The sequence below is a fragment of the Roseibium marinum genome (genome assembly GCF_002906165.1).
GTDB lineage: Bacteria > Pseudomonadota > Alphaproteobacteria > Rhizobiales > Stappiaceae > Roseibium > Roseibium marinum.
Window position 1 is genome coordinate 115344 of record NZ_PPCN01000010.1, and the last position, 57671, is coordinate 173014.

Annotated in this window: 46 protein-coding genes (2 of these 46 cut by a window edge); 29 read left to right on the forward strand and 17 right to left on the reverse strand. The window is 60.1% G+C overall.

The features are described 5' to 3' along the window. From CLV41_RS20260 to CLV41_RS20300, 8 genes are all read right to left on the reverse strand, one after another. Positions 1-253 carry the 5' portion of a hypothetical protein gene (locus CLV41_RS20260; protein ID WP_103224248.1) on the reverse strand. It extends 1928 nt beyond the left edge of the window, so 253 of the gene's 2181 nt are visible here — the first part of the coding sequence; it begins with the start codon at positions 251-253; its stop codon lies off the left edge, out of view. A 155-nt stretch (positions 254-408) separates the two neighbouring features. Further along, the gene (locus CLV41_RS20270; RefSeq protein WP_103224250.1) at positions 409-1227 is read right to left on the reverse strand and encodes a T4 family baseplate hub assembly chaperone; all 819 of its coding nucleotides are present in this window, start codon (positions 1225-1227) and stop codon (positions 409-411) included. A gap of 2 nt (positions 1228-1229) precedes the next feature. Beyond that, complete coding sequence (locus CLV41_RS20275; protein WP_103224251.1) at positions 1230-1688, reverse strand: phage tail protein; 459 nt, start codon at positions 1686-1688, stop codon at positions 1230-1232. Positions 1689-1712: 24 nt separating this feature from the next. Continuing rightward, positions 1713-4082 (reverse strand): hypothetical protein, encoded by a 2370-nt coding sequence (locus tag CLV41_RS20280; RefSeq protein ID WP_103224252.1) that lies wholly within the window; start codon positions 4080-4082, stop codon positions 1713-1715. 10 nt (positions 4083-4092) lie between these two features. Next, on the reverse strand, positions 4093-5925 hold the full coding sequence (locus tag CLV41_RS20285) for a phage tail sheath C-terminal domain-containing protein (RefSeq protein WP_103224253.1): 1833 nt from the start codon (positions 5923-5925) through the stop codon (positions 4093-4095). Positions 5926-5955: 30 nt separating this feature from the next. Then, positions 5956-7188, reverse strand: coding sequence for a hypothetical protein (locus CLV41_RS20290; protein WP_103224254.1), 1233 nt, complete (start codon positions 7186-7188; stop codon positions 5956-5958). Further along, positions 7185-7547 (reverse strand): hypothetical protein, encoded by a 363-nt coding sequence (locus CLV41_RS20295; RefSeq protein WP_103224255.1) that lies wholly within the window; start codon positions 7545-7547, stop codon positions 7185-7187. The genes CLV41_RS20290 and CLV41_RS20295 overlap by 4 nt, the downstream gene beginning before the upstream one ends. 530 nt (positions 7548-8077) lie before the next feature. Continuing rightward, positions 8078-8737, reverse strand: coding sequence for a response regulator transcription factor (locus CLV41_RS20300; RefSeq protein ID WP_146048613.1), 660 nt, complete (start codon positions 8735-8737; stop codon positions 8078-8080). A 420-nt stretch (positions 8738-9157) separates the two neighbouring features. Between CLV41_RS20300 and CLV41_RS28405 the strand changes: the two genes are divergently transcribed. Further along, complete coding sequence (locus tag CLV41_RS28405) at positions 9158-9364, forward strand: DDE-type integrase/transposase/recombinase (RefSeq protein ID WP_408014138.1); 207 nt, start codon at positions 9158-9160, stop codon at positions 9362-9364. A gap of 53 nt (positions 9365-9417) precedes the next feature. Here CLV41_RS28405 and CLV41_RS20305 read toward each other — a convergent pair whose 3' ends face one another. Next, positions 9418-10308 (reverse strand): LysR substrate-binding domain-containing protein, encoded by an 891-nt coding sequence (locus tag CLV41_RS20305; RefSeq protein ID WP_103224257.1) that lies wholly within the window; start codon positions 10306-10308, stop codon positions 9418-9420. Positions 10309-10413: 105 nt separating this feature from the next. On the opposite strand from CLV41_RS20305, the gene CLV41_RS20310 reads away from it, so the two are divergent. From CLV41_RS20310 to CLV41_RS20345, 7 genes are all read left to right on the forward strand, one after another. Then, a complete protein-coding gene (locus tag CLV41_RS20310) occupies positions 10414-11637 on the forward strand; it encodes a trans-sulfuration enzyme family protein (RefSeq protein ID WP_103224258.1) in 1224 nt (407 codons plus the stop codon). A gap of 58 nt (positions 11638-11695) precedes the next feature. After that, complete coding sequence (locus CLV41_RS20315) at positions 11696-12595, forward strand: ABC transporter substrate-binding protein (RefSeq protein WP_103224259.1); 900 nt, start codon at positions 11696-11698, stop codon at positions 12593-12595. 20 nt (positions 12596-12615) lie between these two features. Then, on the forward strand, positions 12616-13542 hold the full coding sequence (locus CLV41_RS20320; protein WP_235867201.1) for an amino acid ABC transporter permease: 927 nt from the start codon (positions 12616-12618) through the stop codon (positions 13540-13542). Then, on the forward strand, positions 13542-14321 hold the full coding sequence (locus tag CLV41_RS20325; protein WP_103224260.1) for an amino acid ABC transporter ATP-binding protein: 780 nt from the start codon (positions 13542-13544) through the stop codon (positions 14319-14321). The genes CLV41_RS20320 and CLV41_RS20325 overlap by 1 nt, the downstream gene beginning before the upstream one ends. 353 nt (positions 14322-14674) lie before the next feature. After that, a complete protein-coding gene (locus CLV41_RS20335) occupies positions 14675-16075 on the forward strand; it encodes a M20/M25/M40 family metallo-hydrolase (RefSeq protein WP_103224381.1) in 1401 nt (466 codons plus the stop codon). A gap of 22 nt (positions 16076-16097) precedes the next feature. Further along, positions 16098-17240, forward strand: coding sequence for an N-methyl-L-tryptophan oxidase (gene solA, locus CLV41_RS20340; protein ID WP_235867202.1), 1143 nt, complete (start codon positions 16098-16100; stop codon positions 17238-17240). After that, positions 17237-18619, forward strand: coding sequence for an amidase (locus CLV41_RS20345; RefSeq protein WP_103224263.1), 1383 nt, complete (start codon positions 17237-17239; stop codon positions 18617-18619). The genes solA and CLV41_RS20345 overlap by 4 nt, the downstream gene beginning before the upstream one ends. Positions 18620-18747: 128 nt before the next feature. Here CLV41_RS20345 and CLV41_RS20350 read toward each other — a convergent pair whose 3' ends face one another. The 4 genes from CLV41_RS20350 to CLV41_RS20365 are packed head-to-tail and all read right to left on the reverse strand — an operon-like array spanning position 18748 to position 23473. Then, positions 18748-19833 (reverse strand): DUF917 domain-containing protein, encoded by a 1086-nt coding sequence (locus tag CLV41_RS20350; protein ID WP_103224264.1) that lies wholly within the window; start codon positions 19831-19833, stop codon positions 18748-18750. Continuing rightward, positions 19830-21374: a hydantoinase/oxoprolinase N-terminal domain-containing protein gene (locus tag CLV41_RS20355; RefSeq protein WP_103224265.1), complete on the reverse strand. Its 1545-nt coding sequence runs from the start codon at positions 21372-21374 to the stop codon at positions 19830-19832. The genes CLV41_RS20350 and CLV41_RS20355 overlap by 4 nt, the downstream gene beginning before the upstream one ends. A 36-nt stretch (positions 21375-21410) precedes the next feature. Continuing rightward, positions 21411-22112, reverse strand: a complete 702-nt coding sequence (locus CLV41_RS20360) for a GntR family transcriptional regulator (RefSeq protein WP_103224266.1) — start codon at positions 22110-22112, stop codon at positions 21411-21413. After that, a complete protein-coding gene (locus tag CLV41_RS20365; protein ID WP_103224383.1) occupies positions 22109-23473 on the reverse strand; it encodes a formimidoylglutamate deiminase in 1365 nt (454 codons plus the stop codon). Before CLV41_RS20365 ends, CLV41_RS20360 begins: the two co-directional genes overlap by 4 nt. Positions 23474-23542: 69 nt before the next feature. Here CLV41_RS20365 and hutI point away from each other — a divergent pair, with 69 nt between their 5' ends. From hutI to hutU, 4 genes are read left to right on the forward strand one after another with little or no spacing between them, the layout of a single operon-like run. Next, positions 23543-24751: an imidazolonepropionase gene (gene hutI, locus CLV41_RS20370; protein WP_208987631.1), complete on the forward strand. Its 1209-nt coding sequence runs from the start codon at positions 23543-23545 to the stop codon at positions 24749-24751. Positions 24752-24753: 2 nt separating this feature from the next. After that, positions 24754-26289 (forward strand): histidine ammonia-lyase, encoded by a 1536-nt coding sequence (gene hutH / locus CLV41_RS20375; protein WP_208987632.1) that lies wholly within the window; start codon positions 24754-24756, stop codon positions 26287-26289. After that, the gene (gene hutG / locus CLV41_RS20380; RefSeq protein ID WP_103224268.1) at positions 26289-27101 is read left to right on the forward strand and encodes an N-formylglutamate deformylase; all 813 of its coding nucleotides are present in this window, start codon (positions 26289-26291) and stop codon (positions 27099-27101) included. The genes hutH and hutG overlap by 1 nt, the downstream gene beginning before the upstream one ends. Before the next feature lie 3 nt (positions 27102-27104). Continuing rightward, a complete protein-coding gene (gene hutU, locus CLV41_RS20385) occupies positions 27105-28778 on the forward strand; it encodes a urocanate hydratase (protein ID WP_103224269.1) in 1674 nt (557 codons plus the stop codon). 174 nt (positions 28779-28952) lie between these two features. On the opposite strand, the gene CLV41_RS20390 is transcribed toward hutU, so the two are convergent. Further along, a complete protein-coding gene (locus CLV41_RS20390) occupies positions 28953-29639 on the reverse strand; it encodes a GntR family transcriptional regulator (RefSeq protein WP_103224270.1) in 687 nt (228 codons plus the stop codon). A gap of 659 nt (positions 29640-30298) precedes the next feature. Between CLV41_RS20390 and CLV41_RS20395 the strand changes: the two genes are divergently transcribed. The 11 genes from CLV41_RS20395 (at position 30299) to CLV41_RS20440 (ending at position 41897) form a co-directional block, all read left to right on the forward strand. Next, a complete protein-coding gene (locus CLV41_RS20395; protein ID WP_103224271.1) occupies positions 30299-31276 on the forward strand; it encodes an ABC transporter permease in 978 nt (325 codons plus the stop codon). A gap of 66 nt (positions 31277-31342) precedes the next feature. Then, positions 31343-32398, forward strand: a complete 1056-nt coding sequence (locus tag CLV41_RS20400) for a sugar ABC transporter substrate-binding protein (protein ID WP_103224272.1) — start codon at positions 31343-31345, stop codon at positions 32396-32398. 85 nt (positions 32399-32483) lie between these two features. Beyond that, positions 32484-34667 (forward strand): ABC transporter permease, encoded by a 2184-nt coding sequence (locus CLV41_RS20405; protein ID WP_103224273.1) that lies wholly within the window; start codon positions 32484-32486, stop codon positions 34665-34667. Continuing rightward, complete coding sequence (locus CLV41_RS20410; protein ID WP_103224274.1) at positions 34664-35767, forward strand: SMP-30/gluconolactonase/LRE family protein; 1104 nt, start codon at positions 34664-34666, stop codon at positions 35765-35767. Before CLV41_RS20405 ends, CLV41_RS20410 begins: the two co-directional genes overlap by 4 nt. Then, a complete protein-coding gene (locus tag CLV41_RS20415) occupies positions 35764-37263 on the forward strand; it encodes a sugar ABC transporter ATP-binding protein (RefSeq protein ID WP_103224275.1) in 1500 nt (499 codons plus the stop codon). Before CLV41_RS20410 ends, CLV41_RS20415 begins: the two co-directional genes overlap by 4 nt. 99 nt (positions 37264-37362) lie before the next feature. Then, positions 37363-38112 (forward strand): SDR family NAD(P)-dependent oxidoreductase, encoded by a 750-nt coding sequence (locus tag CLV41_RS20420; RefSeq protein ID WP_103224276.1) that lies wholly within the window; start codon positions 37363-37365, stop codon positions 38110-38112. Positions 38113-38157: 45 nt separating this feature from the next. Beyond that, positions 38158-39051, forward strand: a complete 894-nt coding sequence (locus tag CLV41_RS20425) for an NAD(P)-dependent oxidoreductase (RefSeq protein WP_103224277.1) — start codon at positions 38158-38160, stop codon at positions 39049-39051. 5 nt (positions 39052-39056) lie between these two features. After that, a complete protein-coding gene (locus CLV41_RS20430; RefSeq protein ID WP_103224278.1) occupies positions 39057-40463 on the forward strand; it encodes an MmgE/PrpD family protein in 1407 nt (468 codons plus the stop codon). After that, complete coding sequence (locus tag CLV41_RS28305; protein WP_268952698.1) at positions 40460-40591, forward strand: hypothetical protein; 132 nt, start codon at positions 40460-40462, stop codon at positions 40589-40591. The genes CLV41_RS20430 and CLV41_RS28305 overlap by 4 nt, the downstream gene beginning before the upstream one ends. Positions 40592-40687: 96 nt before the next feature. After that, on the forward strand, positions 40688-41065 hold the full coding sequence (locus CLV41_RS20435) for a carboxymuconolactone decarboxylase family protein (RefSeq protein ID WP_103224279.1): 378 nt from the start codon (positions 40688-40690) through the stop codon (positions 41063-41065). 37 nt (positions 41066-41102) lie between these two features. After that, positions 41103-41897, forward strand: coding sequence for an N-acyl homoserine lactonase family protein (locus tag CLV41_RS20440; RefSeq protein ID WP_103224280.1), 795 nt, complete (start codon positions 41103-41105; stop codon positions 41895-41897). 313 nt (positions 41898-42210) lie between these two features. Here the strand turns inward: CLV41_RS20440 and dctP are convergent, their stop codons facing one another. Then, positions 42211-43275, reverse strand: a complete 1065-nt coding sequence (dctP, locus tag CLV41_RS20445) for a TRAP transporter substrate-binding protein DctP (protein WP_170107265.1) — start codon at positions 43273-43275, stop codon at positions 42211-42213. 243 nt (positions 43276-43518) lie between these two features. Here dctP and CLV41_RS20450 point away from each other — a divergent pair, with 243 nt between their 5' ends. The 6 genes from CLV41_RS20450 (at position 43519) to CLV41_RS20475 (ending at position 50951) form a co-directional block, all read left to right on the forward strand. After that, entirely contained in the window at positions 43519-45465 is a 1947-nt protein-coding gene (locus CLV41_RS20450; protein WP_146048614.1) for a TRAP transporter large permease, read from the forward strand. 298 nt (positions 45466-45763) lie between these two features. Continuing rightward, positions 45764-46600, forward strand: coding sequence for an AraC family transcriptional regulator (locus CLV41_RS20455; RefSeq protein WP_146048615.1), 837 nt, complete (start codon positions 45764-45766; stop codon positions 46598-46600). Positions 46601-46672: 72 nt separating this feature from the next. Beyond that, positions 46673-47671 carry a TAXI family TRAP transporter solute-binding subunit gene (locus CLV41_RS20460; protein ID WP_103224284.1) on the forward strand — a complete coding sequence of 333 codons (999 nt, stop codon included), beginning with the start codon at positions 46673-46675 and terminating at the stop codon, positions 47669-47671. 66 nt (positions 47672-47737) lie between these two features. Beyond that, positions 47738-49573 (forward strand): TRAP transporter permease, encoded by a 1836-nt coding sequence (locus CLV41_RS20465; RefSeq protein WP_170107266.1) that lies wholly within the window; start codon positions 47738-47740, stop codon positions 49571-49573. A gap of 30 nt (positions 49574-49603) precedes the next feature. Continuing rightward, the gene (locus CLV41_RS20470; RefSeq protein ID WP_103224286.1) at positions 49604-50482 is read left to right on the forward strand and encodes a PhzF family phenazine biosynthesis protein; all 879 of its coding nucleotides are present in this window, start codon (positions 49604-49606) and stop codon (positions 50480-50482) included. Position 50483: 1 nt separating this feature from the next. Continuing rightward, positions 50484-50951 (forward strand): RidA family protein, encoded by a 468-nt coding sequence (locus tag CLV41_RS20475; RefSeq protein ID WP_170107267.1) that lies wholly within the window; start codon positions 50484-50486, stop codon positions 50949-50951. A 260-nt stretch (positions 50952-51211) separates the two neighbouring features. On the opposite strand, the gene CLV41_RS20480 is transcribed toward CLV41_RS20475, so the two are convergent. Further along, positions 51212-52084 carry a transglutaminase family protein gene (locus CLV41_RS20480; RefSeq protein WP_103224288.1) on the reverse strand — a complete coding sequence of 291 codons (873 nt, stop codon included), beginning with the start codon at positions 52082-52084 and terminating at the stop codon, positions 51212-51214. 216 nt (positions 52085-52300) lie between these two features. Next, positions 52301-57671 carry the 3' portion of a GH36-type glycosyl hydrolase domain-containing protein gene (locus tag CLV41_RS20485; protein ID WP_103224289.1) on the reverse strand. The gene runs 3227 nt beyond the window's last position, so only the last 5371 of its 8598 coding nucleotides appear in the window; its start codon lies off the right edge, out of view; it ends in the stop codon at positions 52301-52303.

A 57671-nucleotide genomic window follows, 5' to 3' on the forward strand; every position in this document is an offset into this window, starting at 1 on the left:
AGGTGCCGCCGGCCATCAGTTCGAGGAAGCCGAGATTCACGACCCGCACCGGTGTGACGAAGATCGGCGGAGCCTGGAGCGCGGCGGCCATTTCACGGATGGCTTCATAAGTGTCGAGGCCGATCCGGGTCAGCGGGTCGCGCCGGCGCTCCAGCGCGCGTCCGAGCCGGTCAAGCTGGTCGGCCATCTGGGCGCCGGCTCCGAATTCGACGCCAAGCGCGCCGGCGAAGCCTTCATCTAGCGAGATCGGCATCGCGTCTCACCTCCGCCCGCTCTTGGCGGCAGCCGCCTCGCGCTGGAGTTGGTCGGAGAGCAGCTCCAGATATGCGTGCCGGTCGTCCATTGCCAGATCCATGATCTCTTTGTTTCCCCAGTGCAGGTGATAGGCCAGGTTAAAGACCTCGCTTCTCAGGCGGCGGAGGTCCTTTGCCGCTGCGAGAAAAAATTGGTCATGTCGAGATTGACCTCGAAGTCGTGTCCGCATGCCAGGCAGTCCACCTGATGGCGCAGATCCACGCCCGGCGCGTCGGAGCGCATTGCCCGCTCGATCAGCGACCGGTCACTCATGGTGAGGTCGGAGAAGATGCGCGCGCCCAGGCCCTTCAACTTGTTCTCGGGCAGGGACCCGAGGCTGTTCAGGCAACGCGAGAGCAGGAGATTGACCCCGCGGGAGGGGTTCTGCTTCATCGCGGCGGAAACCTTCTCCTCATCTTCGCCGGTCGGCAGGCGGAAAAGGGCGCGCAGATGCAGTTCGCCGTCGCGGTCCTCGTAGCCGTCTTCAAGGTCCACCTCCACGACCGGTTCGCCGTCTTCGCTGGTGCGGCATTCGAAAAGGCCGAGATCCTCCACCGCCTCGAAGCGCTCGCTGCAGGCAGGGCAGACATAGCGGGCTTCCAGCTCGGCGCCGAACGTGATCTTGCGAAGCTCGAGAAGCAGGTAGTTGCGGTCCGCGGAGGTCAGGGCAGCGGTAACCTTCGGTCCCACCTTCTCCACGCCGTCGATCTCGCGTATCGCGCTGGCAAGCAGTTCGGTAACCAGCTTGCCGGTGTTCTGGCGCAGACGCGGATCGGCCAGGATGGCCTCCTCGTTGCCGGTCAGCTTGCGGATGCGGGCCTTGACGTGGCGCGTGCCGTCTTCGTCGGTAAAGCCGACCGGCAGCGTTACTTCATGACCCATGCGCGCGACGGGACGGGCCGTTTCGGTTTCGATCGGTGCAATCTGTTGCATGGTCAAACGACCTCCCACCAGTCAACCGCGAAGGTGAATTCTTCGGTTTCGAGATCGGACGAGGCGGCATCCTGTTCGACCTTGCTCCATTTGGTCGGAAAGCAGTCGTGATAGATCCTGCGCTCGACCTCGCTGCCCGAGGCGTTGAGCTTGATCACCGCAATGGTGGTGCGCTCATCTGAAGCGGAGGAGGGACCTGTGGGGTTGAAGGTCTGCTTGAAGAGATCGCGGAACAGGACGTCTTCCGAGGACCCGTCGATGTATCGGGTCAGGACCAGCTCACCGGCTTTTGCCGGACCCGATACGACTTTCTTGATGAAAGGGTCGCCGCCGTTGACCATCTCGGCTGTCTGCACCTCCATTTCGGGCAGACCGGCCTTGTTGATCCTGGCCTGCTGGCCGTTCACCTCAACCAGGAACTTGGCAATCGGTGCGGGTTGTTCGTAGGGAACCGATGGCATGACTGTGTTCTCCTTGGACGGGCGTTACGATCTCTCTGCCGCGACGGTTTCGGCCGGGGACTGGGAAATCTCGACAACTACGAATTCGGCGGAAGAGGGCGTGCGGAAGCGGACCTCGACTTCCAGCAAGCCGAACTGGGTCTGGGTCTCGGGGTTGTTGGTTTCGTCGCAGAGCACGACGAAGCCGTCTTCGCGGTCTTCGGTACCGAAGGCACCGCCACGCCACAGACCTGTCATGAAGGCTCCGACCGAGTCGCGAACCTGGGCGAAAAGGCGCGGGGTGATCGGCTCCTGCAGGAAGAGACGCAAGCCGCGGCCCAGGCTGACTTTGATGAGGTTGGTCAGCCGGCGCTGGGAAACCAGCCGCAGGGCAGGGTTGGTCGACAGGTTGCGTGCGGCATCGGCTATGATGCCCTGGCCGGGCAAGGCGCGGATTACCGAGACACCGCCACGAACCGCGGCATCGGTGTGTTCGATATCCGTCACCTGCGAACCGGGAACGAGGCCGGTGACCAGAATGGCCGCGCGGGCGCCGGCCGGTGACGTCCACACACCGCTGTTGCGGCCCACACGTGCGAGCATGCCGCAATAGGCGCCCGCCAGCGGGATCGTGCGCAGCGGCTGCGCGCCGGTGGTATCGAGAGGATTGGCGACCTGTCCGTGCGGCCAGATGGCAACGCCGTAGGAGACGCTCGCACGAAGCGGAGCCGCGAAATCGATCATTGCCGTGAGATCGGCGTCCGCCGGGCCGGTAACGATGGCGATGGCCGTTCCCCTGGCCGCGCAATAAGCGATCGCGTCGGCGGCGGGTGCCGGATTGGTCGTGTCCGCCAACGCCAGCAGTTCGAAGTCGGTGGTGTCGAGCGCATGCAGTCCGGTGCGGCTGGCCGCGTTCCCCGCATAATCCACATCGAGGGGTGCCGGGTCGCTGCCGGTGGTGGTCATCGCGCTGCGGGTGACCGCCGCGGGCAGATTGCGTCCGAGCCCCGAGCCCGAGGCGAGGTCCAGCAACCGGATACGGTCCGATCCCGCGAGCGCGTCGTTGACGACGTCCACCGCGTAGACTGTCGAAGCGGGCTCCATGCCAACGGAGGTGAAGCGTTCCAGTTCGACCCCGTTCTCGACAACGGCAATGTCGACCTCCGCCGTCGCGGCCCTGACGGAGCCATGGGGCAGCGGGTTGCCGTTGGGAAGGGCGGGATTTATCCGGATCCAGGAATCCGCGTCGGACCGTTCGGCGATGGCCGTTTCGGCTGTCAGGCCCGTCTCCGGCACCTGGCCGGCAAGGTCAAGCGCGGGTAGCGGGTCGATGCCGCCGGCGGCGAGTGAGATTGTGGAGGAAGCTCCCAGGCTGTTGGACCACAGCATCAGTGCACCATCGGGTGCCAGGCCCGCGGTGAAGCCCCGGGACTGGCGGTTGATCTCGGCCACGACCTCGTCGGGCGTGGCATTGGTGAGGTCGGCGATGCGCCCGCCTTCGGCAAAGGTGACTGTCTCGGCAATGCCTCCATCCACCGTGACGCTGAAGGACGCCCCGTCGGCGATGGTTTCGGTTGCGGCGAGCGGTGTCGCGCCGGTAACACGGCCATGTGTGGAGATGCGTACGGCCTGGCCCGTGCCGAAGCCTGCGGAACCGCGGAGCGCTATGACGGTGGCGTCCTCCAGTCCTGCGTCGCTGTCGGCGGTAGTGCCGGTAAAGCCGAGCGTCGTGGCCGCATCTCCGGAAAGGGCGATACGCCGCGACGGGCCGGCGTTCCGGCCCGCAATCATCACCCGTCCGCCCGGCGCGGCGAATGACAGCGCTTCACGCGCGTCCTGGCGGATAGCGGCGGCAACCTCCTCGGCGGTCGCCTGGGCGATGTTCTCGAACGCGCCGGCCTGGAAGGTCACCGTCTGGGCCGCGCCGCCATCGATGCTGACGTCAAGGGTGTCGCCGTCGGTGAGCGGGAAAGGGGCGGCGTTGGCGCTGAGCACCTGAGGCGGTACCTCGGTACTGCCGAGGGGGTTGTCCACGACGGTGACCTGCAGCGTGTTGCCCGAGGCGCCGGGGCTGCGCAAACCGTGCCAGCCGGCCTCGACCCGCAGCGTCGGTGCGCCGGTCCGGTCGGTCAGCACCTGGCGTGCAACGCTGGCAGCGGGCCGTGTGACCCGCACGCAGGTGGCTTCGGAACCGCCATTGTCAAAGAAACTGGCAACGACGGCGGCACCCAGTGTCGTGGTGTCGAGTCCGCCGAAGACCCTGGAGAATTCCGCGACTCCGTGCACCGTCACCGGTGTGTGGGCGGGACCGCGGCGGGAGCGGATCAGGAAAGCTGTTTTGCCGGTCTCGCCCGGGGCGATGATGGGCCGCGCGCGACCTTCCACCTCACGGACGTTTACGCCGATGACATTCATCTGAACCTCCTCAGTTCTCGGTCAGCGACACACCGAGAGGCGTCACGCCCACCCGGAGGTTGATCTGCTCTGCGGGCCGGGCCGGATTGATCTCGACATCGATGTTCAGCTCTCCGCGAGCGATGCTGGCAGCGGTGTTGTTGTCGGAATCGGATTTCACCCGGTATGCGCGCTCGGCATCGTCAGTGGCGAAGGCTCCGCGTTGACGCAGTCCGTCGAGAAAACCGGAAACCGACGAGATGGCGCGGCGGCGCAGCCGTTCGTCATGCATCTCGTGTACGAACCCGCGCAGTCCGGTGCGCAGCGAGGCGACGACGAAGTTGAACAACAGCCGCACATTGACGAAATACCATCGCGCATCGGTGCTGGCGGTGCGGGAGGACGCAATGTGCAGGCCGAGCACATCGTCGCGTCTGGCCATGTTGGCGAGAGCCGTACGCACGACCCGGGTGTTCTGTGCATCCGTCAGATGGGCCGACAATTCGGTGATACCGCGCAACTGCGCTCCGGCGCCCGCCGGGGCCTTGAAGATGCTGCGGCGCAGCGCGACGTCGGCGAACACACCGGCGACCGGCAGGCAGAGCGGGATCATCCGGCGGCTGGCGGGGCCGGTGGCACGAGGATCCTCGACGGCGCCGAAGGGGCCGTAGAAGCCGGCGAAGCTCTTGGGCTGGTGGAACGCCGTGACATAGGATTCGACGGCGGCGACAAAGTCGGCCTCGGACTGGGTGTAGTCGGCCGGAGACTGCGGGCGGGGCGAGGCACCGCCGCGGTCGGGAAGGGACCCCAGGAACATGCAGTCGTTGCGGTTCTCGCAGTAGCCGATGGCGGCGGTGACGGCGGACTGCCGGCCGGGCGCGGAAAGGCTGTGCACATCGGGCAGCGTCAGAAGCTGGACGGCCTCACGGTCGAAGGCGTGGAGCCCGCTGCGGGAGGCGGCGTCGCCGATATAGTCGCTCGCGGACGGGGCCGGTTCGGACCCGCCGGAGAACCCGGTTTCCGCGATGGCCGGCAAGGCTTCCTGCGTGGCTGCCGTCGTCGTGGCAGGACGGCGGTCGTCGGCAATCGCGTACCGCGAACCCGAAAGCGGGTCGTTGATCCGGGGCGGCGCATAGCCGGCAAGCGTCCGGGTCATGGAAAGGCCGCGCCAATCCTCCACCATCGCCGGCTGGGCGGCCTCGGAGGAGCGGTGGAAGAGACGCAGCCGGAATTCCGTGCTGATCACCGTGGTTCCCGCCGTGGTCAGCGGCTCGCTCAGCCCGTCTGTGAAAGTGACCGTTCCCGTGGCCGGGTCGATGGAGACGATCTGCCTGTATTGCGTGACGGGTCCGCCGCCCGGGTCGTCGATGAAACGCAAGGTCTGGCCGACGCCCAGACCCGCGACGCTGGCAAGGGTGACCGACGTGTCCGTGGCGGCGGCATCGGCTGCAAGCGCACCGGTGAAGGCGGGGTCGTCCGACACGATCACCGAGAGGCGGCGGCCCCACAGGCCGGGGTCTTCGACACCCCGGTCACCGGCCCGCAGACGCAGGGCGGGTGCGGCCTGTGCGTCATCCAGCATCACCGAGGCGGGCGTCGCTGCCGCGGCGACCACGCGGGCGGCAACGATCTCCCGTCCGCCGTTCCCGAAGCAGTGGACCATGGCGAGCGCGGAGACCGCGTCGGTGCGCACCGGGCCGAAGGCCGCCTCGATTTTCTCAGGTCCGGCAATCCGTACCGGGTGGTGAGGCCGGCCCCTGTCGAAAACGCCAAGAACGGCGATGACAGAGGTGGGCGCGGGCTGAACCGCAGCGCCGAGCGCGGGTGCCTGTTCGAAGACGTTGACGCCGACAATTGTGTTCATGATCCGTCTCCTTGGCGCATGGGCCTCTCCTTACGCGATCCGCACCGCTTCGGCGGGCGCGCCCTCCGGCACGACGGCCGTATCGATGGTGTCAACGACGCGCGCATGGCGGCGCGAGCCGGCTTCTTGTTCGGCGCTTATGCGCAAGTGCAAGGTTTCCGGGTGCAGGGCCGTGCGCTGGCGCGGCAGGTCCGGGCGCAGAAACATTTCGAGCTGGTTCATCACACCGCCGACGCGCAAGGGGCGGTCGAAGTTCAGTGCCTGGGAGAGCTGGTCGAGCAGGCGCAGACGCTGGGTGCGCAGCGGGGCTTCGCTTGTGAGCTGGTAGTCGAGCAGCCAGCCGCGCGGGTGCGGGCGCTCCGACACCGTCAATGCGCCGCCGGGACCTTGGCGAAAGCTGTCGGTCAACGTCACGTAATGGGTGCGTCTGCGGTCTTCGCGTGCATCGAGCAATGTCAGCCGGACGGCGGCAGGTTGCGGCGCGGCGCTGTTGTAAGGGTCGGTGTCGATGCGGATCAACCCGGTAACGCTCGCCGTGCCGACGGCCAGCGGCACCGCGAGCGCCGCACCGCCTCCGAGAGTCAGTGTCGCCGTTCCACCGGCGGCACTGACCGAGTCAAGCGTGGCCTGCTGAACCGACCCACCGCCATCGTCGATCTCGACAAGGCTGCCGGCGACCAGCCCGGGAATGTCGGCGATCTGTACCTGCGTCGCGCCTGCCGCCGCCGGGGAGGTGACAGGCAGCGCGGCGAGGTCGCCCAAGGCTGTGTTGGCGGCAATGCGGGCCGAAAGCGCGGTCTCCACGTCAAGTGTCATTTCGGGGCGCATGGCCAGAAGTTCACCCAGATCCGCCGTCACCGGAGCGGAGCCGAGGGGGCGGAAGAATAACCGGTCGACGGCGGCGCGGTTTTCCTGCATGCACCCGATGCGCACCTGTTCCCACCTGCCGGGGCGCGCCACCGGCACACGCCACAGCCGCTCCGTGCCCGGAGCGTCTGTGGCGTCCGTGTAGCCGAAAAGCACAGGAAAGCCGGCGGTGGAAGTGCGCGGCACGCGGATCCAGAAACGCAACTCGGTCTCGAACGAAAGGTCCACCGGTGCGGGCGGTATGACAAAGACCTCGTCGCCCGCTGCCGGGACGGGAAAGCCGAAGCGTTGTGCGTCGGGGGCATCTTCGTGCGGGCCCGACAATCCGGTGCTTGCCGTCGCGCTTCCCGCGACGGACCAGGCAGCAGCAAAGTCGTGGAGCCGGACGATACTCATGACGCGAGCACTTTCCTGCCGATCCGGCGCACGGTTTCGGGCAGGGATCCGGACGCGTCGAGTTTGACCGGCCGCGCGGTTGCGGAGACGGTCCAGGCAACCGCGGCACGGCCGTCATCGAGCAGTTCAATGCAGTTCTGCCCGAGCCGGGGTTTCAGATCGCCAATGTCGCGCGCACCGTCGGGGGATGAAGCAAAGATGATCACCGAGCAGTCATGCGCGCCGAGCGGTGCGTGGCCGTCCGATGCCGGGTCGCGTGGCAGAGTTTCGACGTCAAGATCCGGCTCATTGGCGAGCCTGCCGACGACGAGATCATGCAGCATCTGGTTTGATTTGGAGATGAAAACTCCGACCCGCATTGCAGCCTCCTGCTTTCGGTGAAGGGTGGCGCGGGGAGGGGCTTGTGTAAATGAACCGGGGTATCCGAACCATGGGTCCCGGCTCGGGACAGTCCGGGTGGTTCAGGCCCGGGGGTCGCAGTATCCGGACCGTAGGGTTCAAACGTTAAGCGTTCAGGCTGGTTGTAGGGGGATGGTTTACGCTTGCCGGCACGTGGCCGTTATGTCGGGACACGGGTCAGCAACTACCAGGGGAAGGATGAAGCACGATAAAGCGCTGTGGAAGGAACCCGGAATGCACAAACGAAAAGGTCCAAAGGATCTGCACCGGAAGGTTCATTCGGTGGGTGGATCTTTGTGCGCGTTGGAAATAAGGTCAAGACGGCATCGCCGGACGACCATTGCCCCTGGAGAAGGGGCGTGTCCGCAGACGGGCTGTTTCTTGAAGGACAAGCCGACACTGTCGGGAAGAAATGACGTCCGCCCGGGAGGGGCCGGCATCCGATACACGTTGGAAGCGGGCCGCTGTCGGCTACGCTCCGGGAGCGGCCTTACAATCTTCGTTGTTCGCTGCCGATGGCCTCGATCAGCCCCAGGGAACGAAGTTCCGCCACCGCCTTGCCACGGGACGGGACATTGAGCTTGCGCAGGATGTTGTGGACGTGGTTCTTGGCCGTGGCAAGTTCGATTGAAAGTTCGCGGGCGATTTCCTTGTTTGAATGCCCGGCATCGAGCAGACGGAGGATCTCGCCTTCGCGCGAGGTGAACTGGTCGGCGGAAACCTGTGCCGGTTTCCGGCTTTTGCCCGCCACGAGGCGCAAAAGGGCGGAGGCGACCCAGGGCGAACATTCGCACTCTCCGCGGCTGACCGAATGGAGCGCGTTGCCTATTTCAGACAGGTCGGCTTCACGCAGCACCAGACCGATCGCCCCGGCCTCGGCAAATGCCGCCACCTGCGCGGCATCTCTGCGCAGGCCGAAGACGAGGCAATGGATCGCCGTTTCGGAACAGGTTTCCCGGACCAGAGGAATGGTTTCCTCGGTGGAGGCATCGGCGAGCATGACGCTGAAAGTATCTTCGCAGATCATCGCTTGAGCCTCGGCGGCGGAGGTCGCGATCGTAATGCGGGTGGAGCCGAATGAACCCGAAAGCTGTTCTGCGAGCAGCTTTGCAACAAGCACATTATCCGAGCAGATCAGAGCCGGCGTCATCTGTGTGACCTCCTCCTCGCTGATTTTGCTTCGGCTGCCAGTCCGGGCAGATATGTAAAATAAATGGGCAACCGGAAACACTGCCGGAAACCCGGCAAAAAAATGATCGCCCTCCAGCACGTCTTACGCGAGCTTTCTAGAATTATGTTCAGGATAGGTTGAGGACGTGGGGCTGTCAAAGAGATGTTTGTAAAGCCGCCCGTATGCCGATGAAGCAAATCGATCGGGTGTTCACACTACCCGTTCTCCGGAAGCCGTCAGATCGCTGCCTGTCTGCGCCGGGAATGCATTATCGTCGGCCGTCCTCGAGTCAGGCGTTGAATGGCGAAGAAGGGGTTCGAAGCGGTTGATTTACAAGTGCCCCGGAACCAGTCAACCGCATCCCCATCACCCCTGCATCCCTATCTGCCAGGATAGAGTTTGGTTGACCGGCCCGATCAGGTTTGGTGTTCAGACATCACCTTCGTGCCGGTCAGGAGTGGCTTTCTGTATTTGGTGGCGATCTTGGACTGGGCCACGCGGAAGAATGTGAGGTGGAGGCTGTCAAATACGACGCATGCCGGCTTTGAAGCACAACCGGCAGCATCCGCATCGTCAAGTAAATCAATGATTTATGTCGCCAGGTGAACACCGGGAAATCAAAACCGGTCCAATATGCCGTTGGCAAACCCGGCATTTTTCTATTCCAGCGACAGGCTCTCACGTTCCTGAAGCAGCGCTTTTGCCATTTGCTCGACCAGTTTTGATTTTTTCTTGGGTGGAAACAAAAGCAGCGTTCTGAAGTGAATGGCCGGTTTGAGTGGTTTGAGAACAAGGCCGCGCTCCAGATATCCGGTTGCCGTTACCGGATCCACGATCCCGCATCCAAGTCTCGCAAGCACCAGGGCGCAGACCACGGAGGAATAGGCTGTTTCGACGACAATTCGCGGAGCGGCGCCATGCATAGCAAAGGCTGTTTCGGCTTCTCTTCTGGTCGTGTCTTCCGGCGCGAGGGCCACGAACGGAAGTTCATGAAGATCGGCGGGTTCGACTTCGGCCTTGTGTTCCAGCGGATGTCCCGGATAGACGGCGAGGGCGGCCCGGATCGTTGCGTACGGGACTGCCTCGACACCGGTCGTATCGATCTCGTCGGCCGCGATCGCGATATCAAGCTGATTGGCTGCGACCATATCGCGGATTGCCGATGACGCCCTGACATAGAGGGAAACGGCGACTTCGGGATTGGTCTGGTGAAAACGTCCGATTGCGTTTGGCACGATATTCGTGCTGAAGGCCGACAGGCATGCAATGCGGATATCGCCGGACCCATAATCCCGGATACGAGCAGCGGCGCTTCTCAGTTTGGCGAGCCCGGCGAAGGAAATCTGCACTTCCCGGAAAAATAAATGCCCTTCCGCCGACGGGATCATCCTGCCCTTTTCCCGGTCGAAAAGCTTGAACCCGATGGATCGCTCCAGCGTCATGATCGCTTTGCTGACGGCCGGTTGCGAGATGCCAAGAACCTCCGCCGCTCGGGACGTGGTCCCGTAGGTCATGACCGCCTGATAGGCCTCGATCTGCCGCACATCCATGGAATTCAATCTATAACTATATGGAATAGAATTCGTCTAATTTAATATTAGACTGAATAGACTTGATTGTGTCAACAATTGGAAAAGTTGGCAAAGGTGCAGTGAATGCAGGACAAAACGCGTTGCGTAACAAGAGTTCCGGTAAGCGTTGAGGGCTTCGACAGCCTGACGGTGCCGCTCTATCGCGCCTCAACTATCCGTTATCCGGACGCGCGGTCCTTCATGTCTCGTTTCGAACGTGGTGCCGACGATTATATCTACGGGCTCTACGGCACGCCGACACACCGCTATCTCGAGAAGAAGATCACCGAGCTCGAAGGGGGCGCGCGAACATTGCTGGCGCCTTCCGGGCAGGCCGCCATAACCTGTTCGATCCTCGGTGTCGTGGAAACCGGCGATAGGGTTCTCATTCCTGACGCCGTCTACGGGCCCGTGCGCGACTTCGCCGAACATGAGCTTGTCGCACTTGGTATCGAGACGGTTTTCTATGACCCTTGCGACCTTCAGGCCCTTGAGAAGGAACTTGAAACAAAAACCCGGCTGGTCTGGGTCGAGTCTCCGGGGTCGGTGACAATGGAAATGCAGGACGTGCCGGCTATTGTTCGCATGGCGCACGCAAAGGGGTCGCTGGTTGGCTGCGATAACACCTGGGCGTCTCCCCTGAATTTCAAGCCGCTTGAACACGGAGCGGATATCGTTGTCGAAGCCCTGAGCAAACATTTCGGCGGACATTCCGATCTGTTGATGGGATCGATCACGGTCCGCGACGAGCAATTGGGTTTGGATCTGAAAGCGGTGCTTGGGCGACTGGGGATCGGCACTTCGCCCGACGACTGCGTTCTGGTGGCGCGTGGCATCGATACGCTCGCGGTACGTCTCGCGCATTCGGCCGCCGGCGCTTTGAAAATCGCCAAATGGCTGCAGGAGCAGCCTTTGATCGAAGCTGTTTTGCATCCGGAGTTGCCGGGTTTCTCAGGCCATGAGCTTTGGCGGCGCGACTTCTCCGGAGCGGCGGGTGTGTTCAGTTTCACACTTCACCCCGAAGCAATGGTCCATATTCCGCCGGCGCTTGACGCGCTCGAACTCATTTCCATCGGCGCATCCTGGGGTGGCACCAAGAGCCTCATTGCACCGGTTGACGTCAAATCCCTGCGCACCGCCAAACCCTGGACCGGAGCCGAATTCATCCTGCGCCTCAGCGTTGGCATGGAGGCGGCGGATGATCTTGTCGCCGATCTGGACAGGTTCCTTGGGGTGGTGCGTAAAAACGTTTCATCGAATGGAGAGGCCGAAGCAATGGATCATGAAGTGCCAGAAGCGGCGAAGTGATGCCGGATTGGACGCGCATGCCTGCAAAACAACCAAACTGGACAAATGGAGAGTTTGAATGCCCGATAAACGCACCTGCCTGAAATCTGTCTCGGGCGCGGCCTTGGCCGCGCTGCTGGGTCTCACCGCACCGGCCTTTGCCGCTAATTTCGATACATCCGGAATTGCGGAAAATCCCGAACTCGCCGCCCGTGTCCCCGCGCATATCCGCGAAGCGGGCGTTTTGATTGGCGGCTCGGATAATGCCTACGCTCCCTGGGAATATCTGGCGGGTGACGATGGGCAGACGCCCGAAGGCATCGATATAGATATCGCCAATGCGATCACGGCCAAATGGGGCCTCAAATATGAGTCCCAGACGGCGCCGTTCGATGGGATCCTGCCCGCGCTCGGCAGCAAATACGATGTCGGCATTTCGGCCTTCTCGATCTCCAATGAGCGTATGCAGGTTGTGAATTTTGTCAGCTATTTCCGGTCGGGAAGTCTCTGGGCCGTGAAGACCGGCAATCCAAGTGGTTTCGATCCGAAGAACTATTGCGGAACGACGCTCGCCCTGCAGAGCGGCACCTGGCATGAAACCGAAGTAAAAAAGGTCAGTGACGCATGCGTTGCGGACGGCAAGAAAGCGATCAACATCCTGCCGTTCGGCAAACAGACCGAAGCGCTGACCCGGGTAGCCGCCGGCGGCGCCGATGCGACAATTTCCGGCGACTCCCAGATCGCACTGGCGGCGAAACTCTCCGAAGGCCTGCTTGAAACACTGCCGTCTTATGGAGCCATTGGCGAATCCGGCCTGAACGGCATCGCCGTGCCCAAGGATAATATGGAATTCAGCCAGTTGATCGCAGATACCCTCAATGAACTGATCGAAGAAGGAACCTATGCCAAAGTGCTGGCAGATTGGGGACTTGAGGTGACCGTCGACAAGGCTGAGGTCAATCCTCACGTCAAGGACTGAATCCCTCGGGGGAGAAAAACGTGACTGAAGTAACCAGTTCAAGCCTGACCGGGGAGCGCGCAACCGGCGCTCCCCGGTCCAATACGGACCGCTTCATTGCGAAAGATGTCGTTCCGCGCCGCCATCCGGGGCGATGGGTGGCGGTCGTTTTCCTCGCCATTGTGAGCGTTCAGATCGCAGCCGAACTGGCTGTGAACGAGAATTTCCACTGGGGCGTCTTTGTCAAATACCTGTTCGACATGCAGGTCATTCGCGGGGTTGGCTGGACACTGTTGTTGACTGTTGCGGCCATGACCGTTGCCGTCGTTGTCGCCGTCTCGCTTGTGATCATGCGTGAAAGTGACAATCCCATCCTGCGAGGGCTCTCCTGGGGCTGGATCTGGTTTTTTCGAGGCACGCCAATCTATACGCAGCTCCTGTTCTGGGGCCTGTTCTCGGTGCTCTTTCCGCGGTTGTCTCTCAGCATCCCCTTCGGACCCGAGATTGTGGGGGTCGATACGAAGTGGATCGTCACTCCGGCGATGGCAGCGGTGCTCGGTCTCGGTTTCAACGAGAGCGCCTACCTGACGGAGATTTTCAGGGCCGGTTTCAAGGCCATAGACCGCGGGCAGACAGAAGCGGCGCAGGCCATCGGCATGTCGCGCGCCAAGATATGGATACGGATCCTGATGCCGCAAGCGATGCGCACGATAATCCCGCCCACGGGCAACGAGACGATCGGCATGCTGAAAATGACGTCGCTGGTGCTTGCCGTGCCGTTCACTCTCGATCTGATGTTTGCGACCAACGCCATCGCCAACCGCACCTATCTGCCGGTGCCTCTGCTGATGGTGGCCGCCTTCTGGTATCTCTCGATTACCTCCGTCCTGATGGTTGGGCAGTATTATCTGGAACGCCATTTCGGCAAAGGCCACGATAGTCAGCCGGTCAACGGAGGAACCGCCTGATGCACGGTGGAAAAGCCTCAACTCCCGCGGTTCAGCTGCGTGGCATCCACAAATTCTACGGCGAAGTGCATGCCTTGTGCGGCGTCGATCTGAATATCGGCCGGGGAGAGGTCTGCGTCGCCATCGGACCTTCGGGATCGGGCAAGTCGACCCTTCTGCGCTGCATCAACCAGCTTGAAGTCATTTCTGCGGGGCGTGTTTTTCTCAATGGCGAACTGCAGGGCTATAGCGAGCGCGATGCCAAGTTACATCCCCTGCATCCCAAACAGATCGCGCGCCAGCGCCGGCTGACGGGCATGGTATTCCAGCGCTTCAATCTGTTCCCGCACATGACGGCCTTGCAAAACGTCATCGAGGGGCCGGTGCAGGTCAAGCGCGAGCGCAAAGCCACGGCCAGGGAGCGCGGGACAGCAATTCTCGAACGGGTGGGGTTGCACGGACTTGGCGACCGCTACCCCAACCAATTGTCCGGCGGTCAGCAACAGCGCGTCGCCATTGCCCGCGCCCTGGCGATGGAGCCGGAGGTGATGCTGTTCGACGAGCCGACTTCGGCACTCGATCCCGAACTTGTGGGCGAGGTTCTGGATGTCATCAAGGATCTGGCGAAGAGCGGCATGACCATGATGCTGGTAACCCACGAGATAGGATTTGCGCGCGAAGTCGCCGATCATCTCATCTTCATGGACAAAGGTGCAGTGGTCGAAAGCGGCCTGCCTCAGGGTGTGCTTTCCAATCCGGAAGAGGCCCGCACCAGGGCGTTCCTCTCCAAAGTACTCTAGGGTCTGTGGACAATAAGGATTTGGTCGAGGTTTGGATGCAAAACGCCCAGTTCAAGAAGCAAGGTCGCAGGAAGGGTGTTCGCTTTCAAGACATTGCGACGCCGAAATGGGCGTTTTGCGCCAAATCTCTTCGAGACGCGGCGGATTTCGGTCCCGACTGCGTCGGAAAGTCCTTGTGGTGGGGGGCACCACTGCGGACTTTCCTCCTGTTCGGACACCGAAATCCGGCTCGCGCCGCGACCCAAACCTAATTGTCCACAGACCCTAGGTCACGGCCCCATTTATGAGTCCGTACCCTGGGCAAACCTGTGACGACTGTCCTTGCCTATCCTATCGATATCGCCGGAGACCTCATGAGCAAGCTCGACGCAATTCTGGAGCAAGTGGATACCAACATGTCGGCCTCCGTCGACAAGTTGGTTCATTTCCTGACTTTCCCGTCCGTATCCAGCCAGCCGGAGGGAAAAGAGGGAATCCTCGCCTGCTCTGATTGGCTCAAATCCGAGTTGGGCAAACTGGGCTTCGACGTTCAGGTGGTGGAAACGGCCGGTCATCCCCTGGTCATGGCACGAACGGGTTCCGACAGCGGCGGCGTCAAGGCCTTGTTCTACGGTCACTACGACGTTCAGCCGGCGGAGCCGCTGGATGCCTGGATCACACCACCATTCCAGCCTGCGATCAGAGACGAAGACGGCTTGAAGAGGATTTATGCGCGGGGGGCGTCCGACAGCAAAAGTCAGGTCTGGTCTGTATTGGAAGCCTTCCGCGCGTGGAAGGAAACCGCGGGCGACCTGCCGATCGATGCGATCATCCTGCTTGAAGGGGAAGAGGAAACCGGTTCGCCCAGCCTGCCGGAGTTTGTCGAGATCCACCGCGATGCCCTTTCGTGCGACGTGGCGTTCATCAGCGACAGTGACATGTGGTCCCCGGCAAGACCGGCCATCACCACCCATCTCAAGGGTCTGCTGCATGAGAAGGTCACGATCCACGCGCCGAACGGCGATCTCCATTCGGGTCACTTCGGCAATGTCGCGGTCAATCCCGTCCGTGTGCTGGCCAGGATTCTGGCTTCGATCCACGATGACCGGGGAAGGGTGACCATCAATGGCTTTTATGATGGCGTCGAGCCTGTTTCACCGGCACTCCGCGACCAGTGGCAAGCGCTTGACATCACGGAAGCGCTTTCGGGCGTTTCAGTTGCGGGCGGACCCGACGAAGGGGGCGGCTATGGACCGATTGAATTGATGTGGGGCAGACCCGGCATCGATTTCAATGGTCTCGTGGGTGGGAATACCGGACCGGGCGAGCGGTCGGTTCTGCCGGGGTCGGCCTCGGCGCGGTTGTCGTTCCGCCTGGTCGGCCGGCAGCGGCCTGAAGACGTCCGGGCCAAATTCCGAAGTTTTGTGGAGGCCGGGCTTCCCGTCGGCTGCCGCGTTGAATTCGAGGGATGTGGCGGAAGCTCGGCAGTGTCGGTGAATGATGCCGGTCCTTATGTGGCCGCGACCGCCCGCGCGCTCGACTGCGAGTGGGCACAGCCAACTTTGATAAAGGGTACGGGCGGCACCATTCCTCTGATCGAACTCCTGACGAACAGCCTCAACGTGGATTGCATTGTCACCGGCTTTATTCTCGCAGATGACGCCATCCACGCTCCCAACGAGCGCTACGACGTCGAGCGGCTTCGCAAGGGGATACGCAGTTGGGTGCGCATTTTGTCGGAACTTGCGAACTTCAAACGTGGTTCGAATGAATAACGGCGTATCGGGAGAACTTGCAATGTACGACGTCGTGGTCGTCGGTCTTGGCGCGATGGGCAGCGCGGCCGTTGCGGAAATCGCTGCTCGCGGCAGGAAAGTTTTGGGCATCGAGGCCCGCCACCCTGCCCATAAACTCGGTTCGTCCCATGGCGATAGCCGCATTATCCGGCTGGGGTATCATGAAGACCCTGCCTACGTGCCGCTGCTGCGGCGGGCCTACGGCAACTGGCGTCGGCTTGAGCGCCGGCTTGGCGCTGACATCCTGACGAAAACAGGTGTGCTGCAGATTGGGCATCCGGACGGCAGGCTTGTTGGCGGCATGCTGAAGTCCTGCGCGGAATATGGTCTGGCTCATGAGATTCTCGAGCGCGCGGCCATGGAGGATCGCTTTCCGGGCTTTGTGCTGGAGAGCGGTGAAGTCGCGGTGCTCGATCCTAACGGTGGTTATATCCGCCCTGAAACCGCCATCTGGGGTAACCTGCGGCTTGCGATGGAAGATGGCGCCGAGCTTCATATTGGCGAAAAAGTCACGGCAATTGAACCAGGCGCAAATAGTGTGACGATCCGTTCGCCGTCTGCCTCCTATCGCGCAAGAAAAGTCGTTGTTGCCACCGGCTCGTGGATAGCGGAACTGGTGCCGCGGGTCGCGGGCCGGGCGGTTCCCATCCGGCAGGTTGTGGCGTGGTACCGGCCATCGGATGACTTTGCGGCGCAGCCCCAGCGCATGCCTTGTTTACTGCGGGACGAGGGTGATCGCGGGTCCTATTTCGGCTTTCCACAGATCGGCGTGGACGGCGTCAAGATCGGCAAGCACACCCATTTCCATGAACCCATAGATCCCGACAGGGAGACGCCCCCGGTAAATGACGTCGATACGGCGATGCTCGACTCCTTCGCCGCTCGACGCATGCCAAGTGTCGCGACCGTGCGTGTAAGGGCGGTGACCTGCCGCTACACCATGTTGCCGGGTGAGGATTTCCTTATCGACAGCCTGCCGGGGGAGCCATCGGTGGTGGTCTGCTCCGCCTGTTCCGGGCATGGGTTCAAGTTCACGAGCGTTATTGGCGAAATTCTCGCCGATCTTTCCCTGGACGGCGGTACGGATTTGCCGATTGCCCGGTTTTCCTTCAATGCGCATCTGGAGCTTGAGGAAACGGCATGAGCGCTGAACTGACCTTGTTGTCGCTTGCCGATCTCTCCCGGCATATTCGCGAGGGGCATGTCTCGTCGGTTGAAGTGACCCGGTCCTACTTTGATCGGATCGAGATGCTGGATGGGCGCCTCCACAGCTTTAACACTCTCCGCACCGAGGCTGCCCTTGCCGAGGCCCAGGCGGCCGACCGCGAAACCGCCCTCGGCAACTGGCGCGGTCCGCTGCATGGTGTCCCCATAGGCATCAAGGACATGATCGATGTCGCGGGCGTTCCGACCACCGCTCAGGCTGTCCATCGGCGGGACGCGATTGCCGATGAGGATGCGGACGTGGTCGCCGCGCTCAAGGGGGCAGGGGCCGTTATCCTCGGTAAGCAGGCGATGAGCGAATATGCGGTGGGCGGTACGCAGCTCAACCACGCCTGGCCACCGGCATGTAACCCGTGGAACCTCGATCTCGACACCTTGTCGTCATCGAGCGGACCTGCCGTTGCCGTCGCCGCCGGTCTTTGCGCCGGGTCCGTCGGTACGGAAACCGCGGGCTCGATCCGCGCACCGGCGGCGTGGTGCGGAGTAGCCGGGTTGAAGCCGACCAATGGACTTGTCAGCACCAAAGGTGTTTTGCCGCTGTCTCCGTCCATGGATTGCGTCGGGCCGATTGCATGGACTGTCGAGGATTGCGCCTTGCTGCTTTCCGGTATGGTGTCGGCGGATGCGGAACCGAACGGGCTTCGTCTGCCTATTGTGGGGGATGGCATCAAGGGCATGCGCGTCGGTGTGGTACGGCACTTTTATGAGAACGATCCCGATGTCGATGACGCCGTTCTTGCAGCGACTGCGAACGCCATCGATGTTCTCCAAGACCTGGGTGCGACCTGCACGGATGTCCGGCTGGGTGACTTCAACGAACTTTGCGATATAGCCCGCGCCATTTCCTGGCCGGAAGAGTATGCCGCTCACAGAGCGGAACTGGAGGCCTACCCCGACCGGCTCACCGAAGTTTCGCGCTCGCGCCTGCAGGACGGCAAGGCATATAGCACCGAACAATATCGGGCCGCTCGGCAAAAGCGGGTGGAAGTCATCGCTGACTTCAACCAGCTCATGCGCGATGTGGATGTGCTTGTCTTGCCGACCCTCAAAAAAGCGGCGCAAATCCTCGGTTTCGAATTCACCGAACTCGGTGCTGTCGACATCGATATGACCCGGCCGTTCAACCTGACGGACGGTCCGGCCCTTGCCATGTGCCACGGTTACGATGGCGAAGGATTGCCCTTGTCGCTGCAGATCATCGGACGTCACTTTGAAGACGATGTGGTTTTGCGCGTTGGGCATAGCCTGGAAAAGACCCTCGGGCTGCGTGACCGGCGTCCGCGGATTGCACTGACATGATGCGTTGGCCATCATCTATAGCGTCTCGCGTTTGAGCGGATTCATGGATTTAAGAAGACGCCCGAGGCAGCGTTTGCGTTGCAAATGCGTTCGGGTGATTTCCTGAATTCAATTTAACGCGACACGGCCTAGGAATATGTCAGGTCGTCATAGCCGAAGGCTTTCGGCCCGATAACCTCAAGCGCTTGCGGGGTGCGCAGCAGCGGGTGCGCGGGCAGGGCCAATACGGCGATCCGCTGCCCGTAGCGCAGCATATCTGTAGACAAGGGCGTGCCGTCATCGTCATCGAGCACGACGATCAGATCGGGCACGACGATTTCCGTTGTGCCGTCGCGCCTGAAAATCAGGAATTCGTTCTGAAGCTCGATCGCGCCGCTCTGACCCGTCCAATCTCCGAAACCATCGATGGTGATATCCCCGCGCACGAAGCCTCCGGCAATTTCGCGCTTCACATCGGTGATCTTGCCCTTGAACGCCACATGACCACCTTCCGCCGCACAGATTGCCGCGATGGGATCGAGCCGTTCTGCGCGTGCTTCCAAAACCGTCCGGCCAAGCGCGATGGCTTTGGAGTAGCTGCCGGGAATGGCCGCCTTCTTGGTGAAAGCGCCGGTCATCGGCGCCAGTGCCAGCGTTGAAGACCCGCCCTGCGAGACGACGACCGCCCGTGCCATACGTTCATGGAATATTTCCGTAACCGCATGGTCGAAGATAACGATATTGCCGTGCGGGTCCGCCATCGCTGATGGCGTCGACTGGTGACCGTAGATCGAATAGGCCGTCATCTGCATTTCCGGAAAGGCGCGTCCCATGCCGTCGCAGTCAACAACCGGGATGCCTGCCTGTGCCGCGATGATCAGGGGTTCCATGGAATTCGCGCCACCGATTTCCTGACAGGCAAGAGCATCGGCTTTAAAACCCAGCCGGTCCTCGAGCGCCCGCAGGGCGCGAACGCCTTCGGCGCCCTCCTTGATGCGCTCAACGCCGACAACAGGTGCGCCTATGCCGCCCAAGGGGACGACCTTCGCATCGTCCGGCAGGGATTCAAGCGGCAGGATTTCCATCTTGTGGCCGGCCCGCAGAACCTCGAGCGCGCGCAATTTGACGAGATAGGGATTGCCGCCCCCACCGGTGCCGAGGATTCCAGCGCCGATTTCCAGCGCAAGAATGTCCTGTTCGGTGATGCTCCAGCGGTCCTTGCCAGTCATGCTCATTGCAACGCCTCCATATCCCCCACGACCCTGACACGGATGCGCGTGGCATTGCCCGGCAGATAGGCGAGGGGCACGTCTTCGCGTTCGATCACTTCAATCGTGTCCACCATCGCGCCGGCGGCTCTCGCGTTTCTGCGCGCCTCATCCTCGGCGGCAGCCAGCGCATCCTTGCGCGTTGTGCCCTCAAGGCTGACGATCCGGTCCACCTCGCCGGAGATCTGGGCAATCGCGGCCCCGACCGCGTTGGCGACGCCAAAATTAGCCGGCCGGATCACCTCCAGATCGCCCAGACGATCCGGCATCAGGATAGAGCCGCCGCCGACCGTGATCACCGGGATCGGATCGGCGGAGAGCCGGCAGCGTTCAACGGCGCGTTCGAGCGTCTGCGTTATCGTGGTCATGGCGCGCTCCGCCAGTGAGGCGGGTATGGATGCGACCTTTGCCGGATCGCCGATGGCGGCCTTGCCCAGCCGAACGGCAATATCGGTCGCGGTGAGGGCCGATCCGCCAAAAACCCGGGCTTCTTTCGCAATCCGGTACCCCACCGATTGCGGGCCGGCACTCTTGCCATCGTCCGCGACCAGCGAACCGCCGCCGAGCCCGACAGCAAAGACGTCCGGCATGCGGAAATTGGTACGTACACCGCCGATATCGACGACGCTGGATGCCTGGCGGGGAAATCCATTGGCCAGCGCGCCGATATCCGAAGTCGTGCCGCCGATATCGACGACGATGGCGTCCGTGATACCGGTGAGAAAGGCAGCGCCGCGCAGAGAATTGGTCGGACCGGAAGCAAAGGTCAGAACCGGGAACCTGCGTACCCGGTCCGCATCCATCAGCGTGCCGTCATTCTGGGTAATCGAGAAACCGCAGGCGAGCCCGCAGGCTTTCACCGCATCTCCAAAAGCGACGATCGTTATGTCCGCAAGATCGAGAAGCGCGGCATTCATGATCGCCGCGCTTTCGCGCTCAAGAAGCCCGATGCGGCCGATCTTGCTTGACAGTACGATCTTGAGATCGGGTATCCGGGTCAGAAGGTGATCGCGCGTCCGCCGTTCCATCGCATCGTTGACCGGACCGAAAATAGAGGTGATGGCTGCCGCGCCGATCCCTTTTTTCGCGATGTCATCGGCCACCCGGTCCAACCCCTCAAGGTCGAGGTCTGACAGGATACGGCCATGGTATTCGTAGCCGCCGCGCAGCATGTAACCATGCCCGCCCACCGCTGCGCGCAGATCGTCGGGCCAGTCCACCATAGGCGGCAGGCAGGCTGCGGCCGGCAGGCCAAGGCGGATCGCCGCGACTTTGGAAAGATGGTTGCGCTCGATGACGGCGTTGGTGAAATGCGTGGTGCCGATCATGACATGAGCGACCCGTTCGCGGGCAATGCCGGCCTTGCCAAGGGCCTGTTCCATTGCTTCGCGCACACCTGAGGTCACATCCCCGGTCGTGGACGTTTTGACGGCGGAAAGAACATCGCGTCCATCCATCACCACCGCGTCCGTATTCGTGCCGCCAACATCGATGCCGATTCTGAGCATGAATTCAGTGTTCCGTCTTAAAAGCGGTATGGTGGATCATATCTTGGTGTTCATCCGGTAGCCCGGCGCATAGCTGAGGCGAACGCAGGTAATCGGTTCGCCCTTGTTCCAGGTGATGCGGTCTACGACGAAAATCGCCACGCCTTCCACCGCTTCAAGAATCTCCGCAATGTCCTTATTGGCATTCATCGCCGTAAAGGCGATATCGCCGGTGGTGTAGGGCGCATTCTGGATCAGCCATTCATTGGCGCTGATAGCGGCGAAATCGACAGTCTCGACACCGGGCAGGGCATCGATGTTCATCCACCTGTCTTCATGCAGGAAAGGATGATTGTCGGCATAATGAAGACTGCGCACATGCAGCATTGTGGTTTTGCTATCGAGACCCAGTCGGCTGGTGATACTGGCGGGGGGGACACAGGATGTCTTCTCCAGCAGGTTCTGACGCCATTCCGCATTGCGCTGCTCGACTTCCAGACGGATGATTGGAATATCGAGAACAATTCGGCTGATGGGATGGAGAGCAACGCGGGTTCCCGCCTTGCGCCTGCGGTCGAGCAGACCGGCATCGGCAAGTTCGCGCATCGCGCGGTTGACGGTTGTACGGGCGCAGCCGAATTCCTGTGCCAGCTCGATCTCGTTGGGAACGAGGCTGCCGGGCGTCCATTCCCTTTCGTTGATGCGACGGAGCAGTTCTGTCTGCACGCCGCGCCATGATTTTGTGTCTGGTTCTCTCATATGCGTTCTTTCAAGGACCGCATGGTTGTGCGGTAGCGGGCCACGATGGCTTCGCGGCGGACATGACAGCCACCTTGAACCAGATGACGTCCCGCCGACCACACGTCGCTGACCATCCGGTCGTCACCCGAGAAAATGTAACCATCCAAGAGGTCGTCGCCGAGTTTGCCTTCAAGATCAATCGTATGTGTGTCGAGAGCGAGAAGGTCGGCAAACGCGCCGACTGCGATAGTACCTGCCGCGCGCCGAGTGGCTTGCGCTCCGCCGCGTGCGGTGCTTTCGAAAAGAACCCGGCCGGTTGATCTGTCCTGGGTTGCAAGGATTGCCCGGTGCCGGTCGCGCAGACGCTGGGAGTATTCGAATGTGCGCAATTCCTCCGAAAGAGCGATGCGGATATTGGAATCGGAACCAATGCCGAATTGTCCGCCATGGTGAAGAAAGTTCACGCCGTTGAAAATGCCGTCGCCGAGACTGGATTCCGTCATCGGGCACAACCCCGCCACAGCACCGGTTTTTGCAAGTGCAGCGGTCTCGTCTTTGGTCATCTGGGTGCAATGAATGAGGCACCAGCGTTCATCAACCGCATGATGATCGAGCAACCATTCAACCGGGCGCTGTCCATAAGCGGCCAGTACTTCGTCGACCTCGCCGGTCTGTTCTGCCAGGTGCATGTGCAACGGCAATTCCGGTGCCAGTGCAACCGCAGCTTCAAGCGCGTCACGGCTCACCGCGCGCAGCGAGTGAGGGGCTATACCAAGTCCGGCATCGGGAGCAAGCGCGCGGATGATGTCACCGGCACGCTCTGCAAGGCGGCTGAACCGGTCGATATCGTTGCCAAAGCGGATTTGTCCCGGTGCCAGAAGAGACCCGTCGCAGCCACCCTGCTGGTAAAGCACCGGCAACAGCGTCAAGCCAATACCGCTCTGTGTTGCCGCTGCGGCGATACGGGCGGATAGTTCCCCCAAATCGTCGTAGGGCGTGCCGTCCGGCTGGTGGTGCACATAGTGAAATTCGCCCACCGCGGCATAGCCGGATTCAAGCATTTCCATCTGGACGAAGGCGGCAATTGCCTCGATGTCGTCCGGCGTCAGTTCTTCAAGAAACCGGAACATCAGCTTGCGCCATGTCCAGAAGGTGTCGTGCTCCGCCGGGCCGCGGCGTTCCGTCATGCCGGCCATGGCGCGCTGAAAGGCGTGTGAATGCAAATTTGCGGGTGCTGGCAAGAGTGCGCCCATGCGTGTTTCCAGCGGCTCATTGTTTTCCGAGATTTTGGAAATGCGTCCATCTGCGCCGATTTCAATTGAAACCGCCTTTTGCCATTCATCCCCTATGAGCGCCTGTTCGGCCCATATTTTCTGCATCGCAATACCCATTGACAGATTAATATGTGCATACATAATATTGATAATAGCAATTTAGGCAAGATAGCAATGATGTCGAATATGCTTTTGATCAACGGGCGTTTGGCGACGATGGAAACCGGGTCGGATCCATATGGATTGATCGAGGACGGCGCTGTGGCGTTGCGGGATGGCCGGATCGTCTGGTGTGGTGCGAGGCAGGATTTGCCATCTGGGTTTGACGGGTTTGAGCGTCATGACCTTGAGGGACGACTTGCCACGCCGGCGCTTGTCGATTGTCACACACATATTGTGTTTGGCGGCAACCGGGCGCGTGAATTCGAGCAGCGCCTGAATGGGGCGAGCTATGAAGAAATCGCACGGGCAGGGGGCGGCATTGTCTCAACGGTTGCAGCCACGCGGGCCGCTGACGAAGCCACGCTCCTTGCTGATGCGTTGACGCGTGTCGATGCACTGATTGCCGAGGGCGTTGCGACCATCGAGATCAAATCGGGCTACGGGCTCGATATCGAAAACGAGCTGAAAATGCTGCGGGTTGCGCGTCATATCGGTAAAGAGCGGCCCATCCGCGTCAAAACCAGTTACCTGGCCGCGCACGCGGTTCCGCCGGAATATGAGGGTCGCGACGACACCTATCTCGAAGAAGTCGTTTTGCCCGGCCTTGAAGCGGCGCACAGCGAGCGGCTTGTGGATGCCGTTGACGGGTTTTGCGAAGGTATCGCCTTCTCGCCGGAGCAGATCGAAAAAGTCTTCAGGAAAGCCACTGGTCTTGGTTTGCCGGTGAAACTGCATGCCGAGCAATTGTCCAATCTCGGCGGTGCCGCACTTGCTGCCCGGTATGACGGTTTGTCTGCTGACCACCTTGAATATCTCGATGTGGAGGGCGTCGCGGCGATGGAACGGGCCGGTATGGTCGCGGTGCTTTTGCCGGGGGCTTTTTATACGCTGCGCGAAAGTCAGATGCCGCCCGTGGAGCTTTTGCGCGCGCATGGTGTGCCGCTGGCGGTCGCGACTGATTGTAATCCCGGCTCCTCACCGCTGGCTTCCGTGCTTCTCGCCATGAACATGGCCGCAACGCTGTTCCGCATGACGCCGGAAGAAACCTTGGCCGGAACGACACGCAATGCGGCCCGTGCGCTTGGCCTCGACGATGCCGGCGTTATTCGCGCCGGCATGCGGGCTGACCTTGCCGTTTGGGATGTCGCGCATCCCGCTGAACTTACCTACCGCATCGGCTTCAACGCCCTGCACAAACGCATTTTTGCCGGAGCCTTTTGACGATGATCCTGACCCCCGGTGCCGCAACGCTGGCCCAACTCGAGGAGATTTACCGCTTCTCTGGCCCGATTGCCCTCGATCGTGCATTTCAGCCCGCCGTTGAGGCTGCCGAGGCGCGCGTTGCCGCGGCAGCGCAGGGCGATGCTGCGGTTTATGGCGTCAATACCGGGTTCGGCAAGCTCGCCAGTGTGCGGATTGATCCCAAGGACACCGAACAATTGCAGCGCAACCTGGTTTTGTCGCATTGCTGTGGAGTGGGTGAACGCACCCCTGTGCCTGTGGTGCGGCTGATGATGGCGCTTAAAATGCTGTCACTTGGGCGCGGTGCGTCCGGCGTCAGCTGGAAAACCATCACGCAGCTTGAAGGCATGTTGGCAAACGGAATATGGCCCATTGTGCCGGGGCAGGGGTCGGTCGGTGCTTCGGGCGATCTCGCGCCGCTTGCGCATATGGCCGCCGCCATGATTGGCGAAGGTGATGTTGAATACCAGGGACACACCCTCCCTGCATCGCAAGCTTTGAAAGCCGCCGGTCTTGCGCCGATTGTTCTGGGCCCCAAGGAAGGGTTGGCGCTGATAAACGGCACCCAGTTCTCGACCGCTTTCGCGCTCGCAGGGCTTTTTGAAGCCTGGAGGAACGCTGCAGCGGCACTGGTCACAAGCGCTTTGTCGACTGACGCGATCATGGGGTCGACGGCACCTCTCGAAGAAGAGATTCACGCCTTGCGCGGTCATCGTGGACAGATCGATGTGGCTGCCGCATTGCGGCAATTGATGGCTGGATCAGAAATTCGGGAAAGCCATCGTGAAAACGACAAGCGTGTTCAGGATCCGTATTGCATCCGCTGCCAACCGCAGGTCACTGGTGCTTGCGTCGATCTTTTGCGGCAAGCAGCCCGCACGCTGGAAATTGAAGCCAATGCGGTTACCGACAATCCGTTGGTTTTGACCGGGGCCGGTTTGATTTCTTCGGGGGGTAATTTCCACGCAGAGCCGGTGGCGTTCGCCGCCGATCAGATTGCTATCGCCATTGCCGAAATCGGCTCGATCGCGCAGCGACGGGTTGCCCTCATGGTTGATCCGACCTTGTCTTTTGATCTGCCGCCCTTTCTGACCCCCGACCCCGGTCTCAACTCAGGCTATATGATCGCCGAGGTGACCTCGGCGGCATTGATGAGCGAGAACAAGCATCTCGCCAATCCCTGCTCGACCGATTCAACGCCTACCAGTGCAAATCAGGAAGACCATGTCTCCATGGCCGCTCATGGTGCACGGCGTTTGATGCGAATGAACGAAAACCTTTCGCAAATCCTGGGCATTGAGCTTTTGTGTGCTGCGCAGGGTGTTGAGTTCCGCGCCGACTTTCAAACCAGTCCACCGCTTGAAGCGGCAATCAAGCGTCTACGCCGCGAATGCGCGGCGTTGGATCAGGATCGTTATCTGGCCGACGACCTCGCAGCTTCTGCGGTTCTTATCCGCTCTGGCGATATCACGGATGCCGCCGGCTTGAGCGGTCATCTTCAACTCGGAACGATGTAATGGAACCCGTTTCAGTCTCGCGGGGCGATAGCTGCCTCATTCTGTCCTTGCCGCACACCGGCACATGGTTGCCGCCTGAGGTCTATTCTTCGTTGAATGAAAGAGGCCGGACCCTCGCCGATACCGACTGGCGGATTGATCGCCTCTATGCGGATCTGGTGCCGGGTGTGACCGTCGTTCGCGCCAATTTTCATCGCTACCTGATCGATGCAAATCGGGATCCATCGGGCCGAAGCCTTTATCCGGGCCAGAACACCACCACGCTGTGCCCGGTAACGGACTTCGATGGCTTTCCCATCTATCTTGAGGACAAAGAGCCGGATCCTTTGGACATCCAGGGCCGCTTGTCCAATTTTCACGAACCCTATCATGCCGCGATCGAGGCCGAACTCGCGCGCGTCAAAGGGAACCATGGCGTGGCAGTGCTGTACGACTGCCATTCGATCCGCTCGGAAATTCCATTTCTTTTTCAGGGTGTCCTGCCCGACTTCAACATCGGCACGAATGGCGGTGTGACTTGCGCGCCGGAAATGGAAGTCTCCACCGCTGAAATCTGTTCATTGGCCAAAGACTACACCATGGTTCTCAATGGGCGCTTCAAAGGCGGCTGGACAACCCGCCACTACGGTCGCCCGCAGGAGGGTGTGCATGCCATCCAGATGGAATTGACCCAGTCCGCCTATCTCGATGCCGAGAACGCGCCCTTCGCCTATAGCCAGGCCAAAGCCGAAATGCTGCGTCCGCATCTTGAATCCGTCCTGCAAGCCCTGATCGCACGCGCCAAGGGCGCAGCCCCCCGCAAGGAAGCCTGAACCATGAGCCAGACACGCCGCAACATACGCGATATTTATCCGCCTACGGGAACAGAGATTTCCGCCAAGTCCTGGCTAACCGAAGCGCCCATGCGCATGCTGATGAACAATCTGCATCCTGATGTCGCGGAAAACCCGCATGAGCTCGTGGTGTATGGCGGTATCGGCCGCGCGGCGCGATCATGGGAGGATTTCGACCGGATTGTTGCCAGTCTGAAGTCGCTCGAAAACGATGAGACGCTTTTGGTGCAGTCTGGAAAACCGGTGGGTATTTTCAGGACGCATGCCGATGCGCCGCGCGTTTTGATCGCGAATTCCAATCTCGTGCCGCACTGGGCGACCTGGGATCATTTCCACGAACTCGACCGCAAGGGGTTGATGATGTACGGCCAGATGACCGCTGGCTCGTGGATTTATATCGGCACCCAAGGCATTGTGCAGGGCACCTACGAGACCTTCGCTGAAGCCGGGCGTCAGCACTATAATGGTGACCTCACCGGCAAATGGGTTCTAACCGCAGGCCTTGGCGGAATGGGTGGCGCACAGCCATTGGCGGCCGCCATGGCCGGTGCGTGTTGTCTGGCGGTCGAATGCGACCTGACACGCATCGATTTTCGCCTGCGTACACGTTACCTCGACGAGCGGGCCGAGACACTTGATGAAGCGCTGGCCATGATCGGCAAATGGACCAAAGCCGGCGAGGCCAAATCCGTTGGCCTGCTTGGCAATGCTGCCGAGATTTTCCCGGAATTGATCAAACGTGGGGTCAATCCCGATATCGTCACGGATCAGACTTCCGCGCATGATCCGATCAATGGTTACCTGCCCAAAGGCTGGACGATGGAGGAATGGCGCAGCAAGCGTGAAAGCGATCCGAAGGCTGTCGAGAAAGCGGCCCGCGCGTCCATGAAAGAGCATGTCGCCGCCATGGTCGACTTTTGGAACAAGGGCGTGCCGACGCTCGATTACGGAAACAATATCCGACAGGTCGCCAAGGAAGAAGGGCTTAAAAACGCCTTTGCTTTTCCAGGGTTCGTGCCAGCTTACATCCGGCCGCTGTTTTGCAGGGGCGTTGGCCCATTTCGCTGGGTCGCGCTGTCCGGCGACCCGGAAGACATCTATAAAACCGATGCCAGGATGAAAGAGCTGTTTCCCGAGAATACGCATCTGCATAACTGGCTCGACATGGCCCGCGAACGTATCGCCTTCCAGGGCCTGCCCGCGCGCATCTGCTGGATCGGTCTTGGCGACAGGCACCGCGCGGGACTGGCGTTCAATGAGATGGTGCGTAGCGGTGAACTGAAAGCACCGGTTGTCATTGGCCGCGACCACCTGGATTCCGGCTCCGTTGCATCGCCCAACCGCGAAACCGAGGCGATGAAAGACGGTTCCGATGCGGTCTCGGATTGGCCGCTGCTCAATGCACTCCTCAATACCGCGTCGGGCGCGACATGGGTGTCGCTGCATCATGGCGGCGGTGTGGGGATGGGTTTCTCACAGCATGCGGGCATGGTGATCTGTGCCGATGGAACCGACGATGCGGCGCGCCGCATCGAGCGTGTGTTGTGGAACGATCCCGCGACGGGTGTTATGCGGCATGCCGATGCGGGCTACGACACCGCAGTTGACTGTGCAAAAGAACACGGGCTGCAATTGCCGGGAATTCTTCACGAGTAGCACGGTCCGTACCCTGAGAACCGAGCATGCCACAACATTAGTCAACTGGTTCGGTTACCTGATTGCCCGAAGGCAACGGGCTGGAATTCTGTTGCGGTTGCAGGATATCGATGGATCGCGGTTGCATGTATGGGGCAACAAAGCTCGGCAATTGCCTGGGTCAGGTAAGGGTTCTCATTTTGCCTGATAGCTCTGCATTACGGTTTTTGCAGCCTGGCGCACGTGATGAATGGCAAGTTTGCGCGCCTTTGCACTGTCCCGGGCTTCGAGTGCGGTGAGGATATCTTCGAGCTCCTCCAGACTCTTTTTCAATCTGTCGGGCATTTGCAGCGACCGGCCACGCAAGATCATGGCTCTTGAATTGAGCATGTACAACGCGCTTCCCAGCGCTTCATTGCCGGAACCCTTGATCAAACAGTCGTAAAAGCAGTTCTTGGCGGCGAGCCGTTTCATCACATTTTCCGAATTATATGCTTCGCGCACATCGGCGAATGCATCCTTGAGCGCACGCCGATGCTTGTCGGTGGCGTTTGTCGCGAACAGTTCTGACGCCAACCCTTCGAGGACTTCGCGCACTTGATAAATCCCCGCCGCCTGTTCGGCGGTTATCGTCGCGACAACTGGCCCTTTGTGGGCGATCACTTGAATCAATCCTTCTGATTCAAGTTGACGAAGGGCCTCACGCACCAATGTGCGACTGACGCCGGTCATCTCGCACAGGTCCCGTTCGGGCATTCTGTCGCCGGCATTGAAGCGCCCCATCGCGATCGCCTGCCTGATACTCTCGATCACACTGTGGCGCAGTGTTGCTGCTGGCCGATCTACCTTGAAGTCAAAGTTGCTTTCGCCAATGTCGGTCATGTTTCCCTCAGTTCGTTCCCGGTGGCAGTCGGTATCCGCGTTGTGAGAAACGAGTACATTCACATAACAGCGTTTGCCCTAAAACGTTACAACTATGCTGCATTTCGATATTTCGCATCTCAATTGTAACTAACTTGTTTCATGCTCAAAAGCCGGAATTCTCGCCCGCCTGGGTACGTCATGGAGTCTCGTCGCCAAGTTGCACTTGATCATACGATAATATTTACAGTTTGTAGGATTAAGAAACCAAAAATTTCTTCGCTCTTGAAAGACTCGATATGTGAGGCGTGCCAAACGCGGTTTTGAGACATCGCATTCGCCCTCATTTCACAGGCGAATTCACACCGATATGCGATGCGGCGCGTTTTGAAGAGCTATGGAAGCCAACAAAAACCCCGCTTCATCATCAACCGGCAACAAGGCGAAGACGGCGCGGATCGTGTGGTCCATTTCGCGAGCCGGCATGTCTCCGGGATTTTTGGGTTTACAAATTGTATTATTGAATGTGTAATAGACAATATGCACCGAGCGTCCGCAGGGAATGCAGTGCCGTGGGAGGATGGATTTGGTCGATTTGGTGGAACCCGCGGGAGACCGTGGCGGTATGATCTCGAGATTGCTCCGCGTCATATGCGATACGTCACATCGGGTGTCGTCGCATGCGTAGCTTTCTGCACAACCTGAATCAGGAGAGAATTGTCTTTCTTCTCTTTTTGGCGATCTTTGTCGCTTTTTCAGTGATTTTGCCCGGATTTCTCAACGCGAATAACCTCGTTCTGCTTTTACAGGGCATTTCCGTTCTGGGTATTCTCGGCGTTGGTTTGTGTGTGGTTGTCATAGGCCGTGGAATCGACCTCTCGATGGTTGCCACAATGGCCTTGTCTGTCGCCTGGGCATTGCAGCTCAACATTGACGGTATGAACCTCTATCTGGCTCTTGCAATAGGACTTGGCGGAGCCGTTCTTGTCGGTTTGGCCAATGGGGCGCTGATTGCCTATGCCGAGATTCCGCCGTTATTCGCGACGCTCGCGTCGGGCGCATGTGTCTATGGATTTGGCCGGCTGGCGCTGATCCATTCCGATCTGGTCTACGTTACGCCCGCGGTCGGCGATCTGACGCTATTGGGGCAGGGGCGGTTCTTGTCGATACCGATGCCGGTGATCGTGTTTGCGGTCATTGCGGTCATCGTGGGACTGGTTCTGCGCTACACGAAATTCGGTCGGTTCACTTACGCGGTCGGCGACAATTACGCCACTGCGCGCGTTTCCGGTGTTCCCGTACGGCATGTCATTCTGGGCCAGTATGTCCTGACCAGCACCGTGGCTTTCGTTGCCGGGATTACCCAGGCAATGGCCGTCAGCAGCATGAATACGCGTATATCCGACACTCTGCTGATTTATGAAGTCATCCTCGTCGTCGTTCTCGGCGGTGTCGGCCTGAGCGGCGGCCGCGGAGGCGTCAGAAACGTTATTGTCGGCACCCTGCTGATCGGAACGTTCCTCAACGGCATGACCATCCTCGATGTCCAGTACACAACTCAAAATGCCATCAAGGCACTCATTCTTCTCATAGCCATCATAGCCGACACGCTTGTCAATCCGCGCGACGAACAGACCGCGCAGCACGGCGATATCTAGGGGCTCGATCAGGGCTGGGGCAGGAAATCGAATAATCCCGATAAAAAAGTGAAGCAGGAGGAAACTATGAAACGATATTGGAAAAACAAAGTCCGGGAACTCTGCGGTCGGTCCGCAAAACTGGGTCTTGCGGCAGCTGTTACGGTCTCGGCGGCGGTTTTGTCCACTGGTACCGCAAACGCCCAGGACGGGCTCAATGATCCGACCCTTCAACCCTACTTCGACACGTTCAAGGGCAAGAAAGTCGGCTATGTGCCGTTTTCGATGAGCTTTGATCTGGCGCAGGGCTGGCTTGCAGGCATGCAGAACCAGGCTGACGAACTGGGCTACGAAATCATCACGCGTGATCCGAACTGGAACACCGATGTCGGCTCCCAGGCCATGAACCAGCTTATCAATGAAAAGCCCGACATCATTGTCTATATGAACCCCGATCTTCAGTCCTATGCGCGTATTCTCAAGAAGGCGCAGGCCGCGGGTATTCACCTGGTTGCCGTCAATCTGAAGTCCGTTTTCCCGACCCACTATATCGGTGAAGACTGGCAGCAGAACGGTGTCGAGGAAGCCAAGTACATCGTTGAAAAATGCGGTGCCGGATCCGGCCGCTCGGGCAAGGTTTCGATCATGCAGGGCATCCTGACCTCCGCGGCGAGCGCCTACCAGCTCTATGGCGTGATGAGCGTGCTCAACGAACACCCCGAGATCGAAGTGGTTTCAAACCAGTCCGCGAACTGGGACGCCAGCAAGGCGCATGAAATCACCCAGACCGTTCTGCAGCAGAACCCCGATCTTTGCGGCGTTATCGGCTTCTGGGACGGCATGGATATCGGTGCCGGCGCGGCGGTCAAGGAAGCCAATCTCGCTGAGCCGGTCTATGTTGTCACCTCCGGTGGCGGCGCCAAGGAAGCGGCTTGCGACAAGCTCATGGACGGCACCTACAGCGCTTACATCAACTACGACGTCCGCCGCATGGCAGCCGACATCAATTCGGTCATCAAGATCCTTCTGCAGTCGGAACTTCCGGCCGACATGAAGACCTTCCTTCTGCCGACACCGGCGGAGATTCTGACCAAGGACAACATTACGGCATCGTCCTGCTGGACAATGGCCGACTTCGAATAGGTCCTGTCTGTTTGGCGGGCGGGTGAGCGTTTCATCCGCCCTCGCCAACAAAATGTTTTCTTGAGTGCACTGGGCCATCTCCATCATGAATGAATCTGCCGCAAACGCTGCAACCGAAGCAGGAAATGTCGCGAGTGCCGACCCGAAGGGAAGTACGGGCGAAGCACTTGTCCGCTTCCGGTACAAGTGGATACCCACGCATATATTTGGCGAATTGCTGTCCAAGCCCTGGATCGACAATATCGTGCCGGCGACGATCCTTTTGCTGGTCGTCGCCTATTTCGGCAGCACGGTTCCCAATTTCTTCCTGCACGGCAACGTCATGGACGGCACGCGGCAGATTGGCGAACTCGGCTTTGTTGTCATTGGCATGATGTTTGTGGTCGTCGGCGGCGGCATCGATCTCAGCGTCGGTTCGAACTTCGCCCTTGGCAACATACTCGCCCTGGCATTGACGAATGTATTTGGACTGCCGGTACCGGTTGTTTTTGTCGCCGTGGTCGCGACCTGCTCCTTCATCGGCCTGATCAATGGCATCTTGGTAGGCTACTTCAAGCTGCGCGCCTTTCTGACCACCCTGGTCATGCTGATCGGTTTGCGCGCGCTGGTGGATACGATCCTTCTGAAATATGCGCTGACCATTTCGGCGGGATATTACGACGACGACTTCTGGTACTTTATCGGCGATGGCAGTGTTCTGGGTATGCCGACCAGCCTGGCGCTCTTTCTTGTCATGGCGGTGGCCATGCATATGGTTTTGAGCCGCACCAGGCTCGGGTGGCACATCATGGCGGTCGGCGGCTCGCGCCGCTCTGCCCACAATGCCGGCATTTCACTGAACCGTACTGTGTGCATCAGTTATGTCATCTGCGGGAGCTTCGTCGGTGTTTCCGCGTTTTTCTATGCCGCCCGCCTTGGAAATGGCGGATCCTATCCTGGCGTTGGCCTGGAAGTTCTGGCGCTGACGGCGGTGATTGTCGGGGGCATCAGCCTCGGCGGCGGCCGGGGGTCGGTGGTCAAGGCCGTCATCGGCACGATGATTGTCCAAATCATCAGTCTGGGTGTCGTGCAGGCCGGCCTGCTGAGTGGAGCGGGGCAGTTGGTGCTCGGTCTGATCCTGCTGGCCGCGATTGGTTTCAACGTGCGCTGGGTCAAGAACCAGGACAAGGTCCTGTCACGCGTTTACATGTCGCCGACATATTTTGACTTGCCGGCGGCGCCGTCAACAGCGCAGGAGGCCGATAGTCCCTACGCTTCGAATGACCGGCTCGGCGATGTCGAGGTAATCGGTCTCGATCAGGTCGATGGCGCTGAAGACATCGTCTTCGACAGCTCCGACAACCTCTTTTGCGGTGACCGGCGCGGTAACATCATGCGCTTCGATGCGCCGGACTATGACACGGGCCGGGTGTTCGCGCATATTGGCGGTCATCCGCTGGGCATGGCGGTCGACGACAAGGACCGGATCGTCGTTTGCGTTGGCGGTATGGGGCTTTATCGGGTGGACCAGTCCGCCAATGTGGAAAAACTGACGGATGAAACCAACCGCTCGCTTTTTGCGATAATCGATGACTCAAGATTGCGCCTGACGGATGATTGCGACATCGCGCCGGACGGACGCATCTTCTTCAGCGAGGCAACCATTCGCTTCGATATGAGCTCGTGGCCCTCCGATGCGCTGGAGAGCCGGGCAAGCGGGCGCATCGTTTGTTACGATCCGAAGCGTGACATCACGCGAACCGTGGCGCGGGGGCTGACATTCCCGAACGGCATTACCCTAAGCTTCGACGGCCAATCCATTCTGTTTGCCGAAAGCTGGGCCTGCCGCATCAGCCGCTATTGGATCGAAGGGCCCAAGGCGGGGAAAATCGAGCGGGTCGTCGAGAACCTGCCCGGCTACCCGGACAATATCAACCGCGCCAGCGACGGCACATACTGGCTGGCGCTGATGGGTATGCGGTCGCCCGCTCTTGACCTGGCTTTGCGCGTGCCCGGCTTCCGCAAGAGGATGTCCCAGGAAATCTCCAATGACGAGTGGCTCTATCCCAACCTCAATACCGGTTGCATTGTTCGCTTCACCGAAGACGGGCAGATCATCGAAAGCCTTTGGGACAAGTCCGGTGAGAACCATCCGATGATCACTTCGATGCGCGAACACAAAGGGCGCCTGTATATCGGCGGCATCTTCAACAACCGCATTGGCAGCCTCAAACTCAAGTCCGGGGATCCGAACTGGACAGGCCCGGCGAGCTATTGGGGGAAAGCATGAGCACCTTGCTGAGCCGCCTGTTTTCGCGAAGGCAAGCCGCAACGGTTCCGCCCATGGACGGAGTGTTAAGGCCCAACGAAGCGCTTGACGAACTGTCGGCCATTGGCTCGATCGCGGCACCGGACAACCTGGTTGCCGCGAAAGGGAAAGTGTTTTTTTCCAGTGGAAGCGATTTGTATTTTCTTGATAGGCCCGGGAACAAAATCAGCGCTGAACCCTTTGACCGTTTCAGTGCGGAAATTACCGCGCTGGACGCATCTCCCGAGGGTGCGTTGGCGGTCGGAGTTGATGGAACCGGCATCCGGATCGTCGGCGGAGCACATGACGGCGTGGTGCTGGATGTCTTCGATACGCAGCCGGTAAATTGCGTCACCGCACTGGCATTCAGTGGCGAGGATGAATTGTTCGTATGTCTGGGGTCCGGCCACAACAGCGCGCCGGACTGGCAGCGTGACCTCATGGAGAAGCGGTCGAGCGGTTCTCTCTGGCAAGTCGGCCTAAAGGACAAAAAGGCGCGTAAGCTCGCGGGTAATCTTGCTTTTCCCAATGGTATCCTGGTGCGGGGGGACAAGCTCGTTGTTGCCGAAAGCTGGAACCACCGGCTGTTGTCCTTGCGCATCGACGGCGAGAAGCATGCGCAAGCTTTCACTCTTGCCGATCTGCCGGGTTACCCGGGGCGCCTTGCCCCGGCGGCCAATGGTGGCGCCTGGCTGAGCGTATTCGCGCCGCGCGGGCAGTTGACGGAATTCGTGTTGCGAGAGGATACCTATCGCAATCGAATGCTCCGTGAGCTTTCCAGTGAACACTGGATTGCCCCGACACTTCGTGCCGGGAAGGCATTTACCGAGCCTATGCAGGGCGGTGCGGTCAAGGTTCATGGCGTCCACAAGGCCTGGGCCCCAACGCGATCCTATGGGCTGCTGATTTTGCTGGATTCGAACCTGACGCCAACACACTCTTTTCATAGTCGTGCGGACGGGAAACGGCACGGCATTGTCAGCGCCTGCGAACTTGATGGCGACGTGTTTATCGCAAGCCGCGGCAATGACGTCCTTTGTACCATGCCCGTCCCGCATTCAGGCATGGAGGGAACGTCGTGACCAGGCCTCTTCTGGAAGTCAAGGATCTCACCAAGGAATACAGAGGTATTCCCGCGATTCAGAATGTCTCGCTTACTTTCGAAGCCGGTCGGGTGCATTCGATTTTGGGGGAAAACGGTGCCGGCAAGTCCACGCTGACCAAGATGATTGCGGGCGCGGTTCACCCCACGCGCGGCGAAATTCTGCTGGACGGAGAACCTATCGGTTTTTCGTCACCGGGCGATGCCTTGCGCAGCGGAATAGCAATGGTGTTCCAGGAAACGAGCCTGGTGCCATCGCTGACGGTCGCGCAAAATCTTTTCCTCGGAGACGAGAAGATTTTCAACAGGTTGCGCGGCCTCTACATCTCGGCCCAACAGTTGCTGCAGTCTCTCAATTTTCCCGTTGATCCGGGAGCGCTGGTGTCGACGCTGGGTTCCGCGCAGCGGCAGATGGTCGAGATTGCCAGAGCTGTGCGCAAGAACGCGCGTATGATCATCTTCGACGAACCGACCGCAACGCTGACTCCTGAAGAAAAGCAGCATTTTTTCGATCTGCTCGATCGGCTGAAAGAGCGCGGTGTGGCGATCATATTCATCTCGCATGCACTGGAGGAGGCATTGGCTGTCTCAGATACGATCACCGTGCTGCGTGACGGTGAGCATGTCGAGACCGACATCGCCACGAATTTCGACCGGGCGAAAATCATCCGCGATATGGTCGGCCGCGATCTTTCCAGTCAGCTTTACGATCAGGAGGGCAAGCGGCGGGCGCGGCCCTACGGCGAGAAGATCCTCAGCGTTCAAAACCTCTCAATGGGCCGCATGGTCCACAATACCTCGTTTTCGGTCTACGCCGGACAGATCACCGGCGTGTTTGGTCTTATCGGGTCGGGCCGAACCGAGTCTTTCAAGGTCGTTTCCGGTGTCGTGAAGCGGAATTTCTTCCATGGCGGCATCATAAATCTTCTGGGCAAGGCTATTCGGTACCGAACGCCAAGTCCTGCGGTGAAAGACGGGATTGCCTATGTTACCGAGGACCGGAAAGTCGAGGGCATTTTCGAAACCATGTCGATTGCCGAAAGCATCGATATCGGCGCCATGGCCGCCAGCAAGCACCGGTCATGGTTCGTCAATCGCCGCAAGATGAACGAGAATGCGGCGCATTGGTCGAAAACCCTTTCCGTACGCTCCATAGACAATGACGCGCGCGTTCTCGAGCTTTCGGGGGGCAATCAGCAAAAGATCGTCATCGCAAAAGCGCTCGTTCAGAATCCGCGCATCATCATCTTCGACGAGCCCACGCGCGGGGTCGATGTTGGCGCGATCGCGGAAATTCACGAGGTGATCAAGGACCTGGCCAATCAGGGATTGGCTGTGGTGGTGATCTCTTCTTATCTCCCGGAAATCTTGAGCATCTCGGATCGTATTCTGGTGGCGCGGCAAGGCCGCGTGGTCGAGGAATTTTCCGCTGAAGAAGCCGATGAGGAAAAGATCATGTACGCGGCGGTGCATTGATCGGCTCGGACTGCCAATCAAATATTGTATTATCATATTATTGTAGTAACAATAAATCAGGTGACGCCGTAGCCCGGCGTTGAGAGTCAGGAGAAACCAATGGGCCGCTTGTCAGGCAAAATCGCATTCGTAACCGGTGCCGGAGGCGGGATTGGCCGCGCCATTGCTTTTGCCATGGCGCGGGAGGGCGCAAAGGTCGCTCTGGCCGACATCAACCAGGAGCTTTTGGCCGAGGCAGCGGCCGCCGCGAACGGGCTGGATGTCGTGCCTGTCGTCTGCGATGTTTCTGACCGTGACGATGTCAAAGCCAAGCTCGATCAATTCGTCCGCGATGCTGGCGGGCTCGATATTCTCGTCAACAATGCGGTGGTTTTTCACTATGCGCAGATGGTCGATTTCAATCCGGAAATCGTCGATCGAATGCTCAATGTCGGCCTCAAGGGCACCTATTGGTGCTTGCAGGCAGCGACGCCCCATTTGAAGGCGCGCGGCGGCGGGGCAATCATCAACCTGTCTTCAATCGCCGTCTCGATGTCGATCCCGAATGCGTCGATCTACACATCCATCAAAGGCGCGATCGATGCGTTGACCCGGCAACAGGCGGCAGAACTCGGTGCATACGGAATTCGGGTCAATGCGGTGGCGCCGGGATCCGTACCGACACCGGGCGCCAACTCCGTTATCGATGAGAGCGGCTGGAAAAACCGCGAGCAGAAATCAGTCCTCAAACGGCTGCCATCGGCGGAAGACATCGGTCACGCCGCAGTGTTCCTTGCTTCCGATGAGGCAGTGGCAATTACCGGGGTAACCCTGAAAATCGACGCCGGGATGACCATTACGGGGCCATAGGACCGGGAAGGTTTCAGGCGTCGAACCCAAAGAGCAGAGGGAATTATGCAAAAACAGAAAATTGGTTTCATCGGTCTGGGGCGCATGGGCGCGCCAATGTCGCGCCGGCTTCTGGCCGCGGGGTATGAGCTGGTTGTTCTCGACGTAAACGATGTGGCCATGGATGCACTGGTGGAAGCTGGCGCCGAAAAGGCTGCATCGCCCAGGGATGTCGCCGACAGGACCGACATCGTCATCACCAGCCTGCCCAAGCCTGACATCGTACGGCATATGGCGCTGGGGGAAGACGGTATTGCGGCTGGATCGCGTGCGACCATCATGCTCGATGTGTCGACGACCGGCCCCAGCGCCGCCAAGGAGGTTGCCGAAGGGCTCTCCAAGGTCGGCAAACAATGGGTCGATTGCCCCGTCAGCGGCGGCATCAAGGGAGCAACCGAGGGCACACTGGCACTGATGGTGTCATGCCCCAACGCGACCTTCGAGACCGTCAAGCCGGTCATCGCCAATTTCGGTAAGGCCTTTCATGTCGGTGAAGAAGCCGGGCTGGGGCAGGTGGTCAAGCTTGCCAACAACATGCTTGCCGCCGCCGCGGTTTTTCTCACCGGGGAGGCGATGGCAATGGGCGTGAAAGCGGGTGTCGATGCCAAGGTGATGCTCGACATCATCAACATGAGCTCGGGCCGCAACAGTGCCTCGCAGGACAAGTTCCCCAAGGCGGTGCTGCCGGGAACCTTCGATTTCGGTTTTGCGACCGGACTTTCCTACAAGGACGTCCGGCTTTGCGTCGATGAATCTGAAACTCTTGGCGTCCCGATGGTTGGCGGCGCGCTCGTGCGGCAGATTCTGGCGATTACCCAGTCCAAATATGGCGCCGATTCCGACTTCACGTCGATGGTGAAGCTCATCGAGGATTGGTCCGGCGTCGAGATCAGGGGGTAACCGGAATGTCCGAGATGTCCGCCATCAAATCCGATACCGGAAGTTCCTCCACGGTTCTGGAAGAGGTTGTGCGCCAGTCGCTGGCTTTCAGCGTGGCGGATGTCTCGGACATGCTGGCCGCCAAAGCGCGGCTATGTCTGGTTGATTTCTTGTCGTGTGCTCTGGAAGCGGCCGACTTGCCCTGGAGCCGGCAGGCAGCCGGTGTCGCCGCGCCCTATGGCGACAGCGTTATCATTGGTGAGGCGAAGGTCACGACGCCGGACGATGCCGCGTTCGCCAATGCTGTACGCGGGCATGGCCTCGTGCGCGAAGATATGCACACCGGCAGCATCGCCCATCTCGGAGTGGTAATCTGGCCGACCTTGCTGGCGCTGGCGGAAACGCGATCGATCAGCGGTCCGGAGTTTTTGCGGGCCGCAATCCTTGGATACGAGGCTGGCGGGCGATTGGGGCGCAAGGTGATGACACCCGAGGTGGCGCGCCTGTTCCGGCCCACGGGTCTGATAGGCCCCTATGCCGCGGCGCTTGCCGGAGCCGCGGCTCTTGGTCTCGACCAGGAAACCACCTGCGCCGCCTTGGCGTTGGCCGGCAATTGCTCCGCGGGTCTCAACGAGTGGCCGCATACCGGCTCCGACGAGATGTATTTCCACCCCGGCTTTGCCGTACGCAATGCCATCCGTTCGATCCGTCTGGCCGAAGCAGGCGCGCGCGGCTCGACCAGTATTGTCGAAGGGCCCGCCGGGATGTTGGCCGCCTATGCCCGCATGCAACTCGACAGCCCGGTGACGATGTTTCCCGGGGGCGACGCGGAAATCCTGTCGGTGTTCAACAAACAGGTGCCGGCCTGCAATTTCGCGCAATCTCCGTGTCAGGCGGCCGTTGCGGCACTGGAAAAAGCCGGGGTCTCCAGCGATCGGATCACCCGGGTCGCGATCGATACCTATGATGCCGCCCTCAACTATCCGGGCTGCGCGCATATGGGGCCATTCCGCACGCCTCTCCAGGCCAAGATGAGCATTGCGTTCGGGGTTGGCGCGGCGCTGGCGCGCGGCGAAATCGCCGAGGCCAATTATGCGCGGCTGAAGGAACCGGAAATTCTGCGGCTTGTGGACGCGACCAGCTTCCGGATCGACGAGGCTCTCAATGCCGCCTTCCCGCAAAAGCAGGGGACGCGCGTAACGCTGACGCTGGATGACGGCCGCGAGGTCGGCCATGCCATGGACAACATCGCCTATGCGGACGCGGCGCTGATCCGCCACCGCTTTGAAGCCGCGGCCGGGCTGCGCCTCGGCGCGGAAAAGACCGGCGTGATCCTGCGGGAGATCGACGGCATGGCGGCGCTGGCGGACACCGCCTCGATCGTCCGCAATTGCGCCGCGGACGCCGGTTCATCTCCCGGGGGAGAGAAATGACCGGGATCGTGGCGGCTCGCTCTGCCGGTATGGTCCACGGATTGATGTCTTCCGTGACAGGGCCGGGTACCGGCACCGGTGTTCCCGAGGAGCTTACGCTCGTCGCAGCCGAGTGGCCGAGCAACTGAATTCGATGTGGCCGGGTCGATTGTATCCGTCCGCATTTCCGCTAGGTCCCGCGCCAATGAAGGGGCGGGCCAGCCAACCAACAGCAGGAAGCAAAGATGAACAAGGAAACATTCGACAAGGGCCTGGAAATTCGCAAGTCGGTTCTCGGCGCGGAATTTGTGGAAAAATCGCTGGCCAGCGCCACCGAATTCAATATGCCCATGCAGGAACTGACCACGGAATATTGCTGGGGTACGGTGTGGGGACGCGAAGGGCTTTCCAGGAAGACGCGCAGCATGCTCAATCTGGCGATGATCAGCGCGCTCAACCGTCCGCACGAGCTGAAAATGCATGTGAAAGGCGCCCTGAGAAACGGTGTCTCCAAGGATGAAATCCGCGAAGTCCTGCTTCAGGTCGCGATCTATTGCGGAATTCCCGCCGGCGTTGACGGGTTCCGCATCGCTGCCGAGGCCATTAAAGAATTGGAAGAGTAGGGGCTTCGCGCCTTTACCAAGCCGAAGAGACAGATTGATGAGCGATGTCTACGAAGTCCTGGCGATCCGTTACGGGCACCATGCCCGCAACGCATCGGAGAATTTTATCGGTGGTGATTTGCATGACCTGCCGATGCCGCTGGACTATTTCGTGTGGGTCATTCGCAATGACCAGCGCACGATCGTGGTGGATACCGGTTTCTGCGAGGACAGCGGCGCCCGCCGCAAACGCGAGCTGGTGAAACCGGTGGCCGAGGGTCTTGCGGCGGCGGGGGTCGATATCGGGGCGGTCGAGGATATCATCATCACGCACATGCATTATGACCATGCTGGCAACAACCATCTGTTTCCCGATGCACGGTTCCATCTGCAGGACAGCGAAATGAACTTCGCTACCGGGCGCTGCATGTGCCATCCCCATGGCAATCACCCGTATGACGTGGACCATGTCGTGGGGCTGGTGCGAAAGGTCTATGCCGGCGATGTGGTGTTTCACGATGGCGACGAAGAGTTGTTCCCTGGCGTTAGCCTGCACCATGTCGGCGGCCATGCCCGCGGGCTGCAATGCGTGCGGGTGAATACCGGACGGGGACCGATCGTACTCGCCTCCGACGCGACGCATCATTATAACCATATGGAAGAGGGTCGGGTTTTCCCGTCTTGCGACAGCGTTTCCGACGCTCTGGAAGGTTACAACAAGCTGCGCAAGCTGGGAGGTGCTGTTGAGAACATCATTCCCGGCCACGATCCCAAGGTGATGGAAAATTATCCCGCGTTCAGTGCTGCCACGAAGGGCTGGATCGCACGGCTGGACAAGCCGGGCGCGAAATAGATCCGCGATTTTTTACCCCATTTCTGCGGACGGTGGGTGAGGGGTCGCAATATCAAAACGGTATGGGCAAGGGCGGTTATCAATTCCGGCCTGCTCTCCACCGAAGCGCCTCCTTCGGTAGCCTCAAGCCGTGCGGCATCGATTGCGATGGCTCCAATCACGGCACCTACCAGTTCAAAAACCTCGACTATATGCTCACCTTCGGTCTGTAAGCGGGAGCAAGAGGTTGGCCGATCGTTCGCTGTTGAAGTAATTGCCATAAGGCAGAACAGGTAGAGGAGCACCCGGCGGCTTGGCCGGGTGCTCGTGTTTTTTATTTGCCCAAGGCTCGGCGCGCCTTTTCCACATAGGATTTACCGTCGAACCCAAGTTCCTCGGCGCGATCGTAGAAGGACTGGTATGCCGCTGCCGAATATTCTTCGGCTGTCACACGGTCCACTTCGGATTGGGGAGCGGTCCACAATTCAATGCCGTTTTCTCGCATTTCATCGATAGCCGTGTCCACGTTTGCATAGAAGTCGTAGAGCGCTTCATGCTGAAGATCGTCCATTTCGGCGCGAATTGCGGTCCGCAGATCTTCGGGGATTTCTTCCCAAATGTCCTTGTTGACAATCACAACCCACCCGGTGATCGGTCCGATCTTCCAATTCTGTACATTGGGGGCCACACGCCAGTATTCTTGCCCGTTCCCGTAACAGGTTGACGTGAACAGTCCGTCGATCACCCCTCGTTGCAACGCCGAGGGGACTTCCGACAAGGGCAAGGGTGCCGGCTTGGCGCCAATCGCATCCAGCAAGGATGCGGTTTGCGGATTGTGGACGCGGATTTTCTTGCCCACGAAGTCTTCCAGGGTGTGAATGGGCTCCTTGGAGAACAGAGCCTGGCTGCACCAGGCTCCTTCGGCGAGAACCACCGAATTCCATTTCTCCTCCCACAATTGCTTGACATCGTCGAACCAGAACGACTCACCCAGATAGGAATACTCCGCCATGTTGTTGATCAGATTGGGGAGGTTGAAAACGCCGAGCCGCGGCTCATCTGCGGCCAGATAAGTATGTAGCGCGCCCGACATGGGTACGCGCCCGGCTTTCACAGCCGCTGTGATCTGGGTGCCGCCGACAAGCGAGTCGTTCAAGGTGACTTTCACCTTGCCGCCCGTCGCGCGTTCAAAACGTTCGGGCACCTGGTTCATCATTTTCAGATAGAGCGAGTTGGGCGTCGATAGAATGCCCATGGTCAGGTCAAATTCCTGCGCATGGGCACTCCCGCCGAATTGCAGAGCTCCGGTAAAGGTAACTGCGGCTATGGCGGCTATGGATGCGTGGCGAACTGCTTCAAAGCGACCCATTGGCCGATTGCTGTTCTGCTTGTCTTTCATGTCTTTCCTCCCTTGATTTTCACGATCGCGCATGGTCTACCATGCTAACAATAAGGCGATAATACAATCATATATATTCATTGCAATGGCAACATTGGTTTGATAGTTCCTCAAGGAGCAGATGGTGTCTGAACGGCGGGGGATGTTTTGAGCGAATTGGATCGGGATTCCAGCCGGAGCAAGCCTTCCGGCATCGTGAAATCGATAGATCTGGTCACCACCGTCACAGGTGTGATCAGCGCGTTGGCGCTGCTGGTGATGACCGCGATCGTATGCTTCGAAATTTTCTCCAGATATGTGCTCAACGAGCCAACCTACTGGGGAACGGACATAGCGACCTATTTGCTGGTTGGCATGACGTTTATGGGATTGGCCCAGGCGCAAAAAGCGGGCGCTCACGTTCAGGTCGAACTGCTGATTGGCGCTGTCTCTGATGAGTGGCGGAAGCGCCTTGAAATTTTTGCCAACTGGCTCGGTTTGATTTTCGTCATATTTGCCGGCTGGCAGATGGCGGCATTCAACTACGCGGAGTATGTCAACGATACCCGCGACTGGGGATTGCTCGGTACACAGCAATGGATTCCCGAACTTTTTGTCTCGCTGGGCTATCTGGCTTTCTTCTGGGCCATACTCGCCGATATTTTCAGAATCAGCGCGGCGCCGCGACTAAGGGAAAATATTATCGTATTGAGCGTTCTGGCGCTGTTCACCGCGCTTTTGCTGCTTGGGCCGGACACTGTACGCATCGATAAATTCAGGGTCGATATCGGATCTGTGGCCATTATCGCCTTTGCCGTCTGCTCCGCCTTTGTTCTGAACGGCTCACGCATGTTTCTTGCCCTTCTGGCAAGCATCGTCGCGGTGGGACTGGCGTTCGCCTTCGCCAAGGGTGCGGGGCTCGTCGTGATCGGACTGATGCTGGTCGCGACACTGTTCGTACTTCTGATTATCGGCGTCCGTGTCGCGCTCACCCTCGGCATTGCAGGTCTGCTCGGACTGATGTTTCTGCTGCCCAGCCCGCAATTGTCGCTATTGGCCGAGCGGTCCTGGAACAGCGTCAATACCTTCACGCTAACGGCGGTGCCGATGTTCGTGCTCATGGGGGCATTGCTCATAAGGAGCGGGGTGACCAAAGAACTTTTCGACGCATTAACGCGCTGGTTCGGGCGTACGCCGGGCGGCATCGCTCACGCCACGGTTGGCGCATCCGCTGTCTTTGCCGCCGTCTCCGGTTCAAGTCTGGCAACCGCGGCCACCATGGGCAAGGTCGCCTGTCCCGAGATGACCTCCCGGGGGTATGGCACGCGGCTGACATATGGCGTTGTCGCCGCCGGGGCTACGCTGGGCATTCTGATTCCGCCCAGCATCGCCATGATCATCTACGGCACCAACGTGGGCGTGCCGGTCCCCCAGCTGTTTATTGCAGGTGTCATTCCAGGTCTGATACTGAGCCTCGGCTTTATGGCCTGCGTCACCGCCTGGTCGTTCGTGTGCCCGGGGGCAACACCGCGCGGCGAAGCCTATAGCATTGGAGAGAAAATCGGCGGTTCTCTGTCGATCCTTCCGTTCCTGCTGGTTATCGCGGTCGTGCTCGGCTCGCTCTATGCCGGCGTTGCGACGCCGAGCGAGGCTGGCGGCGTTGGCGCGGCAGCGTCTCTTGTGATCGCTCTTTACCGCCGCTCACTGTCCTGGCGCGGCCTGTACCTGACAGCGATCGAGACGGTTCGCATCACCTCGTTTCTTCTGCTCATCGTGGTCGGCGCCGCCATCATGAGTTGGGTCTTCGACTTCCTGCGCATTCCCAAAACACTCGTCGGGCTCGTCGAAGGCGCTGATCTGGCCCCATGGCTGGTCGTTGCGATCATTGCGGCGGTCTATGTGGTTCTGGGCATGTTCATCGAATCCATCTCGATGATGCTGATGACATTGCCGGTGACGTTCCCGATCATGATGTCCATCGGCGTCGACCCGCTATGGTTCGGCGTCTTTCTGGTGGTCATGATAGAACTGGGACTGGTTACGCCCCCGGTGGGGATCATCCTGTTCATCCTGCGCGGTGTGGCTGGGGATGTGCCCGTCAAGGAAATCGTCTACGGCGTTATCCCGTTCGTCGGCGTTATTCTCACTTTTCTGGTGTTGATTTATCTAGTGCCCGATATCGTGCTTTGGCTGCCCAACAAGCTGCAATAAGCGATCGTCATGCGTTTCCATGCATGACAGCCGGCATGGGCTGTTCAGCCTTCGTAACTGAAGTTGGCTTCGCCGATCATGACCTCCCTGCCTCAAAATCAGGGAGGGAAGGCGTCCACAATTCCAGGGCCGATTCAGTCAATTTCGGCAAGGTTGCATGCACATCGTGTTTCCGGCGCACCGCACTGGCTGACGCGCCGAAAGGAGGGACGAACAGGCACCTGAGAAGTTTTGATGACGCCTGCAGCGAGAATAGTTAGTATGAGTCCGTACCCTGGACTGGCTCCGAGAACTGCTTTTGGTTGATCTTGCAAATATAGATGTGGCGACATCCATCTGGTCAGACACGTCTGACTATCAGACGCAACAGCATGCGCATCGCGACCATGCCATGATTTTGTTGCCGATGGCGGGGACAATGACCATCAACGACGAGGTCATGGGGACGCGCCGACTGATTGAGCCCAGCTATTTCTACTATGTGGAGGCGGGGCTATCTCACAACACGCGCGCCAATCGAAGTCGTCAGGAGCACATCGCCGTATACGTGAACTCAGAATGGCAGGATTTCCTGAAATCCACGCACAGGGACAATTTCTCGCAGCACAAACGCTCGGGAATCTGGAATTTGAGCAAGACAGGCGTGGGCTTGGCAAGAATTCTGGCGCGCAAGCAATACGAAACCGAACCGGACCCGTTGAACCATTCTAACCGCTTGGTTTTGTTGCTGGCTGAAGATTGTCTCATGAAAGTGCAAATGTCAGAGCCGCAATTGCTCGGGCACCCGGACGAACATGGTACCGTTCTTGTTCGTGAAGCTATTGATCGTATTCGCGCAAATCTGGCAAACCCGCTGTCGCTCGAACAAATCGCCGGGGAGCTTGAAATCTCCCGGCGCCAATTCACCCGTCTGTTTCGTAAGAGAACGGGTAGGTCGTTTGCGGAATTCGTGCGGGCGGAACGGTACCGGGAAGCAGCCCGTCTGTTGCGTGACACAGGATGGTCAATTCAGCAGATTGCCTTCCAGGTCGGAATTGACAATTCCGCAAACTTTGCGACCGGATTTCAACGAGAAATCGGGGATACGCCATCTTCATATCGCGCCAAATCCGCTTTGGCCCGCCAGCAAAACTGATCTGGCCCGCATTCAAAAGCATTGGATTTTGTCTCGTGTAACCTGAGAGAAGGTTTAACACGGAGGCATTTAATGCTTAAAAAACAATTCTTTACCGCTGCAATTCTGTTCAGCGCACTTTCTGTCGTACCCACGATAGCAGATGACAATGTCACTTTGGCAACAGCGTCGTCCGGCGGCTCCTACTACCCGGTTGGTGTTGCACTGGCCACGATCGTCACAGAAAAGCTTGCGGACAAGGGCATTCGCCTTTCACCTATCACCACTGCGGGGTCGGCTGAAAATGTCGATTTGGTGCGTGGCAATGAAGCTCCCATGGCAATCATGATGGGTCTTTATGGTCGCGACGGCTTTACTGGCACCGGGACAAGAGAAGGCCGCCCGGCCGTCACCAATCTGCGCTCAATTGCCTCGCTCTGGCAAAATTACGAGCAATTCGTCATCCGTGCGGACAAAGTCAAATCCGGCGATCTCTCCGATTTGACACAGCTGGGTTCCCAGTTTTCCGTGGGGCCGCGCAACAGCGGTACAGAAGGAACATCGAGGATCGTGCTCGGGGCGGTCGGTGTGGACGTCAATCACGACTTCCTTCCGGTAAACATGAAATATGCCGCTGCGGCTGAGGCGTTCCAGAACAACCGTTTGGGAGGCCTGAGCGCATCTGGTGGCATCCCGACCCCGTCTGTGTCGCAGTTGTTTGTCACATCCGGCGATGACATGCGCCTCCTCAAGGTTACCGATGAGCAGCTTGAGAAAATCAGCGAGGCATCTGGTGGGTTGTTTACGCGGGCGATCATTCCGGTTGGTACATATCAGGGCCAGACCGATGCCGTTGAGACGCTCAAGCAACCCAATTTCATGGCTGTGAGCGCCGACCTGTCGGATGACACGGTTTATGAAATCACCAAAGTGATGTTTGAAAACCTTGATCAGCTCAAGGCCGCACACTCTGCCGCCGCTGCAATCAATCTCGAGACAGCAATGGATGGGTTGCCGGTTCCGTTGCACCCCGGAGCGATCCGCTTTTACGAAGAAAAGGGCATGACTGTCCCCGACGCCTTGCGTCCTTGATAACGCGGGAAAATGCGGGCTTGGGGCCGGGCGCTTGCGTCCGGCCTTCAATACGGGAGAGAGGCAATGATCACTATTTTAAGAAAATCCTGGGATATTCTCGCATTGGCGGCCATTGCGCTGCACATCGGCTGCAATCTGTTCTTCATTACCTCCGATACATTCCTGAACGCCTGGCATCTGTCGATTGTCCTTGGGCTCGGGTATTCAGGGTTTGCGATTGCCGGTAATGCGACGAATTTCAGGCGGATAAGAGACATCGCGCTCGCCGTGTGCGGGTTCGCGGTTGGAATCTATTTTCTACTTTTTGAAGATGCGGTCTTTGAGCGCTTTGAACTGACGCTCGCCGATCAGCTGGTTGCCCTGGCAGCCGTGATTTTGGTGCTGGATTTGACACGCCGGGTGACAGGTTGGGTCATTCCGGTCATCGCCTTGACGCTGCTCGCTTATGTCATGTATCTGGGCAAGTACATGCCGGGATTGTTTTATTTTGGCGGGCTCTCGGAATACCGCATGGCATTCCGCATGTTTTGGCAGGATGGCGCGCTGCTCGGGTCAACGACCACTATTTCCGCCACCATTATTTTCATGTTCGTGCTGTTGAGCACTCTTATGCGCGCTGCAGGGGCAACGCAGTTTCTGATATCCGGTGCGCTTCGACTGATGCGCCATGTCCCCGGCGGGTCGGCGCATGTCGCTGTGCTCTCCAGTGCCCTGATGGGAACTGTGAGCGGCAGTGCGGTGGCGAATGTTGCGGGCACGGGAACGATTACAATTCCGCTAATGAAGCGCGCGGGTCTTTCAAAGGAGTTTGCTGGCGGCGTTGAAGCCGCCGCGTCTACCGGTTCGCAGCTCGTGCCGCCCATCATGGGTGCTGGCATCTTCATCATGTCGGACTGGATCGGCGTCCCATACACCGAACTGGTACTGATTTCGATTATTCCGGCCATCCTCTATTTTCTGTCCATTTCAGTGAACATTCATCTCTCGCTCAAGCGGGATGGCCTGCTCAACGCAGAGCAGACTCTGGATGAGCTTGAGCCGGTTCGGTGGACCGAGGGCCTCGCCTTCCTGATGCCGATCATTTTGTTGGTGGCACTTCTGGTGGTGGGATATTCGCCTGTGTATGCGGCTGGCTGGGCTTGCGGGACGGTTGTTGTGGCCAGTTTCGCGACCAGATATCCGCTCTGGCCAACACGTTGGCTGGCCATCGCTCAAGAAGCCGTTCAAACCATGATTCCGACCGCGATCGTGCTGATATGCGCGGGCATTATCGTCGTGTGCGTCGAGACATCTGGACTGGTTGTCGCAATGGCGCAGTCGCTCGCCATTCTTGGCAACGGGAATACACTGCTGATCATAGGCATTATTGCAATCATCTCCCTGTTTTTGGGAATGGGCCTGCCAGTTACCGCGTCTTATATAATTGTCGCCAGTTTCGGTGCGCCGGCTCTCATTTCCCTGGGCATCAGTCCTGTTGCGGCGCATATGGCGATTTTCTGGCTGAGTCAGGATTCATTATTGACGCCACCCGTATGTCTGGCGGCTTTTGCGGCAGCCGGCATCGCTGGTGGCAACCCTGCCAAAACCGGCGTTATGGCGATGGTGCTCGGCAAAGGCCTCTATATCGTGCCGCTATTGTTTGTCTTCCACGGCCTGCTGTTCGACAGGGGAGTGGAGGCCGCAATGGTTGCGACGGTAGCCGGAACAGCGATCATCGTGTTCTTTGCGATGTCTTTTACCGGCATGGCTAGAGATCGGCTTGGTGTCGTCGCGCGTGCTTTGTTGGCGTGCGCCGCGGGGTTTGTGTTGTGGCCAATGTGGCAAATTCAACTGGCCGGTGCGGTTCTGGGGGCTGGCGCGGTTGGAATGAACGCGCTCCATCGTCGCCGTCTCGCTTAACAAAAATAATCATCCTTGGAGAATTGCATCATGCCGACAGCGGTCGTCGTACGCGTATTTCCGTGCTCCGCAGCCGGAGGAAATCCCGCACCTATTGTTCTGGATGCGTCAAAGATGTCCGGTGAGGAAATGCGTATGATCGCGGAGGCAAGCGGCCATGAAAGCGGATTTGTCGTCTCATCGAATATGACCGGCGGTAGCGATTTTCACTTCCGTTATTTTGTGCCGAACCACGAAATGGAAATGTGCGGCCACGCGACAATCGGTGCCTTGTGGCTGCTGCGCGACGCTGGCCGAATTGCAAATACGGAAGTCGCGATCGAAACGTTAAGCGGCCGGATCGATGCAATCGTGCCGCCAGAAGGTCCGATTTCCATTTCACAGCCCGCTGGAGACGTCGCGGTCGTGTCTGAAGTGAATAAACGGCTTGTGTGTGAGGTTCTGGGTGTTGAACCGGGAGCACTGTGCGAGACAACGCTGCTCAATGCCCGCACGAGCCGCGTGAAAACACTGATAGCTCTTGCTCGTCCGGAGCAGTTGCATGCGCTTGATCCGGATTTTTCGCGCATTGAGAATGTCTGCGACATCATTGGCTCCACCGGTCTTTATCCAATTGCCATGGGCAATGAGGCAGGGGTGGTCCACGCGCGGCAATTTCCAAAATCCTCTGGCTACCCCGAGGATGCGGCAACAGGCATAGCAGCTTCCGCTCTGGCGTTTGGATTGCTGCACTGGGGCCGGGCGGTACCCACAGATCTCGTTCGTGTATTCCAGGGGGAGGCCATGGGGCGGGCTTCGGAAATACTGGTAAGTTTCGAGCGCGATGGCGAAGCGGTCAGGCGCTGTTGGATTCACGGGTCCTGCACGTTGGATGACGGCAAAATCGCCTCACTTGGAAAGGCAAATTGACGTGTCAAAGATAGAAAAGCGTCTGGCCGAAATGGGCTTGCGCCTGCCTGAAACACCAAAAGCCAATGGTCTATACGAGGTCTTTCACGTTGAAGGAAATGTGCTGTTTACTTCCGGGCAGTTGTCGCGTGGTGAGCATGGCGTGATCGGCGGTTGCCTTGCCAAAGATGAGCCGCTCGACCTGGCGCAGGAAGCTGCGCGTATTTGTGTTTTACGCTGCTTGGCTGTGGTTAAAGCAGCCGCAGGCAGCCTGGATCTGGTGGAACAATGTATCAAGGTCAATGGCTTTGTCGCCGCTCACCCGGACTTCACCATGCACTCGAAAGTCCTGGATGCCGCGTCCGAGTTGCTTCTGGAAATATTTGGTGACCGCGGACGACACGTGAGAACAGCGGTCGGTGTGCCAAGCCTGCCCGGCGGTGGCCTGGTCGAACTGGAGATGAGCGTCAGGCTTTCCGAGGCAACGTAACTCCAGTCTCCTCGCAAAGCCCCGAATGGACAACCTGTTGAAAGCTCACATTTAGAGCCCTCCAGAGATCAGCAAATCTTCAATCGGGCGCGATTGAAGGTCTGAAAGTTTAACGGTTTCAAAGTGTTGGAGCATTCCGGTTCATCTGAATGCGGATGCTCCAGGGCCGCGCCGACCGCGGTTGGAGGATGCGGGAGCCTTTGGTCTGAGGTCTCCATGTGCCGCATCGTCCGAGTATAAAGCCGGGCGGTGTTGCCCGATCATTCATCAAGTACCGTGTGATACACCTCGACCGACATTCCTGACAGAGCGTTCCGGGGCCCCGAAAAACTGCCGGCAACGGGGACGACCTGGTGAATGCCGCGGGCGACGGCGACGGGGATGAGATTTTTCGACCCGACGCTCTGGTTGGTGGGATCGAATGCGACCCAACCCGCGCCGGGTACAAAGACTTCGGCCCAGGCATGGGTGGAGCCTGCACCTTCATGGCCGACAAGACGCTTTTCAGGATCGAACAGGTAGCCCGAGACGATACGGGCCCCCAAGCTGAGGATTCGCGCGGCTTCCGCGAACAGGACCGCGAAGTCGCGACATGATCCTGATCCGAGCGAGAGGGTTTCCAGCGGCGTTTGCGTGCCCTCCATATCGCGGCTTTGATAGGCGATCCGGGCGGAAACGCCATTGGCGATGTCCTTCAGCAGGGACAACGTGTCCGTCGGACGCTGAAGGACGAATCCCTCGACCCATTGGGACAGCCGGCCTTCCGTGTCTGGGAATTGCAGCGCGGCAAGCGCTCCGAGATCGGTCCAGTCGTCGTTGGAATAGAGGAACGGGTAGTTGATAGCCTCGGCGGCAATGGCGAAAACCGGCCAGACCGATGCGGTGAGTTCAACTGTTGCGCGACTTTCGACAATCAGATGATCGGTTGCCGCGTTGAATTGTGCTGTTGCGACCGCGTTGCCCGCCACGTCGTGCGCCCAACTGATCGTGGCCTGCGGTGTCACGGTGAGATCGTGGGATACCAGCCGCAGATCGCGCGCTTCACGCGGGCGCAGCATCATCCGGTGAGGCCCAAGCAAGACCGGCTGCCGATAACGGTATTCTGTCTTGTGATATGTACTCAATCTTGTCATCGAATGTTCCCGACGGTTCGGGTGGAGAGAGTGGCACCTGGTGACGTCAGCAAAACCTGGTCACACCGAACCACCCTGGCTCGGGATGACCGGCTGAATTTGCCTTTTTTAATTCATAGCATCTTTGCCGGATTTATTGATCGCGTAGGCAATCCATAAAATGCCGGGACTGAACACCTGGCGCCGACAAGGAGCGCGGTGCGGCCAGCAATGTCTTCATCGCTCCGGCGGGGCCTGTGTTGGCGGAGTAGGGCTGAGGCCAAGCACCAGATCGTGCGGGGCACCATCGAGCGGCAGAAACAGCTCTTGATCGGGTGTGATAGCCAGTCCGTCAAGCGTTGCCATGGCCTGATCCATGTGCGCCACCCGAATGCTGCATAAGGTGCCCGCCACCCGCAATCTTATCGAAAAGCCCGGCCAGTCCGCGGGAATATTGGGGGCGACCCGCAACCGGTCGCCGTCACGGGTTATGCCGAGGATGCCCTCGATCGCCGCGCGGTGCATCCAGGCGGCAGACCCGGTATACCAGCTCCAGCCACCACGCCCGACATGCGGGGCGACGGAATAGACATCGGCGGCCACGACATAGGGTTCGGCCTTGTAGCGCCGAATAGCCTCGGGTGTGCGCGCATGGTTGATCGGGTTGATCAAATCGAAAAGTTCGGCGGCGCGGTCGCCACGCCCCAGCCGTGCCCAGGCGAGGATCGCCCACATTGCCGCATGGCTGTATTGCCCGCCATTCTCACGCAGCCCCGGCGGATAACCCGCGATATAGCCGGGATCGTGGGTCTCGGGATCGGTGCCGGCGCCGAAGGGGGGCGTAAACAGCAACGACAGGCCGTCGTCGCGGCGCACGAGATGCTGGTCGAGCGCCGCCATGGCTTGTGTCGCGCGCGCGGGATCCGCCTGTCCCGAAAGAACCGCCCAGCTTTGCGCGATCGAGTCGATGCGGCAAGCCGGGCACTGCGCCGATCCCAACCACGTGCCATCGTCGAAGGTCGCCCGCCGGTACCAATCGCCGTCCCAGGCATTGGCCTCGATGGACTGGCGCAGGGTTTCAGCGCATTCGCGCCAGCGCCGTGCGAGAGCAGGGTCGCGCGGTTCGGCCAGCGGTGCGAACGCCAGCAGCGTCTGCAGCAGCAGCCAGCCCAGCCAAACGCTTTCGCCGCGCCCCTCAGCGCCCACGCGGTTCATGCCGTCGTTCCAGTCGCCGGTGCCGATCAGTGGCAATCCATGCTGTCCGGTCAGTGTCAGGGCACGGTTCAGTCCCAGCGCACAGTGATCGAAAAGCGTCGCGCTTTTGCCCGCATCGTCCGGCAGGAAAAAGGCATCATGCTCGCCCTCGCCGAGGCGATGGCCGTCGAGGAAGGGGACCTGTTCGTCAAGCACCGCAGCGTCCCCCGTGCTGGCCACATAGGCGGCGGCGGCGTGACCCAGCCAGACGCAATCATCCGAGATGCGTGTGCGCACGCCCTGCCCGGAATGGGGCAGCCACCAATGCTGGACGTCGCCCTCCTCAAACTGACGGGCCGCGGCGCGCAGCAGATGCGCGCGGGTGCGCGCGGGCCGGGTCAGCGTCAGCGCCATATTGTCCTGCAACTGATCGCGGAAGCCATAGGCCCCGCTCGCCTGATAAAAGGCTGCACGCGCCTCGATCCGGCAAGCCAGGGCTTGATAGGGCAGCCAGCCGTTGACCATAATGTCCATCGCCCGGTCGGGAGTTTCGATCTGAAGATCCCCCAGGGTGTCGTCCCAGTAACTTTGCACCTCCGCCAGGGCCGCGTGCGGGTCGGCAGAGCGCAGTCGCTGTATCATTGCGACAGCCGACGCTGCGGTGGGGCATTGGCCGAGCAGATGCACAAGCTCGACGCTCTCGCCGGGGCCAAGTGTGACGGCCTTCATCAACGCAAGGCATGGATCGAGTCCGGCGCCAAGCTGCCCCGACAGCGTCACGAGGCGTAGCAGTCCGGCGGGCGCGGCCGTGCTGCCGCCAGATCCCAGAAATTCGGTGCGATCGCCCGTCCAGTGCTCGGCCGCTCCGTCGGGGGCGAACAGCGCGGCAAACATTACTCGGTCGGGGAAGGCTGTGTTCCATGGGTTGCACACCAGCAACGCGCCGGTATCGGCGTCGCGGGAGCTCACGAGGAACGGCGCGGAGGCGGCGCGCGACAGGCCCATCACCGGCTCGCTATAGGCGGCAATGCTGAGTCGACGCCGCTTTTTGCCGGTATTGCTCAAACGCAGCACCGAGACCCGCACCGGGTCCTCGCGCGGCACGAACTGAACGAGATCACACGCGATGCCATCGGCCTGATGCTCGAACCGGCTGTAGCCGAACCCGTGACGCGCGATGTGCAGACCGGCGTCGCTCCCGGTCTCGCTCAGCGGGCGCGCCGTCGGCGAGACAAGCGCGCCGCTGTCGTCGTCGCGGATATAGAAGGCTTCGCCGGCCGGGTCCGCCACGGCGTCGTTGGACCACGATGTCAGTTGATTGTCGCGGCTGTTCTCAGCCCAGGTGAAGCCGCTGCCGCTGGCCGAGACCTGAAAACCGAAGCCGGGATTTGCGATGACGTTGATCCAGGGCGCGGGGGTGGTGTCTTCCGGCCCAAGCTGGATCACATATTCCCGCCCATTTCGGTCGAAACCGCCCGTGCCGTTGAAGAATTCGAGCCCATCGCCATTTGCCCGAGGGACCGCCGGGCCAAGGTCTGCGGCGCGTTTGTCTCCCGCCCGCGCGCCGGTGCGCTTGCCCGGGTCAGGGCGCGCATTCGCGGCGGCGGTTTCCGCGAGGGAGACAGCTGGATCGTGGAGCAGCGTGACAAGCTGGCTGCCGATGTCACCGCGCCGTGCCAGCATCACCACGCGTGCAGCGGACAGAAGCTGTGCCCGCGCCTCGGGTGAGATCAGGTCGGAACGCAGCGTGAACACCGCTCCCCGGGCCTGCTGTTCGCCGGTGCGTGGCCGGGAATGGCTGCTGCGCAAGGCGGTGTCGATGGCGGCCTGCAGGTCCTTCACATAGGAGGCCGGATGTTCGTTGAGGATGACCAGATCCACGGCCAGCTGTCTGTTGGCCCAGTATTCATGGGCCTGAAGCAGGGTGCGGACCTGACGGATGTCGGCGGGATCGTCGATGCGCAGCAACACAATCGGCAGATCGCCCGAGATCGCCAGCGGCCACAGCCCCGACTGATGCCCGCCACCTCGCGCCAGCACGGCGGCGGCCGGGCGGAAACGGGCGTCGTGATAGAGGATCGGGGCGGCCAGGCGTTGGAAATCGGCGGCCTCGTTCGGAGAGATGCCGAGATGGCGCAACTGCACCTGCGCCTGCGTCCAGGCCAGGGTCCGCGCGCGGTCATAGGCGTTGCGGTCGTGGTGACGATCAATCAGGTCGATCAACGCCTCGCGGCTGCCGGCGGCCACCATCCAGACCATCAGCCGCGCGGTGCGCCCCGGTGCGATATGCAGCCTGTTGCGCAGGCAAAAGACCGGGTCGAGGATCGTGCCCGTGCGCCCTGCCAGCGGGGCAGGATCATTGATGTCACGCGGTTGCGTCTGCGCATTGTCGCGGCCATGTGCGGTCAGGCGGTCGCTGTCGTACTGCAGAGGGGCTATCGTCTCGCCCTCGATGACGGTGAACTGCGCGGCCCAGATCTCGGGCTCTTCCGGGTTGCGCCGGCGGCGCCAGGCAATCAGCGCGCCGTATTCAGGCAGGAATTCGGTCTGTACGAACATCCGCGAAAAGGCCGGATGCGCCGCTTCTGAAGCCGGTGCGGCCAGCGTCAGCTCGACATAGGAGGTGATATCCAGCTTGCAGGGTTTGCGCCCCGAATTGGTAACCGAGAGGCGGCGCACCTCGGCATCCGCCTCACCCGAGACGAGGATGTCGAGCATCGTGTCCAGCCGTCCCCTCCGGGCGGTGAACGTCGTGTGATCCTCGAAGAACTGCACATCCTGCTGGGTGGCTGCCGTTTCTGAACGACAGGGGCCGAAGCTTTGCTCCGTCCCGTCTGACAGGTCGCGCAGGTGCAGATAGGCGCCCTGGTCGTCGCGCGTGGCGTCTTCGCGCCAACGGGTCAGCGCGATGTCGCCCCAGCGGCTGTAGCCGCCCCCTGTTGCGGTCAGCATCACCGCATGACGCCCGTTCGACATCAGGTGGCTGACCGGCGGTCCGCTCGGACAGCCGGCGATCCGGCGACCCCGCTCAGCATCCGAGGGCAAGGTGCTGGGCACCGAGGGCTCATCGAGCGGGGGCAGTGCGCGGGCGATGTCGCGTGGCAGACGTTCGTGCAGCAGCAACTCGCAGGCATGGATCATCGGCTCTCGGTGGAACCTCTGGCGCATCAACCCGTCTGTCAGCGTATTGGCGATCGCCACGATGGTCATGCCCTGATGATGCGCCATGTAGCTTTGCACCACCGAAACGCGCTGACCCGGCAGCACCCGGCCGGGAGTGAAGTCCAGCGCCTCGTAGAAGCCGAACTCGCCGAGGCCGCCAATAGCCTCCAGCGCGTCGTAGTTGCGCCGCGCTGCGGCGGGGTCGAGCATCGTTGCAAGCCCGGTGGCATAGGGCGCGATCACCAGATCGCCGGCAAGGCCGCGCTTCAACCCAAGCCCCGGCACACCGAAGGTGGAATACTGGTAGGTGAATTCGACATCCCGCGCGTTGAAGCCGGATTCGGAGATGCCCCAGGGCACACCTTGCGCGCGCGCGTAGGCGATCTGGCGTTCGACCACCAACCGGCAGGTGCGGCCAAGCTGGCCGGCCTGGGGTTCGTTCATCACCAGTTCCGGCATCAGATATTCGAACATCGATCCGGCCCACGACACCAGCGCCGTGCCGCCCCGCACTGCCGTCGCGGCGCGGCCCAGACGGAACCAGTGGCGCAGGGAGACATCCTGTTTCGCAATGGCGAAGAGGCTCGCCAGACGGGCCTCGGAGGCGAGCAGGTCGTAGCAGGACGGATCGAGCGCGTTTTCATGCACCGAATAGCCGATGGAGAGCAGCTTGCGCTCGGGATCGAGCAGAAAGGTGAAATCCATTTCAATGGCCAGCCGGCGCGCGGTGTGGCCAAGCTGGCCCAGATGCGCGGCCAGTTCGGCCTCTTCGGTTTTGGTTGCGGCGGCATCGGCGGCGGCCTCGGCCAGCCCCTCGCGCAGCAAAGACAGCCATGACGCATCGACGGTGCCTGGCTGCCGTCGCTCCCGCGCGGGGCTTTCGGCCTTGGCGGCGAGCCGCTGCAGGAAAGGCCAGCTGATCTCGGTCTGGTTCAGCCCCTCGCGCAGCAAAAGGATCGTCTCTGCGAGAGACGGATCGGCCGCACCGTCGGGCAGGGCGGACTCGTCCTGTGCCAGATCCAGCAGGTCGGCCAGCCCCAGCGCCCTGCGCCGCTGGTCGAGGGCGGGCACTTCTGCCCATTCCTCGCAGGCATTGGCCAGCGCGATCAGATGCCCGGCCAGATTGCCGCTGTCCACCGACGAAATGTAGGGTGGGTCGAGGACCCGGCCGTCCCTTGTGTCGTACCAGTTGTAGAAATGCCCGTTGAGACGCGGAAGCGCCTCCAGCGCGCCAAGGGTGTCAGAAATTCTC

Bases quoted from the DNA above. Each gene is read 5' to 3' on its own strand.
- hutH (WP_208987632.1), top strand. From the start codon at position 24,754: ATGATCCTGACCCCCGGTGCCGCAACGCTGGCCCAACTCGAGGAGATT.
- CLV41_RS20400 (WP_103224272.1), top strand. From the start codon at position 31,343: ATGAAACGATATTGGAAAAACAAAGTCCGGGAACTCTGCGGTCGGTCC.
- CLV41_RS20460 (WP_103224284.1), top strand. From the start codon at position 46,673: ATGCTTAAAAAACAATTCTTTACCGCTGCAATTCTGTTCAGCGCACTT.
- CLV41_RS20350 (WP_103224264.1), bottom strand. From the start codon at position 19,833: ATGAGCATGACTGGCAAGGACCGCTGGAGCATCACCGAACAGGACATT.
- CLV41_RS20360 (WP_103224266.1), bottom strand. From the start codon at position 22,112: ATGAGAGAACCAGACACAAAATCATGGCGCGGCGTGCAGACAGAACTG.
- CLV41_RS20280 (WP_103224252.1), bottom strand. From the start codon at position 4,082: ATGAATGTCATCGGCGTAAACGTCCGTGAGGTGGAAGGTCGCGCGCGG.
- CLV41_RS20355 (WP_103224265.1), bottom strand. From the start codon at position 21,374: ATGCTCAGAATCGGCATCGATGTTGGCGGCACGAATACGGACGCGGTG.
- CLV41_RS20285 (WP_103224253.1), bottom strand. From the start codon at position 5,925: ATGAACACAATTGTCGGCGTCAACGTCTTCGAACAGGCACCCGCGCTC.
- CLV41_RS20420 (WP_103224276.1), top strand. From the start codon at position 37,363: ATGGGCCGCTTGTCAGGCAAAATCGCATTCGTAACCGGTGCCGGAGGC.
- CLV41_RS20270 (WP_103224250.1), bottom strand. From the start codon at position 1,227: ATGCAACAGATTGCACCGATCGAAACCGAAACGGCCCGTCCCGTCGCG.
- CLV41_RS20470 (WP_103224286.1), top strand. From the start codon at position 49,604: ATGCCGACAGCGGTCGTCGTACGCGTATTTCCGTGCTCCGCAGCCGGA.
- CLV41_RS20305 (WP_103224257.1), bottom strand. From the start codon at position 10,308: ATGGATGTGCGGCAGATCGAGGCCTATCAGGCGGTCATGACCTACGGG.
- CLV41_RS28305 (WP_268952698.1), top strand. From the start codon at position 40,460: ATGACCGGGATCGTGGCGGCTCGCTCTGCCGGTATGGTCCACGGATTG.
- CLV41_RS20310 (WP_103224258.1), top strand. From the start codon at position 10,414: ATGCAGGACAAAACGCGTTGCGTAACAAGAGTTCCGGTAAGCGTTGAG.
- CLV41_RS20425 (WP_103224277.1), top strand. From the start codon at position 38,158: ATGCAAAAACAGAAAATTGGTTTCATCGGTCTGGGGCGCATGGGCGCG.
- solA (WP_235867202.1), top strand. From the start codon at position 16,098: ATGTACGACGTCGTGGTCGTCGGTCTTGGCGCGATGGGCAGCGCGGCC.
- CLV41_RS20405 (WP_103224273.1), top strand. From the start codon at position 32,484: ATGAATGAATCTGCCGCAAACGCTGCAACCGAAGCAGGAAATGTCGCG.
- CLV41_RS20325 (WP_103224260.1), top strand. From the start codon at position 13,542: ATGCACGGTGGAAAAGCCTCAACTCCCGCGGTTCAGCTGCGTGGCATC.
- CLV41_RS20275 (WP_103224251.1), bottom strand. From the start codon at position 1,688: ATGCCATCGGTTCCCTACGAACAACCCGCACCGATTGCCAAGTTCCTG.
- CLV41_RS20465 (WP_170107266.1), top strand. From the start codon at position 47,738: ATGATCACTATTTTAAGAAAATCCTGGGATATTCTCGCATTGGCGGCC.
- CLV41_RS20395 (WP_103224271.1), top strand. From the start codon at position 30,299: ATGCGTAGCTTTCTGCACAACCTGAATCAGGAGAGAATTGTCTTTCTT.
- CLV41_RS20290 (WP_103224254.1), bottom strand. From the start codon at position 7,188: ATGAGTATCGTCCGGCTCCACGACTTTGCTGCTGCCTGGTCCGTCGCG.
- CLV41_RS20365 (WP_103224383.1), bottom strand. From the start codon at position 23,473: ATGCAGAAAATATGGGCCGAACAGGCGCTCATAGGGGATGAATGGCAA.
- CLV41_RS20315 (WP_103224259.1), top strand. From the start codon at position 11,696: ATGCCCGATAAACGCACCTGCCTGAAATCTGTCTCGGGCGCGGCCTTG.
- CLV41_RS20335 (WP_103224381.1), top strand. From the start codon at position 14,675: ATGAGCAAGCTCGACGCAATTCTGGAGCAAGTGGATACCAACATGTCG.
- dctP (WP_170107265.1), bottom strand. From the start codon at position 43,275: ATGAAAGACAAGCAGAACAGCAATCGGCCAATGGGTCGCTTTGAAGCA.
- CLV41_RS20295 (WP_103224255.1), bottom strand. From the start codon at position 7,547: ATGCGGGTCGGAGTTTTCATCTCCAAATCAAACCAGATGCTGCATGAT.
- hutG (WP_103224268.1), top strand. From the start codon at position 26,289: ATGGAACCCGTTTCAGTCTCGCGGGGCGATAGCTGCCTCATTCTGTCC.
- CLV41_RS20440 (WP_103224280.1), top strand. From the start codon at position 41,103: ATGAGCGATGTCTACGAAGTCCTGGCGATCCGTTACGGGCACCATGCC.
- CLV41_RS20480 (WP_103224288.1), bottom strand. From the start codon at position 52,084: ATGACAAGATTGAGTACATATCACAAGACAGAATACCGTTATCGGCAG.
- CLV41_RS20410 (WP_103224274.1), top strand. From the start codon at position 34,664: ATGAGCACCTTGCTGAGCCGCCTGTTTTCGCGAAGGCAAGCCGCAACG.
- CLV41_RS20300 (WP_146048613.1), bottom strand. From the start codon at position 8,737: ATGACGCCGGCTCTGATCTGCTCGGATAATGTGCTTGTTGCAAAGCTG.
- CLV41_RS20345 (WP_103224263.1), top strand. From the start codon at position 17,237: ATGAGCGCTGAACTGACCTTGTTGTCGCTTGCCGATCTCTCCCGGCAT.
- CLV41_RS20390 (WP_103224270.1), bottom strand. From the start codon at position 29,639: ATGACCGACATTGGCGAAAGCAACTTTGACTTCAAGGTAGATCGGCCA.
- CLV41_RS20430 (WP_103224278.1), top strand. From the start codon at position 39,057: ATGTCCGAGATGTCCGCCATCAAATCCGATACCGGAAGTTCCTCCACG.
- hutU (WP_103224269.1), top strand. From the start codon at position 27,105: ATGAGCCAGACACGCCGCAACATACGCGATATTTATCCGCCTACGGGA.
- hutI (WP_208987631.1), top strand. From the start codon at position 23,543: ATGATGTCGAATATGCTTTTGATCAACGGGCGTTTGGCGACGATGGAA.
- CLV41_RS20435 (WP_103224279.1), top strand. From the start codon at position 40,688: ATGAACAAGGAAACATTCGACAAGGGCCTGGAAATTCGCAAGTCGGTT.